General features: G+C 71.1%; 55 protein-coding genes, 5 tRNA genes and 1 pseudogene (1 of these 61 only partly in view). 16 read left to right on the forward strand and 45 right to left on the reverse strand.

Translation table 11 applies throughout. The features are described from left to right. From PV721_RS08155 to PV721_RS08165, 3 genes are all read right to left on the reverse strand, one after another. The coding region (locus PV721_RS08155; RefSeq protein WP_319722168.1) for a chromosome segregation SMC family protein at positions 1-1,718 on the reverse strand (1,718 nt) is incomplete at its 3' end. A 208-nt stretch (positions 1,719-1,926) separates the two neighbouring features. Continuing rightward, positions 1,927-2,145 carry a hypothetical protein gene (locus PV721_RS08160; protein WP_030708500.1) on the reverse strand — a complete coding sequence of 73 codons (219 nt, stop codon included), beginning with the start codon at positions 2,143-2,145 and terminating at the stop codon, positions 1,927-1,929. Between the two features lie 349 nt (positions 2,146-2,494). Further along, positions 2,495-2,776: an acylphosphatase gene (locus tag PV721_RS08165; protein ID WP_319722169.1), complete on the reverse strand. Its 282-nt coding sequence runs from the start codon at positions 2,774-2,776 to the stop codon at positions 2,495-2,497. Between the two features lie 137 nt (positions 2,777-2,913). On the opposite strand from PV721_RS08165, the gene PV721_RS08170 reads away from it, so the two are divergent. Next, positions 2,914-3,921: a CAP domain-containing protein gene (locus tag PV721_RS08170; protein WP_319722170.1), complete on the forward strand. Its 1,008-nt coding sequence runs from the start codon at positions 2,914-2,916 to the stop codon at positions 3,919-3,921. Positions 3,922-3,983: 62 nt separating this feature from the next. Here the strand turns inward: PV721_RS08170 and PV721_RS08175 are convergent, their stop codons facing one another. Continuing rightward, positions 3,984-4,595, reverse strand: a complete 612-nt coding sequence (locus PV721_RS08175) for a flavodoxin family protein (protein ID WP_319722171.1) — start codon at positions 4,593-4,595, stop codon at positions 3,984-3,986. Between the two features lie 140 nt (positions 4,596-4,735). On the opposite strand from PV721_RS08175, the gene PV721_RS08180 reads away from it, so the two are divergent. Beyond that, positions 4,736-5,140 carry a helix-turn-helix domain-containing protein gene (locus PV721_RS08180; RefSeq protein ID WP_319722172.1) on the forward strand — a complete coding sequence of 135 codons (405 nt, stop codon included), beginning with the start codon at positions 4,736-4,738 and terminating at the stop codon, positions 5,138-5,140. Here PV721_RS08180 and mutM read toward each other — a convergent pair. The 9 genes from mutM to PV721_RS08225 all read right to left on the reverse strand — a co-directional run bounded on the left by mutM (position 5,113) and on the right by PV721_RS08225 (position 14,127). Beyond that, positions 5,113-5,973 carry a bifunctional DNA-formamidopyrimidine glycosylase/DNA-(apurinic or apyrimidinic site) lyase gene (gene mutM / locus PV721_RS08185; protein ID WP_319722173.1) on the reverse strand — a complete coding sequence of 287 codons (861 nt, stop codon included), beginning with the start codon at positions 5,971-5,973 and terminating at the stop codon, positions 5,113-5,115. The two genes, PV721_RS08180 and mutM, sit on opposite strands and share 28 nt — an antisense overlap. A gap of 115 nt (positions 5,974-6,088) precedes the next feature. Beyond that, on the reverse strand, positions 6,089-6,934 hold the full coding sequence (gene rnc, locus PV721_RS08190; protein ID WP_319722174.1) for a ribonuclease III: 846 nt from the start codon (positions 6,932-6,934) through the stop codon (positions 6,089-6,091). A 19-nt stretch (positions 6,935-6,953) separates the two neighbouring features. Further along, the gene (gene rpmF, locus PV721_RS08195) at positions 6,954-7,127 is read right to left on the reverse strand and encodes a 50S ribosomal protein L32 (RefSeq protein ID WP_003965982.1); all 174 of its coding nucleotides are present in this window, start codon (positions 7,125-7,127) and stop codon (positions 6,954-6,956) included. Between the two features lie 2 nt (positions 7,128-7,129). Continuing rightward, positions 7,130-7,798, reverse strand: coding sequence for a YceD family protein (locus tag PV721_RS08200; protein WP_037884221.1), 669 nt, complete (start codon positions 7,796-7,798; stop codon positions 7,130-7,132). Between the two features lie 111 nt (positions 7,799-7,909). Beyond that, positions 7,910-8,944: an ATP synthase F0 subunit B gene (locus PV721_RS08205; protein ID WP_319722175.1), complete on the reverse strand. Its 1,035-nt coding sequence runs from the start codon at positions 8,942-8,944 to the stop codon at positions 7,910-7,912. Between the two features lie 103 nt (positions 8,945-9,047). Beyond that, entirely contained in the window at positions 9,048-9,527 is a 480-nt protein-coding gene (gene coaD / locus PV721_RS08210; protein WP_319722213.1) for a pantetheine-phosphate adenylyltransferase, read from the reverse strand. A 14-nt stretch (positions 9,528-9,541) separates the two neighbouring features. Further along, entirely contained in the window at positions 9,542-10,120 is a 579-nt protein-coding gene (gene rsmD / locus PV721_RS08215; protein WP_319722176.1) for a 16S rRNA (guanine(966)-N(2))-methyltransferase RsmD, read from the reverse strand. 72 nt (positions 10,121-10,192) lie between these two features. After that, positions 10,193-12,388, reverse strand: a complete 2,196-nt coding sequence (gene recG, locus PV721_RS08220; protein WP_319722177.1) for an ATP-dependent DNA helicase RecG — start codon at positions 12,386-12,388, stop codon at positions 10,193-10,195. 26 nt (positions 12,389-12,414) lie between these two features. Continuing rightward, positions 12,415-14,127: a DAK2 domain-containing protein gene (locus PV721_RS08225; RefSeq protein WP_319722178.1), complete on the reverse strand. Its 1,713-nt coding sequence runs from the start codon at positions 14,125-14,127 to the stop codon at positions 12,415-12,417. A gap of 239 nt (positions 14,128-14,366) precedes the next feature. On the opposite strand from PV721_RS08225, the gene rpmB reads away from it, so the two are divergent. Beyond that, the gene (gene rpmB, locus PV721_RS08230; protein ID WP_007266795.1) at positions 14,367-14,552 is read left to right on the forward strand and encodes a 50S ribosomal protein L28; all 186 of its coding nucleotides are present in this window, start codon (positions 14,367-14,369) and stop codon (positions 14,550-14,552) included. Between the two features lie 88 nt (positions 14,553-14,640). Here rpmB and thiD read toward each other — a convergent pair whose 3' ends face one another. Then, positions 14,641-15,441 (reverse strand): bifunctional hydroxymethylpyrimidine kinase/phosphomethylpyrimidine kinase, encoded by an 801-nt coding sequence (thiD, locus tag PV721_RS08235; protein WP_319722179.1) that lies wholly within the window; start codon positions 15,439-15,441, stop codon positions 14,641-14,643. Beyond that, positions 15,438-16,421, reverse strand: coding sequence for a thiamine-phosphate kinase (locus PV721_RS08240; protein ID WP_319722180.1), 984 nt, complete (start codon positions 16,419-16,421; stop codon positions 15,438-15,440). Before PV721_RS08240 ends, thiD begins: the two co-directional genes overlap by 4 nt. A 245-nt stretch (positions 16,422-16,666) precedes the next feature. On the opposite strand from PV721_RS08240, the gene PV721_RS08245 reads away from it, so the two are divergent. Further along, positions 16,667-16,900 carry an Lrp/AsnC family transcriptional regulator gene (locus PV721_RS08245; protein ID WP_030028650.1) on the forward strand — a complete coding sequence of 78 codons (234 nt, stop codon included), beginning with the start codon at positions 16,667-16,669 and terminating at the stop codon, positions 16,898-16,900. Positions 16,901-16,923: 23 nt separating this feature from the next. Beyond that, positions 16,924-17,415, forward strand: a complete 492-nt coding sequence (locus PV721_RS08250; protein WP_319722214.1) for a DUF3515 domain-containing protein — start codon at positions 16,924-16,926, stop codon at positions 17,413-17,415. A 93-nt stretch (positions 17,416-17,508) separates the two neighbouring features. Here PV721_RS08250 and PV721_RS08255 read toward each other — a convergent pair whose 3' ends face one another. The 3 genes from PV721_RS08255 to PV721_RS08265 are packed head-to-tail and all read right to left on the reverse strand — an operon-like array spanning position 17,509 to position 20,465. Beyond that, complete coding sequence (locus PV721_RS08255) at positions 17,509-18,666, reverse strand: D-alanine--D-alanine ligase family protein (protein ID WP_319722181.1); 1,158 nt, start codon at positions 18,664-18,666, stop codon at positions 17,509-17,511. 39 nt (positions 18,667-18,705) lie between these two features. Continuing rightward, positions 18,706-19,716, reverse strand: a complete 1,011-nt coding sequence (locus PV721_RS08260) for an NAD(P)H-dependent glycerol-3-phosphate dehydrogenase (protein WP_319722182.1) — start codon at positions 19,714-19,716, stop codon at positions 18,706-18,708. Continuing rightward, positions 19,713-20,465 (reverse strand): lysophospholipid acyltransferase family protein, encoded by a 753-nt coding sequence (locus PV721_RS08265; protein WP_319722183.1) that lies wholly within the window; start codon positions 20,463-20,465, stop codon positions 19,713-19,715. The genes PV721_RS08260 and PV721_RS08265 overlap by 4 nt, the downstream gene beginning before the upstream one ends. A 269-nt stretch (positions 20,466-20,734) precedes the next feature. Here PV721_RS08265 and cofC point away from each other — a divergent pair. Further along, positions 20,735-21,337: pseudogene (gene cofC, locus PV721_RS08270) on the forward strand (2-phospho-L-lactate guanylyltransferase); the annotation flags it as partial. Positions 21,338-21,639: 302 nt separating this feature from the next. Here the strand turns inward: cofC and PV721_RS08275 are convergent. The 4 genes from PV721_RS08275 to leuC all read right to left on the reverse strand — a co-directional run bounded on the left by PV721_RS08275 (position 21,640) and on the right by leuC (position 24,851). Next, positions 21,640-22,320, reverse strand: a complete 681-nt coding sequence (locus tag PV721_RS08275; RefSeq protein ID WP_319722184.1) for an HU family DNA-binding protein — start codon at positions 22,318-22,320, stop codon at positions 21,640-21,642. Between the two features lie 144 nt (positions 22,321-22,464). Then, positions 22,465-22,692 (reverse strand): hypothetical protein, encoded by a 228-nt coding sequence (locus PV721_RS08280; protein ID WP_030009267.1) that lies wholly within the window; start codon positions 22,690-22,692, stop codon positions 22,465-22,467. Positions 22,693-22,829: 137 nt separating this feature from the next. Beyond that, positions 22,830-23,423: a 3-isopropylmalate dehydratase small subunit gene (leuD, locus tag PV721_RS08285; RefSeq protein WP_319722185.1), complete on the reverse strand. Its 594-nt coding sequence runs from the start codon at positions 23,421-23,423 to the stop codon at positions 22,830-22,832. A gap of 3 nt (positions 23,424-23,426) precedes the next feature. After that, a complete protein-coding gene (gene leuC, locus PV721_RS08290) occupies positions 23,427-24,851 on the reverse strand; it encodes a 3-isopropylmalate dehydratase large subunit (RefSeq protein ID WP_319722186.1) in 1,425 nt (474 codons plus the stop codon). 184 nt (positions 24,852-25,035) lie between these two features. Here leuC and ndgR point away from each other — a divergent pair, with 184 nt between their 5' ends. Beyond that, positions 25,036-25,752, forward strand: coding sequence for an IclR family transcriptional regulator NdgR (gene ndgR / locus PV721_RS08295; RefSeq protein ID WP_007266782.1), 717 nt, complete (start codon positions 25,036-25,038; stop codon positions 25,750-25,752). 175 nt (positions 25,753-25,927) lie between these two features. On the opposite strand, the gene PV721_RS08300 is transcribed toward ndgR, so the two are convergent. The 10 genes from PV721_RS08300 to PV721_RS08345 all read right to left on the reverse strand — a co-directional run bounded on the left by PV721_RS08300 (position 25,928) and on the right by PV721_RS08345 (position 30,630). Next, positions 25,928-26,000, reverse strand: a tRNA-Glu gene (locus PV721_RS08300). A 23-nt stretch (positions 26,001-26,023) separates the two neighbouring features. After that, positions 26,024-26,095, reverse strand: a tRNA-Gln gene (locus PV721_RS08305). A gap of 21 nt (positions 26,096-26,116) precedes the next feature. Further along, positions 26,117-26,189: transfer RNA gene (locus PV721_RS08310), tRNA-Glu, on the reverse strand. 61 nt (positions 26,190-26,250) lie between these two features. After that, positions 26,251-26,323, reverse strand: a tRNA-Glu gene (locus tag PV721_RS08315). 27 nt (positions 26,324-26,350) lie between these two features. Beyond that, positions 26,351-26,422, reverse strand: a tRNA-Gln gene (locus PV721_RS08320). Positions 26,423-26,508: 86 nt separating this feature from the next. Continuing rightward, positions 26,509-27,237, reverse strand: a complete 729-nt coding sequence (locus PV721_RS08325; RefSeq protein ID WP_319722187.1) for an HAD family hydrolase — start codon at positions 27,235-27,237, stop codon at positions 26,509-26,511. A 9-nt stretch (positions 27,238-27,246) separates the two neighbouring features. Next, the gene (locus tag PV721_RS08330) at positions 27,247-27,918 is read right to left on the reverse strand and encodes a DUF4241 domain-containing protein (protein WP_319722188.1); all 672 of its coding nucleotides are present in this window, start codon (positions 27,916-27,918) and stop codon (positions 27,247-27,249) included. A gap of 152 nt (positions 27,919-28,070) precedes the next feature. Then, positions 28,071-29,546 carry a glutamate--tRNA ligase gene (gltX, locus tag PV721_RS08335; protein WP_319722189.1) on the reverse strand — a complete coding sequence of 492 codons (1,476 nt, stop codon included), beginning with the start codon at positions 29,544-29,546 and terminating at the stop codon, positions 28,071-28,073. Continuing rightward, a complete protein-coding gene (locus PV721_RS08340; protein ID WP_319722190.1) occupies positions 29,539-30,345 on the reverse strand; it encodes a fumarylacetoacetate hydrolase family protein in 807 nt (268 codons plus the stop codon). The genes gltX and PV721_RS08340 overlap by 8 nt, the downstream gene beginning before the upstream one ends. 96 nt (positions 30,346-30,441) lie before the next feature. Further along, on the reverse strand, positions 30,442-30,630 hold the full coding sequence (locus tag PV721_RS08345) for a hypothetical protein (protein ID WP_319722191.1): 189 nt from the start codon (positions 30,628-30,630) through the stop codon (positions 30,442-30,444). A gap of 578 nt (positions 30,631-31,208) precedes the next feature. Between PV721_RS08345 and PV721_RS08350 the strand changes: the two genes are divergently transcribed. From PV721_RS08350 to PV721_RS08365, 4 genes are all read left to right on the forward strand, one after another. After that, positions 31,209-34,835, forward strand: a complete 3,627-nt coding sequence (locus PV721_RS08350; protein ID WP_319722192.1) for a nitrate- and nitrite sensing domain-containing protein — start codon at positions 31,209-31,211, stop codon at positions 34,833-34,835. Between the two features lie 9 nt (positions 34,836-34,844). Next, positions 34,845-35,258, forward strand: coding sequence for a roadblock/LC7 domain-containing protein (locus PV721_RS08355; RefSeq protein WP_319722215.1), 414 nt, complete (start codon positions 34,845-34,847; stop codon positions 35,256-35,258). Between the two features lie 93 nt (positions 35,259-35,351). Continuing rightward, positions 35,352-35,906: a DUF742 domain-containing protein gene (locus PV721_RS08360; RefSeq protein ID WP_319722193.1), complete on the forward strand. Its 555-nt coding sequence runs from the start codon at positions 35,352-35,354 to the stop codon at positions 35,904-35,906. After that, a complete protein-coding gene (locus PV721_RS08365) occupies positions 35,887-36,474 on the forward strand; it encodes a GTP-binding protein (RefSeq protein WP_073911148.1) in 588 nt (195 codons plus the stop codon). Before PV721_RS08360 ends, PV721_RS08365 begins: the two co-directional genes overlap by 20 nt. 164 nt (positions 36,475-36,638) lie before the next feature. Here the strand turns inward: PV721_RS08365 and PV721_RS08370 are convergent, their stop codons facing one another. Continuing rightward, positions 36,639-36,839, reverse strand: a complete 201-nt coding sequence (locus tag PV721_RS08370; protein WP_319722194.1) for an acyl-CoA carboxylase subunit epsilon — start codon at positions 36,837-36,839, stop codon at positions 36,639-36,641. Positions 36,840-36,862: 23 nt separating this feature from the next. Further along, positions 36,863-38,446 (reverse strand): acyl-CoA carboxylase subunit beta, encoded by a 1,584-nt coding sequence (locus PV721_RS08375; protein WP_319722195.1) that lies wholly within the window; start codon positions 38,444-38,446, stop codon positions 36,863-36,865. Positions 38,447-38,726: 280 nt separating this feature from the next. On the opposite strand from PV721_RS08375, the gene PV721_RS08380 reads away from it, so the two are divergent. Further along, complete coding sequence (locus PV721_RS08380) at positions 38,727-39,350, forward strand: YceI family protein (protein ID WP_319722196.1); 624 nt, start codon at positions 38,727-38,729, stop codon at positions 39,348-39,350. Between the two features lie 30 nt (positions 39,351-39,380). On the opposite strand, the gene PV721_RS08385 is transcribed toward PV721_RS08380, so the two are convergent. The 6 genes from PV721_RS08385 to ureA all read right to left on the reverse strand — a co-directional run bounded on the left by PV721_RS08385 (position 39,381) and on the right by ureA (position 46,955). After that, positions 39,381-40,727, reverse strand: a complete 1,347-nt coding sequence (locus PV721_RS08385; protein WP_319722197.1) for a hypothetical protein — start codon at positions 40,725-40,727, stop codon at positions 39,381-39,383. A 59-nt stretch (positions 40,728-40,786) separates the two neighbouring features. Further along, the gene (cimA, locus tag PV721_RS08390; RefSeq protein ID WP_319722198.1) at positions 40,787-42,415 is read right to left on the reverse strand and encodes a citramalate synthase; all 1,629 of its coding nucleotides are present in this window, start codon (positions 42,413-42,415) and stop codon (positions 40,787-40,789) included. Positions 42,416-42,784: 369 nt separating this feature from the next. Continuing rightward, a complete protein-coding gene (locus PV721_RS08395) occupies positions 42,785-43,405 on the reverse strand; it encodes a TetR/AcrR family transcriptional regulator (RefSeq protein ID WP_319722199.1) in 621 nt (206 codons plus the stop codon). 28 nt (positions 43,406-43,433) lie between these two features. Then, positions 43,434-44,480 (reverse strand): agmatine deiminase family protein, encoded by a 1,047-nt coding sequence (locus PV721_RS08400; RefSeq protein ID WP_319722200.1) that lies wholly within the window; start codon positions 44,478-44,480, stop codon positions 43,434-43,436. A gap of 34 nt (positions 44,481-44,514) precedes the next feature. Then, complete coding sequence (locus PV721_RS08405; protein WP_319722216.1) at positions 44,515-46,197, reverse strand: urease subunit alpha; 1,683 nt, start codon at positions 46,195-46,197, stop codon at positions 44,515-44,517. A 47-nt stretch (positions 46,198-46,244) separates the two neighbouring features. Beyond that, positions 46,245-46,955: an urease subunit gamma gene (gene ureA, locus PV721_RS08410; RefSeq protein WP_319722201.1), complete on the reverse strand. Its 711-nt coding sequence runs from the start codon at positions 46,953-46,955 to the stop codon at positions 46,245-46,247. Positions 46,956-47,110: 155 nt separating this feature from the next. Between ureA and PV721_RS08415 the strand changes: the two genes are divergently transcribed. Both PV721_RS08415 and PV721_RS08420 read left to right on the forward strand, forming a co-directional pair. Continuing rightward, positions 47,111-48,544 (forward strand): cytosine permease, encoded by a 1,434-nt coding sequence (locus PV721_RS08415; protein ID WP_319722202.1) that lies wholly within the window; start codon positions 47,111-47,113, stop codon positions 48,542-48,544. Positions 48,545-48,791: 247 nt separating this feature from the next. Then, positions 48,792-48,944, forward strand: a complete 153-nt coding sequence (locus PV721_RS08420; RefSeq protein WP_319722203.1) for a hypothetical protein — start codon at positions 48,792-48,794, stop codon at positions 48,942-48,944. An 89-nt stretch (positions 48,945-49,033) separates the two neighbouring features. Here PV721_RS08420 and PV721_RS08425 read toward each other — a convergent pair whose 3' ends face one another. The 3 genes from PV721_RS08425 to PV721_RS08435 all read right to left on the reverse strand — a co-directional run bounded on the left by PV721_RS08425 (position 49,034) and on the right by PV721_RS08435 (position 51,599). Then, the gene (locus PV721_RS08425; protein ID WP_319722204.1) at positions 49,034-50,119 is read right to left on the reverse strand and encodes a branched-chain amino acid aminotransferase; all 1,086 of its coding nucleotides are present in this window, start codon (positions 50,117-50,119) and stop codon (positions 49,034-49,036) included. A gap of 231 nt (positions 50,120-50,350) precedes the next feature. Continuing rightward, a complete protein-coding gene (locus PV721_RS08430; protein WP_319722205.1) occupies positions 50,351-51,391 on the reverse strand; it encodes a 3-isopropylmalate dehydrogenase in 1,041 nt (346 codons plus the stop codon). Between the two features lie 79 nt (positions 51,392-51,470). After that, positions 51,471-51,599: a hypothetical protein gene (locus PV721_RS08435; RefSeq protein ID WP_319722206.1), complete on the reverse strand. Its 129-nt coding sequence runs from the start codon at positions 51,597-51,599 to the stop codon at positions 51,471-51,473. A gap of 716 nt (positions 51,600-52,315) precedes the next feature. Between PV721_RS08435 and PV721_RS08440 the strand changes: the two genes are divergently transcribed. Beyond that, positions 52,316-54,346 carry a phosphocholine-specific phospholipase C gene (locus PV721_RS08440; RefSeq protein WP_319722207.1) on the forward strand — a complete coding sequence of 677 codons (2,031 nt, stop codon included), beginning with the start codon at positions 52,316-52,318 and terminating at the stop codon, positions 54,344-54,346. Between the two features lie 22 nt (positions 54,347-54,368). Here the strand turns inward: PV721_RS08440 and PV721_RS08445 are convergent, their stop codons facing one another. Beyond that, positions 54,369-54,902 carry a GNAT family N-acetyltransferase gene (locus PV721_RS08445; RefSeq protein WP_319722208.1) on the reverse strand — a complete coding sequence of 178 codons (534 nt, stop codon included), beginning with the start codon at positions 54,900-54,902 and terminating at the stop codon, positions 54,369-54,371. Positions 54,903-54,907: 5 nt separating this feature from the next. Next, positions 54,908-55,426, reverse strand: a complete 519-nt coding sequence (locus PV721_RS08450; protein ID WP_319722209.1) for an SMI1/KNR4 family protein — start codon at positions 55,424-55,426, stop codon at positions 54,908-54,910. A gap of 110 nt (positions 55,427-55,536) precedes the next feature. On the opposite strand from PV721_RS08450, the gene PV721_RS08455 reads away from it, so the two are divergent. Then, on the forward strand, positions 55,537-55,611 hold the 5' portion of the coding sequence (locus tag PV721_RS08455) for a nitroreductase family protein (protein WP_319722210.1). 627 nt of this gene lie beyond the right edge of the window; the window shows 75 of its 702 coding nt (coding positions 1-75); the start codon lies at positions 55,537-55,539; its stop codon lies beyond the right edge, outside the window.

Consider the following 55,611-nt stretch of genomic DNA (forward strand, 5'->3'; position numbering starts at 1 on the left):
GGGGTGGTGGGGGTGATCAGGAGGGTGGCGCGGCCCGCGTCGGTGTCCCGGAGATGGCGGAGCGCGGCGGCCGCCGCGTTCGGCGAGGACACCGCCAGGGCGTCGGCCGCCGCGCCCAGCGCAGCGGCCACGGCGGCTTCGTAGCCCGGGGTCACGGTCAGCCGCTCCGCCGCCGGCCCGAGCAGCCCGGCCAGCTTCTCGCGCGCCGCGAGCAGCGCCCCCGTACCGTCCTTGCGGCGCAGCCCGAGCCCGAGCGCGTCCCGCCGCGCCGACACCGCCGCCCGCGAGCGCTCCGCCCCGGACAGCGCGTCGCGCGCCGCGGACAGGGCCGCCTCGGCCGCCGCCAGCTCGGCGCGCGCGGCCTCGTGGTCCGCGTCCGCCGACGGCTCGTCCAGCCCGCCGACCTCCTCCGCCAGCGCCTCGTACTCCGCCTGCGCTGCAGCGGCCCGGGACTGCGCCGCGTCCCGCGCCGCGACGAGCCGGTCGATCTCGGCCTGCGCCGCGCCCGCGCGGGAGCGGGCCGCGCCGAGCCGCCCCGTCAGCCGGGCCAGTCCCTCGCGCCGGTCGGCGATGGCCCGCGCGGCGTCCCGCAGCCGCCGCTCCTCCTCGGCCAGCGCCCGCTCCAGCTCGGCCCGGTGCTCGGCCGTGTCCTCGAGCGCCCGCGAGGCCGCCTCCAGGGCCGCGGTCAGTTCCGCCTCCTGCTCGCGGATCCGCGCGGCCTCCCGCTCCATGTCCTCGGGGTCGCGGCCGCGCCGTTCGTCCTCCACCGGCGCGGTCGCGCTCTTCACCCGCGCGTCCGCCAGGGACGCGGTGCCCCGTACCCGTTCGGCGAGCTGCGACAGCTCGTACCAGGTCTGCTGCGCCCGCTGCAGCCGCGGCGCGAGCTCCCGTACCGCCTCCTCCAGCTCCGCCTCGCGCCGCAGCGCGAGCGCCAGCTGGGCCTCGGCCGCTTCCTTGCGCTCCTTGAGGGCCGCCTCGTCCGCGATCTCCGCGTCGAGCGCCCGCCGCAGCGTGACGAGGTCGTCGGCGAGCAGCCGCAGCCGCGCGTCGCGCAGGTCCGCCTGGATCACGGCGGCCCGCCGGGCGACCGCGGCCTGCCGTCCCAGGGGTTTGAGCTGGCGGCGCAGCTCGTCGTTGAGGTCCTGTACGCGCGCGAGGTTGGCCTGCATCGCGTCGAGCTTCCGCAGCGCCTTCTCCTTGCGCTTGCGGTGCTTCAGTACGCCCGCCGCCTCCTCGATGAAGGCGCGGCGGCCCATGGGATCGGCGTGCAGGACGGAGTCCAGCTGGCCCTGGCCGACGATGACGTGCATCTCGCGGCCGATGCCGGAGTCGGAGAGCAGCTCCTGGATGTCCAGCAGCCGGCAGGTGTCACCGTTGATCTGGTACTCGCTGCTGCCGCCGCGGAACATGATCCGGGTGATGGTGACTTCGGCGTAGTCGATGGGGAGCGCGCCGTCGGAGTTGTCGATCGTCAGCGACACCTCGGCGCGTCCGAGCGGCGGCCGTCCGGTGGTCCCGGCGAAGATGACGTCTTCCATCTTCCCGCCGCGCAGGGACTTGGCCCCTTGTTCCCCCATGACCCAGGACAGCGCGTCCACCACATTGGACTTGCCCGAGCCGTTCGGACCCACGACGCAGGTGATGCCGGGTTCGAACCGCAAGGTGGTGGCGGAGGCGAAGGATTTGAAGCCACGCAGGGTCAGGGACTTGAGGTGCACGCCGCCGGACTCTACCTTTCACGTTCGGTTTCACCCATGAAGGTGCAGGGCACGACTGACGCTAGAGGCATCACGCCCCCCACCTGGCCCTCTGGGACCGTGGCACGGAGGCCCGAGGGGGCGGAGGGGGAGGTCCAAGAAAGAAGGGACGCCGAAGCGTCCCTTGCAGATCAAACGGGGCTGGAGTCGAGCGACGAATGAGCGCGGATCAGGTGAGCGCAGGCTCCGCCTGGGGTACGTCGATGTCGATGCGGTCCAGCAGCGAGTCTCCGTCGTGCTGAGCGGCGGCCGCGTTCAGCGCGTCATTTTCAGACTGAATCCGTACGAGCTCGGACTCGAGGTCCTGGACGCGCTGCTGAAGCCGTCGCATCTCGGCGAGGAGTCGCGGATCGGAACCGCCGACGTAACCGAGAAGCGCCTTTGCCATGATGGATGGTCCTCCACACTGAGTGACCGACCGAAGCGGTGTGGGTCGTGAGGGAATCGCACCCGCGGATGTCCGGCAGCGACTGACAGTCACTGCGCTTACTACTGCCAACACTGCCAAACAGCTCAGGGTGCGCGGGGCTTCCAGCGTCTCACCAAAAAGTTTGACGGTCAACACGATCACGCCCCGTATCGGCGGGCGCCCCGGCCCCAGCAGGGGGTGTGGAGATCATCCTCATCTCCGAGCCTTCCACGGATCGCCCCCGTCGGCAACGCGTCGGCGACGAATGCGCAGTTCCGACCATGTGCGGACGAGCGGGGGTGTGATGAGTGCATGATCAGCCGATCGGTCACCGCATCCCGAATCCGTCGTAGCCACCGCGCGGTGTGCCCCAGATCTCTGTCACTCCGTCCACCCGGCCGGGCGTGTCGGCGGAGCGCAGCCAGTCGAGAAGCCGGTGGCAATTCTCACGTTGACCTTCGGCGACCACCTGTACTCGCCCGTCGTCGAGGTTGGATGCGAAGCCGACGACCCCGCCGATCTCCAGGGCGTTCTCCCTGGTGAACCAGCGGAAGCCGACTCCCTGCACACGGCCGCGCACCCAGGCGGTCAGACGGACATCTTCATTCATGCGTGAACGCTAACGGGGCGATGACTTTCCGGACACATCGCCCCCTGGCCCCATGGCGTACAGTCGCGCAGCAACGAACTCACCCATTTGGGTGCGTAAGGGATGATCTTGATCCGGCAAGGAAGGGCTCGACAGCGATGGGACGTCACCGACTCCCCGCCGCGCCACACAGCGGCGGCAAGCGCGGCACCGTCCTGCGCACCGGCCTCCTCGGCGTCTCGGTGGCCGTGGTCCTCGGCACGGCGGCCGTCACCACCGGCACGGTGCCGGTCGGCAGCTCGTTCCCCTATGTGGGCGTCAGCGGTACGGGTGCCGCCGGCACGCCGGAGGCCAAGGCCAAGGCTTCGCCCACCCCGGACCCCGCACTGGAGCAGCAGGGCGGCCTCGCCAGCCTGTCGGGCCGCGCCGCCGCGGGCGCCGGCTCCGGCTCCCCCTCCAGGACCCCGGCGACTTCGCCGTCGCCTTCGGCCTCACCCTCCCCGTCGGCCTCGCCGAGCCCCTCCGTGTCCGCCTCCCCGAGCGCCCAGCCGAGCACGTCGCCCCCGGCCACGCCCGCTCCCGCCCACAAGGCTCCGGAGAAGAAGCCGGTTCCGGCGCCCTCGAAGCCCGTTCCGGCACCCTCGAAGCCGGTCGCGGCGCCCTCGAAGCCCGTTCCGGCACCCTCGAAGCCGGTCGCGGCGCCCTCGAAGCCCGTTCCGGCACCCTCGAAGCCGGTCGCGGCGCCCTCGACGCCGGCCGCCCCCGCGGCCCGGCCGGACCTGGACGGCCACTCCTCCGAGGAGGACGCCGTGGTGACCCTGGTGAACCAGGAGCGCGCGATGGCCGGGTGCGGTCCCGTCCGGGCCAATCCGCCGCTCGCGGCGCTGGCCGGGGCCTTCAGCAAGGACATGGCCACCCGGGGCTTCTTCAGCCACGACGACCCCGACGGCAGCAGCCCGTGGGACCGCGCCGCCAAGGCCGGCCTCTCCGGCCTCGGCGGCGAGAACATCGCGCGCGGCCAGGGCGACGCCGAGGCCGTGATGAAGGCCTGGATGAACAGCCCGGGCCACAAGGCGAACATCCTCAACTGCGAGTTCCGCACGCTGGGCGTCGGCGCCCACTTCGCCGCCGGCGGCCCCTGGTGGACCCAGGACTTCGGCTTCTAGAGCCGACGGCCACGGTCAGCCGCACGCTGCGGCCGCCGGCTGCCGGGACGACCGCTGGGGGCTCAGGCTCCGGCCGCCGCCAGGGCCGCGCGGCCCGCGATGACGATGCGGGTCTGCTCGGCGACGCGGCGGCCCAGGTGCTCGGCGGTCGCGATGTCGGCCTTGTGGACGGCGTCCGCGCCCTCGTCGGAGTTGCTCTGGGCGGCGGCGCCGGCGAAGACGCCGAGGCGGTTGAGGTCGTTCTCGGAGGCGGTGCTGCTGTTCCAGCCCGGCTTCAGGCCCAGGTTGACCCAGCTCATGCCGTGCTGGGCGGCAAGGATCTGGAAGAACTGCAGGGTGTGCAGCTTGTCGCCGCTCTTGGACGCGGAGTTCGTGAAGCCGGCGGCCACCTTGTTCTGCCATACGTCGCCGAACCAGCGCTTCGAGGTGGCCTCCGCGAACACGTGGAAGGCGCCGGAAGCGGTGCCCATGTAGGTCGGGGACCCGAAGACGATCGCGTCGGAGGCGTCGAGCAGCTCCCACTGCGCGTCGTCGATCTCGTCGACCTTGATCAGATGGACGGTCGCCCCGGCGTCGGCCGCGCCGCTGCGGACGGCCTCGGCGACGACGGCGGTGTGGCCGTAGCCGGAGTGGTAGGCGATCGAGACGACGGGGGTGTACGCGATACCGGACAAGGTGGTTCTCTCCCTCGGAAGACTCCCTCCGCCGCACGGACGTGGTGCGGAGGAGCAGGACTGTGACGACACCAAGAGAAGCACTAACTTTTAGAAAGCGCAATCCCCGAGTTAGCGCTGCAGGGGAGTACGCTCTTCACATGGAGACCCCTGTCCGCACAGAAGCCGCCGACACCGAGCAACCGTTCGACGTGTTCGCGCGTGCCTGCCCGTCCCGCGAGACCCTGGAACACGTCACCGGCCGCTGGGGCAGCCTCACCGTGGGCGCCCTGCGCGAAGGCCCGTGCCGTTTCAACGAACTGCGCCGCCGGGTGGAGGGCGTGAGCGAGAAGATGCTCTCCCAGACCCTGCACGCGCTGGAGCGCGACGGCATAGTCCACCGCGAGGCGCAGCCGACGAATCCGCCGCGCGTCGACTACGAGCTGACCCCGCTCGGCATCGAGGTCGCGGACCGACTGCTCTCGCTCATCCACTGCCTGGAGGGCAACATGCCGGCGGTGCTCTCCGCCCGGACGTCCTACGACGCCACGCGCGGCGGCCGCTGACAGCGCGGACAGAAGTAGCTCGACCTGTTCATCCAGGGGCGCCGGCGCATCGGCGTACCGCAGCGGCGGCAGGGCTCGTCCTCGCGCCCGTAGGCATCGAGCGAGCGGTCGAAGTACCCCGACTCGCCGTTCACGTTGACGTACAGGCTGTCGAAGCTGGTGCCGCCGACGGCGAGGGCCGCGTTCATGACGTCCCGGACATGGCCGAGGAGTTCCGCGCTCCGGGGGCGCGTGAGGTTGGCGGTGGGGCGCTCGTAGTGCAGCCTCGCGCGCCACAGCGCCTCGTCGGCGTAGATGTTGCCGACCCCGCTGACCAGGGACTGGTCCAGCAGCGCCCGCTTGACGGTGGTCCGCTTGGCACGCAGGGCGAGGTGGTACGCCCCCTCGTCGAAGAGGGGGTCGAGCGGGTCCCGGGCGATGTGCGCGATGACGTCCGGCAGCCCGTCGGCCGTGTTGTCGTGCAGCGAGAGCCCGCCGAAGGTCCGCTGGTCCACGAAGCGCAGCTCCGTCCCGGCGTCGTCGTCGAACCGCACCCGGATACGCAGGTGCTTCTCGTCGGGGGCGTCCTGCGGCTGCACGAGCAGCTGCCCGCTCATCCCCAGGTGCCCGAGCACGGACAGGTCCCGGCCCTCCAGCGGCAGCCACAGGTACTTCCCGCGCCGCTGCGGCACTCCGACGGTCTCGCCGCGCAGCCGCGCCGCGAAGTCGGCGCCGCCGCCCGGATGGCGCCGTACCGCCCGCGGGTGCAGGACCTCGACGGCCTCGACGGTCCGCCCGGCCACCCAGCGCTCCAGCCCCCGCCGCACGACTTCGACTTCGGGCAGCTCGGGCACGGTATACCTCCGGGGGGTGCGGATCTGGGCGCTCCCGGCGAGCGTACTGGCCCCCGGAAACGGAATCGCCCGCCCCTGCGAGGCAGGGGCGGGCGGGGAAATCCGGAAGGAAGGGTCAGGCGTCCGGCACCGGGTCGGCGGCCGTCGCCGCCCCGCCGTCCTCGGACCCGGCCGAAGCCGGGACCTCGGCCGGAGCGGCGGCGGCCACGGCCGCCGCCGCGATCCGCTCGTCCGCCGCGGTGCGGATTCCGCGCCATGCGGACTCCGCAGCCTGCTGTTCCGCTTCCTTCTTGCTGCGGCCGGTGCCGGTGCCGTACGAGACACCACCGACGCGAGCGGCAGCAGTGAAGGTCTTCTCGTGGTCCGGACCGGTCTCGGTGACCAGATATTCCGGTACGCCAAGACCTTCGGCCGCCGTGAGCTCCTGGAGACTGGTCTTCCAGTCCAGGCCGGCCCCGAGGTTCGAGGACTTCTCGATGAGCGGGTCGAAGAGCCGGTGAACCAGCTCCGAGGCCGCGTCGAGGCCCTGGTCGAGGTAGACCGCGCCGATCACCGCTTCAAGGGTGTCGGCGAGGATGGAGGCCTTGTCCCGGCCGCCCGTGCCCTCTTCGCCCCGGCCGAGCCGGATGAAGGAGCCGAGTTCGAGGCCGCGCCCGACCTCCGCCAGTGCGCGCGAGTTGACCACCGCGGCCCGAAGCTTGGCCAGCTGGCCTTCGGGGAGATCGGGGTGGGTCGTGTACAGCGTGTCCGTGACCACCAGGCCCAACACGGAGTCCCCGAGGAACTCCAGCCGTTCGTTGGTGGGCAGACCGCCGTTCTCGTACGCGTACGAGCGGTGGGTCAGTGCACGCACCAGAAGGGCGGACTCGAGTTGATACCCGAGCCGCCCTTCCAGAAGCGTGTGGGACGAGGCCGCGTTGTTACTGTCTGCCTGCTTCTCAGCGTTGGACAGCTCAGACATTGCGCCTCTCACCAGCCGCTCAGACCTCGAGGACCTGGCGCTTGTTGTAGGTGCCGCAGCTCGGGCACGCAATGTGCTGGAGCTTCGGCTCCTGGCAACGCTCACACGAAACCAGGGTGGGGACCGCAGCCTTCCACTGCGACCGGCGGTGGCGCGTGTTGCTGCGCGACATCTTCCGCTTCGGAACAGCCACGGCTACTTCTCCTGCTTCTCGGCGGCGCCCTGAACTCCGTCAGAGGCAGTGCCGCTCATGTTGTCCTTCTCGTCGTCCTGATCGGTCACGACGAGTCCTTGCAATGCCGCCCAACGGATGTCGACGGCGTCATGGTGGTGGTCCGGGTCGTCGTTCAGGCTGAGCCCGCAATCGGGGCACAGTCCGAGACAGTCCTCCCGGCACACCGGCTGCATGGGCAGTGCGAGCACCACCACATCCCGCAGCACGGGTTCGAGGTCGAACAAACCGTCCTCGAGGAAGAGCGTGTCCTCGTCGTCCTCGGCGTCGTCGGCCGGTTCCGCCTTGGAGCGGCTCCGGTCGTCGGCGTCAGGGTACGAGAACATCTCCTGGAAGTCCGCCTTGAGCTCACGCTCGACGGACTCCAGACACCTTACGCACTCCCCCACGGCCGACGCACGGGCGGTGCCTGTGACAAGCACCCCTTCCATGACCGACTCCAGGCGGAGGCTGAGCTTCACCGGGGCGCCTTCCGGCACTCCGATGACGCCGACGAGACCGAAGTCCGCCGGTGCCGCGATCTCACGGGACAGCCGCTGCATGGCACCAGGACGCCGACCCAGCTCGTGCGTGTCGAACACGAGGGGGTTGCGGTGGTCGAGGCGGGTATTCAGGGCCGTTCCTGCTTTCACAGATCGCTGAAGATCAAAGACTCCGCCGCGCTAGGGCAGCATGGATCGCGGTGCATACGCGCGACCGAACAGCCAGGATACCCGCAGCGGCGCCCAGCACCCAATCCGGCCCTAGCGCCCCTGTTCGTACTGGCGCAGCTGGTCCAGGTTGATCATGCTCGTGTCGAAGAGGCTGGTCTCGTCGAGCGAGGGCTGCTGGGCCTGCGGCTGCTGCTGGTAGGCCGCATACGGGTCGGGCTGCTGCTGGTAGGCGGCGTACGGGTCCGGCTGCTGCTGGTAGCCGCCGTACGGATCCTGGTAGGCGTACGCGTCCTGCTGGTGCTGCTGCGCGGCGGGCTGCTGGTAGGAGTACGAGTCGTACGCGGGCTCCGCCTGCGCCGGGATCGGCGCCTGCACGTGGAGGGGCTCCGGTTCCGCCAGGCCCGCCAGGAAGTCCGCGTCGCTCGCGGAGCGGGACTGCTGGCCTCCCGCCGCGTCCTGGGTGGCCATGTGCACGCCGAGGTCGTCCGACGGGACCCGGCCCAGCAGCTTCTGCCGGCCGCGGCCCACCGCCTCCAGGGTCTTGGAGAGCACCGCCTCGAAGGTCGCCAGCTTGGTGTCCACGTAGGCGTCCGCCTGCTGCCGCTGCGTCTCGGGATCGTGGCTGCGCTCGGGCGCCTCGTCGTAGTCGGGGTCCCGGTAGCCCTGCCCGTCCAGGCCCGGGCCGCGGCCCAGCAGCTTCTCGCGGCCCCGGTCCACCGAACCGATGGTCTTGGTCAGCACGACCTCGAAGTTCGCGAGCTTGCTGTCGACGTAGTCGTCGGCCTCGGCCCGGATCTCCTCGGCCTCCCGGCGGGCCTCGTCGAGGATCCGGTCCGCCTCCGCCTGCGAACGCCGCGCGATCTCGGTGTCGGAGATCAGCGAACCGCGCTGGTTGTGGGCGGCGTCGATGATCCGCTCCGCCTCCCGGCGGGCCTCCTCGACCATCTGCTCCCGGCCGCCGATGAGCTCCTGAGCCTGCGCGAGCGAGCCGGGGAGCGCCTGGCGCACCTCTTCGAGCTGGGCGAGCAGCTCGGCGCGGTTGATCACGCAGGAGGCCGACATGGGCATGGACCGGGCGCCGCCGACGGCCGCGACGATCTCGTCGAGCTTCTTCTGCACGTCCATGGGGGCTCGCACTCTCTCGGCCTCAGGCGGTTCCTGAGACGGACGGGACGACTGTAAGGCCACCGGACGGGCCCCCGACACTGACTGACGGCCCGTCAGGGACTCAGCGGTTGCGCAGCCGCTCCAGGAGGGCCGTGTGTACGTGCGCCGGCAGCAGGTGGGCGACGTCGCCGCCCCAGGCCGCGACCTCCTTGACCAGCGAGGAGGACAGGAAGCTGTAGGTGGGGTTGGTCGGCACGAACAGCGTCTCGACGCCCGACAGGCCCATGTTCATCTGGGCCATCTGCAGCTCGTAGTCGAAGTCGCTGACGGCGCGCAGCCCCTTGACGATGGCCGGGATGTCCCGCTGCTTGCAGAAGTCGACGAGCAGCCCGTGGAAGGACTCGACCTGGATGTTGCCGTAGTCGGCCGTCGCCTCGCGGATCAGCTCGATCCGCTCCTCGACGGTGAAGAGGCCCTGCTTCGACTGGTTGATCATCACGGCTACGTGCACGACGTCGTAGAGCCTGGAGGCGCGTCCGATGATGTCGAGGTGTCCGTTGGTGATGGGGTCGAAGGACCCCGGACAGACGGCGCGGCGCAACTGAACTCCCTCGTTCATGAGTCTTCGCTGGTGAAGGCGGCGCGGCCGTACCAAAGGGTGCCCTCGCCGTACTTGCGCGACCGGAGCGGCTCGAAGCCCTCGGGCCACGGGAAGGCGCCGCTCCTGGTGCTGCGCTCCACGGTGGCGAGCGCATCGTCCGTGAGCCAGCCATTGGACCGGAGTGTGAGGAGGATCTCCCGGAGATCGCCGCTGTCCACGGCGTACGGCGGGTCCAGGAAGACGATGTCGTACGGGTCCCCGCCCGCCCGGGCCGCCACGATCTGCTCGGCCTTGCCCGCCCGGAACTCCGCGCCGGGCAGGCCCAGCGTCTTGATGTTGTCCCGGATCGCCTTGGCGGCCTTGGCGTCCGCCTCCACGAGCAGGGTGTGGGCCGCGCCGCGGGAGAGGGCCTCCAGGCCGACGGCGCCGGAGCCGCCGTACAGGTCGAGCACCCGGGCCCCTTCGACGCCGTGCAGCGACTCCCAGGTGGAGAACAGGCCTTCGCGCATCCGGTCCGAGGTCGGCCGGGTGCCGGTGCCGGGGGGCACGGCCAGCCGTCGCCCGCCGGCGCTGCCGGCGATCACGCGGGTCATCTGGGGTCCTTCGGTACGGCGGTAGGGGGCGCCGCGGGGCTGCTGCGGCACTCCAACGATAGGTCGTGCCGCTCAGCCCTTCTCCAGGTACTGCTCGCGCTCGGTGTCGAGCAGCGCGTCCAGTGCGGTCCGCAGGCCGGGCAGCCGCTCCAGCGCGGGGTCCTCGGCGACGACGCGGGTGGCCTCCTCCCGGGCCTGGGCGATGACCTCCTCGTCCTCGATGACGGCGAGCATGCGCAGCGAGGAGCGCACGCCCGACTGGGCCTGGCCCAGCACGTCGCCCTCGCGGCGCTGCTCCAGGTCGATCCGGGAGAGTTCGAAGCCGTCGAGGGTGGCGGCGACGGCGGCCAGCCGGGCCCGGGCGGGGCTGGCCTCGTGCATCTCGCTGACCAGCAGGCACAGACCGGGCGCGGAGCCGCGGCCGACGCGGCCGCGCAGCTGGTGGAGCTGGGAGACGCCGAACCGGTCCGCGTCCATGATCACCATGACGGTGGAGTTCGGGACGTTCACCCCGACCTCGATGACGGTGGTGGCGACGAGCACCTTGACCTCGCCCGCGGCGAAGCGCCGCATGACGTCGTCCTTGTCGGCCGGGTCCATCCGGCCGTGCAGCACCTCCACGGACAGCCCGGCGAGCGGGCCGCGCGTCAGCTGCTCGGCGATCTCCAGGACGGCCAGCGGGGGCCGCTTGTCCCCGTCCTCCTCGGCCGCCTTCTTCTTCTTGGGCTCGTCCTCGCCGTCGCCGATGCGGGGACACACCACGTAGGCCTGGTGGCCGTTCTCCACTTCCTCGCGGACCCGTTCCCAGGCCCGGGCGAGGAAGTGCGGCTTGTCCTTGGCGGGCACCACGTGGGTGGCGATCGGCGAGCGCCCGGCGGGGAGCTGGTCGAGGACGGAGGTCTCCAGGTCGCCGAAGACGGTCATGGCGACCGTGCGCGGGATCGGCGTGGCGGTCATCACCAGCAGGTGCGGGGGCTGCTTCCCCTTGGACCTGAGGGCGTCGCGCTGTTCGACGCCGAAGCGGTGCTGTTCGTCCACGACCACCAGCCCGAGGTCGTGGAACTGCACCTTGTCCTCGATCAGCGCGTGCGTGCCGATCACGATCCCGGCCTCGCCGGTGACCAGGTCGAGCAGGGCCTGCCGGCGCGCGGGCATCCCCATGGACCCGGTGAGGAGCACCACCTTGGTGCCCTGGTCGGAGCCGCCGAGCATGCCTCCCTCGGCCAGTTCGCCCATCATCTCGACGATGGAGCGGTGGTGCTGCTGCGCGAGCACCTCGGTGGGCGCGAGCATCGCCGCCTGCCCGCCGGAATCCACGACGGCGAGCATCGCCCGCAGGGCCACCATCGTCTTCCCGCTTCCGACCTCGCCCTGGAGGAGGCGGTGCATGGGGTGGCTGGTGGCCAGGTCGTCGAAGATCTCCTTCGACACGCCCACCTGGCCCTCGGTGAGGGTGAAGGGGAGCTTCGCGTCGAAGGAGTCGAGGAGGCCGCCGGGGGTCGGGCGGCGGGGGACGGCCGGGAGCTGGGAGTCGGCGTGGCGGCGGCGGGCCAGGGCGACCTGCAGGACGAAGGCCTCGTCCCACTTCAGGCGCTGGCGGGCGTCCTCGATGTCGGCCTTGGTGGCCGGCCGGTGGATCTTCAGCAGGGCCTCGGTGAGCGGGACCAGCCCGCGGCCCTCGCGCAGGGCGGGCGGCAGCGGGTCCACGGCCTCCTGGGCGCTGGGCAGCACCGCGTCCACGCATTTGGCGATCTTCCAGGACTCCAGCTTCGCGCAGGCCGGGTAGATCGGGATGAGCTGGTTGGCGAAGGCGGTGGCGGCGTCCCGGTCGGAGGCGTCCGCGCCGAGCGGCTCGTACGCGGGGTGGGCGAGCTGGAGCTTGTGGTTGAACTTGGAGACCTTGCCGGCGAACATCGCGCGGCTGCCGGGCAGCAGCTCCTTGTGCGGCTTGTGGACGCCGGCGCCGAAGAAGACCAGCTGGAGCCGGCCGCTGCCGTCGGTGATGGTCACTTCGAGGCGCTTGCCGCGACCGCCGTTGAAGGTCAGGATCCGGGCGTCGGCGACCTGCGCGACGACGGTCACGTGCTCGTCGATCTGGTCGGCGAGCTCGGCCAGCGAGGTCAGCTCACCGCGCTCGGCGTACCGCCGCGGGTAGTGGTGGAGCAGGTCCAGGGCCGTGTGCAGGCCGAGCTGCTCGGCCAGCACCTTGGCGGTGGCGGGTCCGAGCGTCTTCTTGAGGTCTTCGTCGAGCGCGGGCACGTGTTCCATTGCACACCATGGCGCTGACAAGCCCGCTATTCCACCCCGATGAGGAGCGGCGCCGAGTACCGGCCGCCCCGGTAGGTCACGGTGTCCACGGCCAGGTGGCCGTGCTGGACATAGGCCTCCAGGCGCTCGGCGACCGTGTCCGGCACCTCGGGTCCGAGGACCAGGGTGACGAGTTCGCCGCCGGAGCCGAGCATCCGTTCGAGGACCGCCTCGGCGGTCTCGGCCAGGCCCGAGCCGATCACGGCGACGTCCCCGTCGATGAGGCCGAGCACGTCGCCGGCCTGGCAGATGCCGGCGGAGGTGAAGGACTGCCGTTCGGCGACGGCCAGTTCCCCGTACCGGGTGGCGCCGGCCGCCGCCGTCATGGCGACCACGTCCTCGTCGAAGCTGCCTTCCGGGTCGTGCACGGCGAGGGCGGCCAGCCCCTGGACCGCGGAGCGGGTGGGGATGACGGCCACCCGTACGCCTTCGGCGCGGGCCTGTTCGGCCGCCGCGGCCGCGGCGGCGCGCAGCTCGGACCCGCCCGGCAGCAGGACCACCTCGCGGGCGTGGGCGCGGCGGATGGCGTCGAGCAGTTCGGCGGCGGCGGGGACCTCTCCGGAGCGCACGAGCACGGCGGTCGCTCCGGCCTCCCCGCACAGCCCGGCCAGTCCCTCGCCGGGGACCACGGCGACCACGGCCCGCTGGGCGCGCTCGCCCCGGCCCCGGCGCCGCTCGTCCCCGAAGTGCGTGATCCGTATCCGGTACGGCCGCCCGGCGACGACCCCGGCCTCCACGGCCGCGCCGGGGTCGTCGACGTGCACGTGGACGTTCCACAGCCCGTCGCCGCCGACCACGACCAGGGAGTCGCCCAGCCCGTCGAGCCGTTCTCGCAGTTCGCCGACCGCCGCGTCGGAGGCCTCCAGCAGGTAGATCACCTCGTACGCGGGCCCGTCCTCCTCCTGCTCGCAGGGGTCCGAGGTCTGCGGCACGGGCACGGCGCGGCCCCGCACGGGTTCGGCGGCCGGTTCCTGGCCGGACAGCGCCTGCCACAGGGCCCCGAGTACGGCGACCAGCCCGCACCCCCCGGCGTCGACCACCCCGGCCCGGCCGAGCGCGGCGAGCTGCCCGGGGGTCTCGGCCAGGGCGGCGCGGGCCCCGTCGTAGGCGGCGCGGGCCACGTCCGCGGCGGTCCCGGCGGCGGCTCCGGTGGCCTCGCCGGCCCGCGCCGCGGCGCGGGCGACGGTGAGCATGGTGCCCTCCACCGGGTGCGAGACGGCCGCGTACGCCTCCTCCGCGGCCCGGGTCAGCGCCCGGGCCAGCAGCACACCGGCGCCGCGCTCCCCGGTCCCGCTCGGCCCGGTCCTGCTCGGCCCGGTCCCGCTCGCGCCGGGAGCGACCGCCCCGGGACCGGCCTCCTGGGGTTCACCGGCGAGCACGTCGGCCACTCCGCGCAGCAGCTGCGCCAGGATCGTCCCGGAGTTCCCCCGGGCCCCGACGAGCGCGCCGTGCGCCCAGGCCCGTACGGCGTGCGCCAGGGAGGCGGACGCTGTGCCCTCGGTCACCTTCGCGAAGGCGTCGTCCAGGGCGCGGTCGGCCGATTCGGCGGTGAGGTAGAGGTTGGTGCCGGTGTCCGCGTCGGCGACCGGGTAGACGTTGATCGCGTCGATGTCCTCGCGGGCCCGGCCCAGTGCGGCCAGGGCCAGCGTGCTCCAGGTGCGCACCGCTTCGGCGTCGAGGGTCTGCGGCTCGTGCGGCACCGGGCGTTCCTCCTTGTGCGGGCCAGGGTTCACCGCAGGGTAGCCAAGGTCTGCCCGGGCGTCCGGACCGCGGGGCGGGGGCAGCGGCGGTCATGGTAGTTTTCTTGGACGGACGCAGTCGTTGTATGCTGCTCCGGTTGCCCGATGAGAGTCGGGCCATTCCCCGGCAAACCACTTCAGATCTCTGATTCCGGTGCGCCGGTTTCACTGTAATTGCATCTGAAGTCTTGGAGTGACCTGTGGCTGCCAACTGCGACGTTTGCGCCAAGGGGCCGAGCTTCGGCAACAACATCTCCCACTCGCACCGCCGCACCTCGCGTCGCTGGAACCCGAACATCCAGCGCGTCCGTGCCGTGGTCAATGGGACGCCGAAGCGCCTCAACGCCTGCACCTCGTGCATCAAGGCCGGCAAGGTCTCGCGCTGACGCCTCCCGTCGTAGCGCAGCCCTTTCCGGTTGCCAAAAAGGCCGGTTCACCTCTGGTGAACCGGCCTTTTGCCTTGTCCGGCGGGGCTCAGCGCCACTGCCAGGCGTGATCCACCGGGCCGATGCCCCCGCCGAGCGGGAAGCCGGCGGCGATGGCGCCCGTGACGTACTCCTTGGCGGCCGTGACGGCCTCGGGGACGGCCAGGCCCTTCGCCAGGCCCGCCGCGATGGCGCTGGCGAGGGTGCAGCCCGTGCCGTGGGTGTGCCGGTTGTCGTGGCGGGGGGCGCGAAGCCACCGCTCCTCGGCGCCGTCGGTGAGCAGGTCCACCGCCTCGTCGCCGTGCGCCGCGAGGTGTCCGCCCTTGATCAGCGCCCACCGCGGCCCGTGGCCGAGGATCGCGTCGGCGGCCCGCCGCATGTCGTCCTCGGTCTCCACCAGAACGCCCGTGAGCTGTGCCACTTCGTCCAGGTTGGGCGTGGCCACGGTGGCCCGCGGCAGCAGCTCCTTGCGCACGGCGTCCAGCGCGGAGGCGGCGAGCAGCCGGTCCCCGTGCTTGGAGACGCCCACCGGGTCCACGACGGCCGGGGCGGGGGTGCCGGCGAGCAGTGCCGCCACCGTCTCCACCAGCGCGGCGGAGGAGAGCATCCCGGTCTTCACGGCCTGGACGCCGATGTCGTCCACGACGGCCCGGTACTGGGCCGTGACGGCCTCGGCGGGCAGCTCCCAGGCTCCCCGCACCCCGAGTGAGTTCTGGGCGGTCACGGCGGTCACGACGCTCATTCCGTGCACGCCGAGGGCGAGCATCGTCTTGAGGTCGGCCTGGATGCCCGCGCCGCCGCCGGAGTCGGATCCGGCGACGGTCAGGCACAGCGGCGGTGCGACGCTCACGGCGTGCCCTCCTGGGCGGCCGGGTCGGCCCCGAAGTGGTCCCAGCCGCCGGTGCTGGTCCAGGGCGCCCCGTCCACGGTCACCTGCGGCAGCGCGGAGCGGTTCAGCACCTCGCCGATGACCTTCCAGCGGGCGGGGAGCTTCACGTCGGGCGGGAAGGTCGCCACGATCGCGTGGTCCTCTCCGCCGGTGAGCACCCACTGCAGCGGGTCCACGCCGACGGCCTGCCCGATGTCGTGCATCTGGGTCGGGATGTCGACGGCCCGCGAGTGCAGGTCGATCCGCACCTTGCTGGCCTCGGCGATGTGCCCGAGGTCGGCGATCAGGCCGTCGCTGACGTCGGTCATGGCGGTGGCGCCGAGTCCGGCGGCCGCGGGGCCCGCGTGGTACGGCGGCTCGGGGCGCCGGTGCGCCTCCACGAACGCCCGCGGGGAACGGAAGCCGCGCGAGAGCACGGCGAAGCCGGCGGCGGACCAGCCCAGCCAGCCGGTGACGGCGACGACGTCGCCGGGCTGGGCTCCGGAGCGCAGCACGGGCTCGTGGTTGCGCAGGTCGCCGAGGGCGGTGATGGCGACGGTGATGACGTCGCCGCGGACCACGTCCCCGCCGACGACGGCCGCGCCGGCGACCTGGCACTCGTCGCGGATGCCGTCCATCAGCTCGGTGGGCCAGGTGACCGGGAGTTCGGCGGGCACGACGAGGCCGAGCAGCAGCGCGGTCGGCACCGCGCCCATGGCGGCGATGTCGGCGAGGTTCTGCGCGGCGGCCTTGCGGCCGACGTCGTAGGCCGTGGACCAGTCTCGCCGGAAGTGCCGGCCTTCGAGCAGGATGTCGGTGCTCGCCACGACCCTCCGGTCGGGGGCCGACACCACCGCGGCGTCGTCACCCGGTCCGAGCCGGACCGCCGGGGTGGTGGTGAGCCGTGAGGTGAGCTCCCTGATCAGCCCGAACTCCCCCAGCTCGCCCACAGTGCCCTTCATCGCTGTGCCCCTTCTTGCCCAGTCCGCTTGCGGTCGCGAGCCGTCACAGCTCTGGGTACCGTCAACAGATACGTCAACTTCTGCTCTCCGTACGCCCCGCCGTGCGTGGCGCCGGGCCCGCAGGTCTCCCCGCGGCGCACGGCGACGCGGTACCGTGGCGTCCCTTCTTCCCCCGGCCCCGTCGTTCGTGTGGGGCCCACCCGAAGGTTAGGGGAAATGATCCTCGTGGCCGCCCTGGAGGTTCCGTGGTACAGGCGTACATCCTTATCCAGACCGAGGTGGGCAAGGCGTCGTTCGTCGCCGAGTCCATCGGCCAGATCCCGGGGGTGATCCAGGCCGAGGACGTGACGGGCCCGTACGACGTGATCGTGCGCGCCCAGGCCGACACCGTGGACGAGCTCGGCCGCATGGTCGTGGCCAAGGTCCAGCAGGTGGAGGGGATCACCCGCACCTTGACCTGCCCGGTGGTCCATCTGTAGCCCCCGTCTACTCTTGGCCGGTGATGACCTCTCACCGCCGGCCCCTCCGTGTCCTGGCCCTGCCCGCCGCGCTGGCCCTGCTGGGCCTCGCGGCGTGCTCACCGGGCGGTTCCGAGGCCCGGGTGGATCCGCCGCCCACGCCGCCCGCCGCCATCGGTGAGCTCTGTGCAGCACTGCACGAGGAGCTTCCGGAGACGGTGGCCGGCCTGGAGCGGACCCGGGCCGAACCGGAGTCCGCTCTGACGGCCGCGTGGGGCGGCTCGGCGATCGTACTGCGGTGCGGTGTCCCCAAGCCCCCCGAGATGCTGGACGAGAAGCAGGAGGGCGTCCACGTCAACGACGTCGCCTGGCTGCTGGACAAGCGATCCGACGGGGGGTTCCGTTTCGTCTCCGGGATGCGGAAGGCGTACACGGAGGTCCTGGTCGACAAGGAGCATGCCACGGACGCGGGGATGCTGGTCGGGCTGTCCGCGGCCATCGCCAGGACGGTGCCCGTGGGCTTCTCCTCGTACTGATCTCCCCCGCCCCCGGCGGGAGGTCCGCTCCGATTCACAGCGACCGCCCGCCGGGCATCCCGGCGGGCGGTCGCTGCTCTCTTTCGGTCCTGTCTAGCGCAGTCCGGTGGAGCGGCGCAGGGCGGCCTGGATCAGCCGGTCCACCAGCTCCGGGTACGCGACGCCCGTCTTCTGCCACATCAGCGGGTACATGGAGATCGGCGTGAAGCCCGGCATCGTGTTGATCTCGTTGATGACGAAGGCGCCGTCCTCGGTGAGGAAGAAGTCGGCGCGCACCAGGCCCTCGCAGGACGCGGCCTCGAAGGCCTCGATCGCGAGCCGCTGCACCTCGGCGGTCTGCTCCGGGGTGAGCGGGGCGGGAACGATCCCGGAGGCGGAGTCGATGTACTTCGCCTCGAAGTCGTAGAAGTCGTGGCTGGAGACCGGCGGGATCTCGGCGGGCACGCTGGCGCGCGGCCCGTCCTCGAACTCCAGGACCCCGCACTCGATCTCGCGGCCGCGCAGCAGCGCCTCCACGATGATCTTCGGGTCGTGGCGCCGGGCCTCCTTGACGGCCGCGTCCAGGCCGGAGACGTCGTCGACCTTGGTGATGCCGATGGAGGAGCCGGCCCGGGCGGGCTTGATGAACAGCGGCCAGCCGTGCTCGGCGGCGAAGTCGAGGATCTTCGCCCTGGCGGCGTCCCGGTCGGCTTCCCACTCGCGCGGGCGGATGGTCACGTACGGGCCGACGCGCAGCCCGAAGGAGGTGAACACCCGCTTCATGTAGTCCTTGTCCTGGCCGACGGCCGAGGCGAGGACGCCGGAACCGACGTAGGGGATGCCGGACAGCTCCAGGAGGCCCTGGAGGGTGCCGTCCTCGCCGTACGGGCCGTGCAGGACGGGGAAGACGACGTCGACCTCGCCGAGGGCCTTCGGGACGGCGCCCGGCTCGGTGTAGACGACCTGGCGGCTCGCGGGGTCGACCGAGAGCACGACGGCGCCGTCCTCGGAGTCGGCGAGCTCCTCGACGCTCGGGAGCCGGCGGTCGGCGATGGCCATCCGCTCGGGCTCGTCGGCGGTCAGCGCCCATCGGCCGTCCGTGGTGATGCCGATGGGCAGCACCTCGTACTTGGACCGGTCGATGGAGCGCAGCACGGCGCCCGCCGTGACGACCGAGATGGCGTGTTCCGAGCTGCGGCCGCCGAACACGACGGCCACGCGGGGCTTGCGGCCCTGCTGCTCAGGGGTCTGGGGGAGGTTCTCGCTGCTCATATCGCCACGAGAGTACCCGCTCATGCGTCCGGAATGGAGTCAGCGACGTTCCGGTTTGGCGCTGCGGCCCATCAGTTCCTTCAGCGCGACCAGCGTCGGCTTGCCGTGGTGGACGATGTCCACCACGGTGTCGGTGATGGGCATGTCGACCCCGTGCCGGCGGGCCAGATCGGCCACCGACTGGCAGGACTTGACGCCCTCGGCGGTCTGCCTGGTGACCGCGATGGTCTCCTCCAGGGTCATCCCGCGGCCGAGGTTGGTGCCGAAGGTGTGGTTCCGGGAGAGCGGCGAGGAGCAGGTGGCGACCAGGTCGCCGAGGCCCGCGAGGCCGGAGAAGGTGAGCGGATCGGCGCCCATCGCCACTCCCAGCCGGGTGGCTTCGGCGAGTCCGCGGGTGATGAGCGAGCCCTTGGTGTTGTCGCCCAGGCCCATGCCGTCCGCGATGCCGACGGCGAGGCCGATGACGTTCTTGACGGCGCCGCCGAGCTCGCAGCCGGTGACGTCGGTGCTCGTGTACGGGCGGAAGTACGCGGTGTGGCAGGCGGCCTGGAGGCGCTGCGCCACGCTCTCGTCCACGCAGGCGACGACGGAGGCGGCGGGCTGGCGGGCGGCGATCTCGGCGGCCAGGTTGGGGCCGGTGACCACGGCGATGCGCTCGGCGGGGACCTTGGCCACCTCCTCGATGACCTCGCTCATCCGCTTGGCGGTGCCGAGTTCGATGCCCTTCATGAGGGAGACGAGCACCGTGTCGGGGGCCAGCACCGGGGCCCACGCGGCGAGGTTGTCGCGCAGGGTCTGGGAGGGGATGGCGAGGACGGTGAAGTCGGCGCCCGCCGCGGCCTCGGCCGGGTCGGTGGTGGCCCGGAGGTTCGCGGGGAGTTCGACGTCGGGGAAGTAGTCCGGGTTGGTCCGGCCGGTGTTGATGGCGTCGACCACCTCCTGGCGGCGGCCCCAGAGGGTCACCTCGCATCCGGCGTCGGCGAGCACGATGGCGAAGGCCGTGCCCCAGGAGCCTGTTCCGAAGACGGTCGCCTTCACGGGACGTGTCACTTCTTGCCCTCCCCTGCGGCCTTGCGCCGCTGTTCCGCCCTGGCGTTGCGATGGTCGTACGGCTGCTCGGGCGCGGTCTCTCCCCGCACCTCCTCCAGCAGCCCGGTGATGGCGGCCATGATGACCTCGGTGGCCTCCTTGAGCACGTCCGGGGTGGGATCCCGGTCGTAGAAGGCGGAGAGGTCGACCGGCGGTCCGGCGAGCACCTGGAGGGTCTTGCGCGGGAAGAGCCGGACCTTGTTCTCCTTGGCGTACGGCGGCATCGCGAGGTTCGCACCCCACTGGGCCACCGGAATGACGGGCGCCTTGGTGATCAGCGCGACACGGGCGGCGCCGGTCTTGCCGGCCATGGGCCACATGTCGGGGTCCCTGGTCAGGGTGCCTTCCGGGTAAAAGGCCACGCATTCGCCGCGCTCGATCGCGTCCACCGCGGCCCGGAATGCGTCCAGGGCGTTGGTGCTCTCCCGGTAGACGGGGATCTGGCCGGAGCCGCGCAGGATCGACCCGACAATAGGGACCTTGAAGAGGCCGGCCTTCGCGAGCAATCGGGGTACGCGGCCGGTGTTGTACTGGAAGTGCGCGTAGGAGAGCGGGTCCAGATACGAGTTGTGATTGACGGCGGTGATAAATCCGCCCTCGGCCGGAATGTGCTCCATTCCCCGCCAGTCCCGCTTGAAGAGCACTACCAGCGGCGGTTTTGCGATGACCGCCGCCAGGCGGTACCAGAAGCCGATTCTGCGGCGGGACACTCGGACACCTTTCCTCTGGACCGGGGGGCGGTGGTGCCTCCCGGCGGTGGCTGGGGAAGCTTGGGCACCTCGTCGGCCGGACAAGTGTCGCCCCGGGCCCGGTCTCTGTCGAGAACACCGTACGCCCCGCTCACGCCACCGGGCTCCCGGGTCGCCCGGGCGAAGGCGACAATGAGCCGACACATGACCCGGCCATGACCCGACCATGGTCCGGGGTCGGGCCGGAGCGCACCGGAGGGAAGGGGTCCGTCACGAACGCCGTCTGGAGTCTGGTGGTCCCTCTGAAGCCCCTGGCGGTGGCCAAGAGCCGTCTCGCGGCGGCGGTGGGCGCTTCCCGTCCGGGGCTCGCACTGGCCTTCGCCCAGGACACCGTCGCGGGGGCCCTGGCCTGCGCGGCGGTCGCGGATGTGGTGGTCGTCACGGACGACGCGGCGGCCGGTGCGGAACTGTCCCGGCTGGGGGCGCGGATCGTGCCGGACGCCCCGGCGGCCGGACTCAACGCGGCGCTGGCCCACGGGGCGCGGGCAGCGCGGTCGGGGCGGCCCGGTGCCGCGGTGGCCGCGATGAACGCCGATCTGCCGGCGCTGCGGCCCCCCGAATTGCTACGCGTGCTCGAAAACGCCTCGGCATTTCCCCGGGCATTTCTGGCGGATGCGGCCGGAATCGGGACGACCTTGCTTTCCGCTGCGCCGGACGTGGAATTGGCCCCCTCCTTCGGCGGGCCGTCACGGGCCAGGCATTCGGCCTCGGGGGCGGTGGAAATCGCCCTGGCGGGCGTCGACAGCGTGCGCCGGGACGTGGACACCGCGGCGGATCTGCGGACGGCGCTCACCCTCGGGGTGGGGCGTCACACGGCCCGATACAGTGCCGGTATGCAGGCGACCGCGTACACGTACGACTCCCAGACCCGCAGCGGCAGTGTGCTGCTGGACGACGGCACCCCGGTGCCCTTCGAGGCCCCGGCGTTCGACGCGGGCGGCCTGCGGCTGCTGCGGCCCGGGCAGCGGGTCCGGATCGAGACGGACGGCGAGGGCGCCGGCCTGCGGATCACCCTGGTGACGCTGCAGACCTTCTGACCTTCGGCCCCTTCCGGCCTTCTGACCTGCGACTGAACGCACCGCGGGCCGGCTTCCCCCTGCTGGGGAAGCCGGCCCGGCGTGTGTGACCCCTACCCCTACTTGTTGCGGGCCGTGGTCTTCTTCGCGGTGGCCTTGCGCGTCGCCGTCTTCTTGGCGGGCGCCTTCGTCGCGGCGGTGACCTTCTTGGCCGCCGGGGCGGTCTTCTTCGCGGCGGCGGTGGTCTTCTTCGCCGCGGGCGCGGCCTTCTTGGCGGTGGCGGTCGCCTTCTTGGCGGTGGCCGTGGCCTTCTTGGTCGTGGCCGTGCTCTTCACCGCAGCCTTCTTGGCGGTCGCGGTGGTCTTCTTGGCGGTGACCTTCTTTGCGACCGCGGTCTTTGCCGCCGCCTTCTTGGCAGTGGTGGCCTTCTTCGCGGCGGCCTTCTTGACCGTCGCGGAGGCGCCACCGGTGAGGCTGCCCTTGGGCGCCTTCTTCACCGACACTTCGCCGCCCTTCGGCAGCTTCTTGGTGCCGCTGACCAGGTCCTTGAAGCCCTGGCCGGCGCGGAATCGGGGTACCGAGGTCTTCTTGACCCGGACGCGCTCTCCCGTCTGCGGGTTGCGGGCGTAACGGGCCGGACGGTCGACCTTCTCGAACGAGCCGAAGCCCGTGACCGAGACCCGGTCGCCCGCGACGGTAGCGCGGACGATCGCGTCCAGTACCGCGTCGACAGCATCCGCGGCCTGCTGGCGGCCGCCCAGCTTGTCGGCAATCGCTTCTACGAGCTGCGCCTTGTTCACGTCTTCCCCTTCGGAGACTTCGCCAGAACGAATGTGTTCAAGCTTATTTCGCACGTTAGGCGGATATATACCGCAAATCAAACACGAAACGGGCTAATCACCCTAGTGCCGCAACGCTGGAGGCCGTTACGGAGTTCCTTCGCATCAGTCGCCTTCAGGGAATCGACCCTCGTCGAGGTCCTTCATCAACCTGTCCAGGCGCCTTGCCGCATCGGCGAGATCATGCTTCGCCGCGGCCGTGACGACCAACAGCTTCCGGGACAGCGCCATCCTTACGCCCTCCGGGACTTGCAGTGAGCGCACCCGTGTGTGTGCTTCTTTCAGCCGGTCCGCGACGAGTTCGTAGAGCTCGAGTTGACTGTCGCGTTCCATGCACAGATTGTGCCATCTGGGGCGAGTTGTCGCCTCACGGGGCCTCAACAAACGGCTGTGCCCCCCGCCGGAAGGCGGGGGGCACAGTGTTGTCGATGTGATCACCCGGGGGTGAATAAGCGCTGATCAGGCAGGAATCAGGCCTGAATCGTGCGCGGCTTGAAGGCGGGGCGGGCGCTTTCGTACGAAGCGATGTCCGCTTCGTTCTGAAGGGTGAGCGAGATGTCGTCCAGACCCTCCAGCAGACGCCAGCGGGCGTTGTCGTCGAGTTCGAACTCCGCGACGACGCCTTCCGCTCGCACCTGGCGGTCGACCAGGTCGACCGTGATCTCGGCGGTGGGGTCGGCCTCGGTCAGCTTCCACAGCTGCTCGACGGTCTCCTGCGGGAGCACGACCGTCAGCAGACCGTTCTTCAGCGAGTTCCCGCGGAAGATGTCGGCGAAGCGGGAGGAGATGACCGTCTTGAAGCCGAAGTTCTGCAGGGCCCAGACGGCGTGCTCGCGCGAGGAACCGGTACCGAAATCGGGGCCGGCGACCAGCACGGTCGCACCGGCGCGCTCCGGGCGGTTCGTGACGAACTCCGGGTCCTTGCGCCAGGCCTCGAAGAGCCCGTCCTCGAACCCGTCACGGGTGATCTTCTTCAGCCAGTGGGCCGGGATGATCTGGTCGGTGTCGACGTTGCTGCGGCGCAGCGGGACGGCCCGGCCGGTGTGGGTGGTGAAGGCTTCCATGGTTCAGACTCCGGCGGTCGCGTCGGCGGCGGACAGGTCGGCGGGCGAGGCCAGATGGCCCAGCACCGCGGTGGCGGCGGCCACCTGCGGGGAGACCAGGTGGGTGCGCCCGCCCTTGCCCTGCCGGCCCTCGAAGTTGCGGTTGGAGGTGGACGCGGAGCGTTCACCGGGCGCCAGTTGGTCGGGGTTCATGCCCAGACACATCGAACAGCCCGCGTGCCGCCATTCGGCGCCGGCCTCCTTGAAGACCGTGTCCAGGCCCTCTTCCACGGCCTGCAGGGCGACGCGGACCGAGCCCGGGACGACCAGCATCCGTACCCCGTCGGCGACTTTGCGGCCCTCGATGATCCCGGCGACGGCGCGCAGGTCCTCGATGCGGCCGTTGGTGCAGGAACCTACGAAGACGGTGTCGACCTTGATGTCGCGCAGCGGCTGCCCGGCGGTCAACCCCATGTACTCCAGGGCCTTTTCGGCGGCCAGGCGCTCCGAAGCGTCCTCGTACGAAGCCGGGTCGGGGACGTCGGCCGACAGCGGCGCGCCCTGGCCCGGGTTGGTGCCCCAGGTGACGAACGGGGACAGCGTGGTGCCGTCGATGACGACCTCCGCGTCGAAGACCGCGTCGTCGTCGGTGCGCAGGGTCTTCCAGTACGCGACCGCCGCGTGCCAGTCCTCGCCCTCGGGCGCGTGGTCGCGGCCCTGCAGGTAGTCGAAGGTGGTCTGGTCCGGCGCGATCATGCCCGCGCGGGCGCCGGCCTCGATCGACATGTTGCAGATGGTCATGCGGGCTTCCATCGAGAGCTGCTCGATGGCCTCGCCGCGGTACTCCAGGATGTAGCCCTGGCCACCGCCGGTGCCGATCTTGGCGATGATCGCCAGGATCAGGTCCTTCGCGGTGACCCCCTCGGCCAGTGCGCCGGTGACGGTGATCGCCATCGTCTTCGGGCGGGCCAGCGGCAGCGTCTGCGTCGCCAGCACGTGCTCGACCTGGCTCGTGCCGATGCCGAAGGCCAGCGCGCCGAAGGCGCCGTGCGTGGAGGTGTGCGAGTCACCGCAGACCACGGTGGTGCCGGGCTGGGTCAGACCCAGCTGCGGTCCCACGACGTGGACGACGCCCTGCTCGACGTCGCCCAGCGAGTGCAGGCGGACGCCGAACTCGGCGCAGTTCTTGCGCAGCGTCTCCAGCTGGGCCCGGGAGACCGGGTCCGCGATCGGCTTGTCGATGTCGAGGGTGGGGGTGTTGTGGTCCTCGGTCGCGATGGTGAGGTCGAGGCGTCGGACCTTGCGGCCGGCCTGACGCAGGCCCTCGAAGGCCTGCGGGCTGGTCACCTCGTGCAGCAGGTGCAGATCAATGAAGAGGAGGTCGGGCTCGCCTTCGGCGCGCCGGACGACATGGTCGTCCCAGACCTTCTCCGCGAGTGTCCTACCCATCGCTTTCCCTCCGGCCGGCCGGTTGTGCCGGCGCTTCATAGAGATCTTGTGCGCCGCATCGTCCGTACCCCACGTCCTGGACGACGGCTCGGACCCAGTGGTTCGTGGACCCGCACATACAGACTCGCTGGTTCTTGGAAAAATTGAACTTGCGTTTCACAGTGTGAGACGCGAATATCGTTTCATGGACAACTCTAGCGGCGTCGGCGTTCTCGACAAGGCAGCTCTGGTACTGAGCGCACTGGAGTCCGGTCCGGCCACCCTCGCCGGGCTGGTCGCGGCGACAGGGCTCGCACGACCCACGGCACATCGCCTTGCCGTGGCACTGGAACACCACCGGATGGTGGCGAGGGACATGCAGGGCCGGTTCATCCTCGGTCCGCGGCTGGCGGAGCTCGCCGCCGCGGCCGGCGAGGACCGCCTGCTGGCCACGGCGGGACCGGTACTCACCCACCTCCGTGACGTGACGGGCGAGAGCGCGCAGCTCTACCGCCGTCAGGGAGACATGCGCATCTGCGTGGCGGCCGCGGAGCGGCTGTCGGGCCTCCGGGACACCGTCCCGGTGGGCTCGACGCTCCCGATGAAGGCCGGCTCGGCGGCGCAGATCCTGATGGCCTGGGAGGAGCCCGAGCGGCTCCACCGCGGTCTGCAGGGCGCGCGCTTCACGGCGACGGCGCTCTCGGGCGTACGGCGCCGCGGCTGGGCGCAGTCGATCGGCGAGCGGGAGCCCGGCGTGGCCTCCGTCTCGGCGCCGGTGCGCGGGCCGTCGAACCGCGTGGTGGCCTCCGTGTCGGTCTCCGGGCCGATCGAGCGGCTGACCCGCCACCCGGGCCGGATGCACGCCCAGGCCGTCATCGACGCGGCCGCACGCCTCACGGAGGCCCTGCGCCGCTCCGGCTGAGCACCTCCCGGCCCGAAGGCCTTCCCCTGTCCGTCCCCCGGGTCCGGGGGCGCGTACGACGCCGCACACGTCCGAACACGCGCCTCCGGGACCGCACTTACATCCGCGCTCACGACCGCGTGGAGGCAAAGCGAAGAGGCCCTCCGCGATGAACGCGGAGGGCCTCTTCGATGCGTACCCCCGACCGGATTCGAACCGGCGCTACCGCCTTGAGAGGGCGGCGTGCTAGGCCGCTACACAACGGGGGCTAGCTGGTGCTGCTGTTACTGCGCTGGGCTACCAGGACTCGAACCTAGAATAAGGGAACCAGAAACCCTCGTGTTGCCAATTACACTATAGCCCAAAGTGGTCTAGACCAGACCAGTACCCCCGACCGGATTCGAACCGGCGCTACCGCCTTGAGAGGGCGGCGTGCTAGGCCGCTACACAACGGGGGCCCTAGCGATCCTGCATCAAGACGTCCGGGTGCGACCCTGGAGATCTCGCGGGAAGGATCTGTACCCCCGACCGGATTCGAACCGGCGCTACCGCCTTGAGAGGGCGGCGTGCTAGGCCGCTACACAACGGGGGCAAAGCACTGCGTTACTGCTGCACTGCGCTGGGGTACCAGGACTCGAACCTAGAATAAGGGAACCAGAAACCCTCGTGTTGCCAATTACACTATACCCCACCAAAAGTCAACCCCTTGGCGGGGTTTTCCTTCGGGTGGCGCCTCCGTCCGGCCTTTCGGCCCGCTCCGGCGGCGCAGAAAGAACATTACCGGATGCCTGACCGTGCTCCAAAACGGGTATCCCCTGCCAGCAGCTCCGGCAGCTGGTCAAGGCCTTCGATACGGTGCGCGCCCTCGGGCCCGGGCCCGCGACCGCCGTCGCGGTCGATCCAGACCGCCAGCAGCCCGGCGTCACGGGCCCCTCGCGCGTCGATCTCGGGCTGGTCCCCCACGTACGCCACCTCTCCCGGCGGCAGTCCGAGCGCCTCGCACGCGGCCAGGAAGGCCGCCGCCTCGGGCTTGCTGACCCCGAGTTCGACCGCGCAGACCAGCACCTCGAAGCGGTCGCGCAGCCCGAGGTGCCGCAGCTTGGGGTCCTGGTTGACGGTGGAGGAGTTGGAGAGCACCCCGTGCCGGTAGGCGGCCGCGAGGGCGTCCAGTACGGGCACCACGTCGGGGAAGACGACCCAGGCGGCCCTGTAGTGCTCGACGTACCGGTCGAACCAGGCGTCGGCCTCGTCCGCCGTCATCCCGGGCTGCTCCAGGAACTCCCGCACCCGGTCCTGCCGCTGCCCCTGGAACGTTCCCTCACCCGCGGCGAAGCGCGCCCAGTGCCGGTCGGTGATCTCCCGCCACAGCGCGAGCGCCTGCGCGGGGGTCCCGTACCGGTCCGCGAGCTCCTCGGTCTCCAGCTGCCGCGCGAGCCCGGCGGCATCGGCACCCGTGTAGTCGAAGAGGGTGTCGTCGATGTCCCACAGCACGGCGCGGATCGGCATGGGCCGAGCCTACGCCGCGGGTACCTGCGCCGTGGGCACGACCAGGAAGTCCGTCACGAAACAGGTGACCCGGCCCTCGGTGTCGCGCCCGATCCAGGTCGGGTAGCACCCGTCGCCCCATCCGGAGGTGAAGCCCGCGAGGGTGTGACCGTCCTCTCCCTCGGCCAGGAAGACGGACGGGCCGTCGCCGACCGCCTCCATGGCGGCCCACACCGCTCCCTCCTCGTCCTCGGTGCCGGGGAACGAGCCGTCGGCGTCGGCGTCGTAGAAGCAGCCGGTGCCCGCGTCCACCCCGTAGCCGTAGAACTCGTCCTCGCCGAGGACGGCGGGGTCCTGACCCTCCTCGACGGCCATCTCCCAGCTCACGGTCGGCGTGTCCCGTATCACGAGACGCGCGGCGGCGACCCGGGTGTGCGGGCGGGGGCCCTCCGGGACGCCGGGGCGCACCAGCGTGGCGATCGCGGCCTCCGCCCGGTACCGGCCCGGCTCCACCACGACACCGAAGGGCTCTGCTTCGCCCCCGCCGAGGCAGACGAACGGGTCGCAGGCGACGACCCGGCCCGTGGGCAGGGTCACGTCGCCGATGGCGACCGGGGCGAGGGTCCCCGTCATGCCGTCCTCGTAGGCGAAGGCGGAGCCCTGGGTGAAGTGCCAGGAGTAGTCGGGCGGGGTCATCGGCACGGGGGCCTCCGGAGCGCGGGAGAGAGCGGTGATCGTCCTCCCGGAGACTAGGGCCCGCCTCCGACAACGCCGCAGGGGGCGGCGGCCGGAAGTCCGGCTGCCGCCCCCTGCGGTGGCGGTCCCTCCCGGCGGTAGCCGGGAGTACGGGAGGGCTACGCGGCCAGCTTGGCCAGCGCCGCGTCGATGCGGGCCAGGGAGCGGTCCTTGCCCAGGATCTCCAGGGACTCGAACAGCGGCAGGCCGACCGTGCGGCCGGTGACCGCCACGCGGACCGGGGCCTGGGCCTTGCCGAGCTTGAGGCCGTGGGCCTCGCCGGCGGTCAGGACGGCCTGCTTGAGGGACTCGGGGTCCGACCAGTCGGCGTCGGCCAGGTTCTCGCGCGCCGTCGTCAGGAGGGCCGCCGGCTCGCCCTTCATCGCCTTGTCCCACGAGGCCTGGTCCTCGACCGGCTCCTTCAGGAAGAGGAAGTCGACGTTGGCCGTGATGTCCGACAGGACGGTGACGCGGGTCTGGGCGTACGGGGCGATGCGCTCCCAGGCCTCGGCGTCGAAGTCCTCGGGCGCCCAGTTGGCGTGCGGGGCCTGCAGCCACGGGGCGCAGGCGTCCGCGAAGGCCTTCGGGTCGAGCAGGCGGATGTGGTCGCCGTTGATCGACTCGGCCTTCTTCAGGTCGAAGCGCGCCGGGTTGGCGTTCACCCCGTCGATGTCGAACTTCTGGACCATCTCCTCGATCGAGAAGACGTCCTGGTCCTTGGAGAAGGACCAGCCGAGGAGCGAGAGGTAGTTCAGCAGGCCCTCGGGGAGGAAGCCGCGCTCGCGGTACAGGTTGAGCGAGGCCTCGGGGTCGCGCTTGGAGAGCTTCTTGTTGCCCTCGCCCATCACGTACGGCAGGTGGCCGAACGCGGGGGTGGACTTGGCGACGCCCAGCTCGATCAGCGCCTTGTAGAGGGCGATCTGGCGGGGGGTCGACGAGAGGAGGTCCTCGCCGCGCAGGACGTGCGTGATCTCCATGAGCGCGTCGTCGACCGGGTTGACCAGCGTGTACAGCGGGGCGCCGTTGGCCCGGACGATGCCGAAGTCCGGCACGTTCTCCGGGGTGAAGGTCAGCTCGCCGCGGACCAGGTCGGTGAAGGTGATCGGCTCGTCGGGCATCCGGAAGCGGACGATCGCCGGGCGGTGCTCGCCCTGGTACGCCTCGAGCTGCACGGTCGTGAGCTCGCGGCAGTGGCCGTCGTAGCCGGAGGGCTTGCCGGCCGCGCGGGCGGCCGCACGGCGCGCGTCGAGCTCCTCGGTGGTGCAGTAGCAGTGGTACGCGTACCCGCCGTCGAGCAGCTTCTTCGCGACGTCCTTGTAGATGTCCATGCGCTCGGACTGGCGGTACGGGGCGTGCGGGCCGCCGACCTCGGGGCCCTCGTCCCAGGTGAAGCCGAGCCAGCGCAGCGAGGCGAGCAGCTGGTCGTACGACTCCTCGGAGTCGCGGGCCGCGTCGGTGTCCTCGATGCGGAAGACGAACGTGCCGCCGTGGTGGCGGGCGAACGCCCAGTTGAACAGGGCGGTGCGGACCAGGCCCACGTGGGGGTTGCCGGTCGGGGAGGGACAGAAACGTACGCGGACAGGTCCGTTAACCACGCTTGATCACCTTGTTGGTGAGAGTGCCGATGCCTTCGATGGTGACGGCGACCTCGTCGCCGACGTTCAGGGGGCCGACTCCGGCCGGGGTCCCCGTGAGGATGACGTCACCCGGGAGCAGCGTCATGGCCTCGGTGATGTGGACGACGAGGTCTTCGATGGAGCGGACCATGTCGCTGGTGCGGCCGAGCTGGCGCTGTTCGCCGTTGACGGTGCACTGGATGGTCAGGTCGCCCGGGTCCAGGTCGGTCTCGATCCAGGGGCCGAGGGGGCAGGCGCTGTCGAAGCCCTTGGCCCGGGCCCACTGCTTCTCCCGCTGCTGGACGTCGCGCGCGGTGACGTCGTTGGCGCAGGTGTAGCCGAGGATCACGTCCTTGACGCGCTCCCTCGGGACCTCGCGGCACATGCGTCCGATGACCACGGCGAGCTCCGCCTCGTGGTGGACGTCCTGGGAGAAGGAGGGGTACGTGATCGGGTCGCCCGGGCCGACCACCGAGGTGGAGGGCTTGAAGAAGGTGATGGGGGCGTCCGGACGGCCTTGGTCGTCGAAGACGGTGTTGCCGAGCTCCGCCGCGTGCTCCGCGTAGTTGCGGCCGATGGCCACGACCTTGTTCGGGAGCACGGGCGGCAGCAGCCGGACCTTGCTCAGCGGGACCTTCGTGCCCGAGAGCTCGAAGTCCGCGAACGGGATGCCCTTGATGATGTCGAGCACGAGCGTCGCTTCGTCGCCGGGGGCGGTGCTGCCCTCGACCGCGCCGAACGCGACATTGCCGTCGATCGAGAACCTGGCGATGCGCACGTGTTGCGTCTGCCCCTCTGTATGTCCGCTGGCTGGAGTCTGCGGACCCAGGCTAACGCGGCGGGCAGGGAGGCTTCGCGTTCCGCAGCCGTGCGGCTACTGCGCGGCGACGGCGACCGGTGCGTCCATCAGGACCGTGCGGCGCGGGTTGGCGGTCTGCGTGGGCAGCTCGACGGAGTGTTCCGGGGTGGCCGGCGCCGCCTGCAGCTCCTCGGCGTCCTTGAGGTGCGCGAGGGTGGTGCGGCGGGGGTTGGCTATGTTGCGGAACATCATCGTCGTCTTCATGGGAGTTCGGGGTCCTCGGTTCGATCTGTGAGTGTCGGCTGTCGATGCACCAACCCTGGCGCCAACCCTTTAAGGGGCAAGGCTAAACATCTGAATCCCCCGCCGAACCAGGAAGTAATGGCCACGGCTGTGTGAGTTTGCTCACCCGCGATCGGACAATAGCGGCATAATGGACAGTCAACTACACCCGTCGAAACGGACATTGCGCCACTGAATGCGTCATTCCGCTCCTGATCATCTCGACTGGGACACCTTGCCGGGCATGTTGTTTGGTTGGCGTAAGTCCGGTTTCTACCGAATGCAGTCACACATCGCGTAGCGCGTCCATCACAAGCCGTAATCAACTCTCCGGGCCGACACGCGCACCTTGTTGGAGATCCTCCACTGTGCTGGAATTCGCGGGACCGCCGCGGGAATCAGCCGGCGCGCAGGTGGCGCGACTCAGCGCCGAGCGCGGCGGCAAGGAGAGGGAGACGCGCCGGTCACCGACGACCACCATGGGGCCGCACGTGCCCCACGACTCGACACCGTCCCACCGGTCGCCCGGCGGGACGCCTGGTCCAGAGGTTGCGACGCTAGTGCAGGGACGATTCAAGAGGGATGGCAGCGCTGCGGCGGAGCAGGAGCCGCGCGGCGGGACCGACCGTGGCTCCTCGCCCCAGCACGCCCAGAACCGCGGGCCGGCTGTCGAGGGCGCAGGCCCCGACTCCTCCGCCGCGGTGAAGGCGAAGGGCCGTGGGAAGACCGCCAAGGCCGGCAAGGCCAAGGCCGGGCCGGCTGAGCAGCAGGACGTGGCGATACCGAAGGCCCCCAGTGGGCCCGGCTCTCGCCTCGCCATGCAGAACTGGCGCATCAGTACGCGACTCGTGTCGCTGCTGACCCTGCCGGTCGTCGCCGCCACCACGCTCGGTGGCTTCCGCATCAACGACTCGCTCAACGACATCGCGCAGCTGGAGCACATGCAGCTCCTGACGACGATGACCCGGCAGGCCACCAACCTGGCCGCCATGCTCCAGGAGGAGCGCGACCTCTCCGCGGGTCCGCTCTCGCTCTCCAAGGGCAAGACCACCAGCAGCGTCGACGTCGTCCGCCAGCAGACCGACACCGCCGCCAAGGCCTTCGCCGCCGCGACCGACAAGGTCGACAGCACGGGCGCGAAGGACGACACCCTCAAGTCGATCCGCAACAACGTCCTGCAGATCGGCCGTCAGATCGCGAACATCTCGACGGTCCGCGACAAGGCGTACGTCAACGGCGCCCAGCAGACCGTCAGCGAGTACAACGCGATGATCGTCTCGCTGCTCTCGCTCTCCCAGGACATGGCGCAGGCCACCTCCAACCCGGAGATGATCAAGCGTACGCGCGCCCTGGCGGCCTTCTCCGCCGCCAAGGAGTACGCCTCCATCCAGCGCGCGATCATCGCCGCCTCGCTCCCGGACACCAACGAGCGCCAGGGCAAGCTGGAGGAGAACGACCGGCTCTACGCCCTCTCCGCCCAGAAGGGCGAGACGCAGGCGAAGACGACGTTCGAGCTGGTCTATCAGGGCAAGACCGAGGAACTCCTCGCGGGCCTCGGCGACAGCAACTCGGAGATCTCCACCGCCGACCACTACGCGCGCCGCGTGCTGACCAGCCAGGACGCCTTCCTTCGCGAGAAGAACCGGTCCTGGCTCGACTGGTACGACGCCGACGGCACGAAGCTCGCGGCCATGAAGGTCATCGAGCTGACCCTGCTCGAGGAGATGGAACAGAAGGCCCGTGAGCTGAAGAACGAGGCCCAGCAGGACGCCATCGTCAACGGTGCCCTGATCCTCCTCGTCCTCGGTGTCTCCCTCGTCGGCGCCTTCGTCATGGCCCGCTCGATGATCCGCTCGCTGCGCCGCCTGCAGGACACCGCGACGCGCGTCGCCCAGGACCGGCTGCCCGAGCTCGTCAAGCAGCTGTCCGAGTCCGACCCGCAGGACGTGGACACGTCCGTGGAGTCGGTCGGTGTGCACACCCGCGACGAGATCGGCCAGGTGGCCGCGGCCTTCGACGACGTGCACCGCGAGGCCGTCCGCCTCGCCGCCGAGCAGGCCCTCCTGCGAGGCAACGTCAACGCGATGTTCACCAACCTCTCGCGCCGCTCGCAGGGCCTCATCCAGCGTCAGCTGTCGCTCATCTCCGAACTGGAGTCGCGCGAGGCCGACCCGGACCAGCTCTCCTCGCTCTTCAAGCTCGACCACCTCGCGACCCGCATGCGCCGTAACGGCGAAAACCTCCTCGTCCTCGCGGGCGAGGAGCCGGGCCGCCGGTGGACCCGCCCCGTCCCGCTGGTCGACGTCCTCCGTGCGGCCGCCTCCGAGGTGGAACAGTACGAGCGCGTCGAGCTGTCCTCGGTGCCCGGCACCGACGTCGCCGGCCGCGTGGTCAACGACCTCGTGCACGTCCTCGCCGAGCTGCTGGAGAACGCCACCTCGTTCTCCTCCCCGCAGACCAAGGTCAAGGTCACCGGTCACGCGCTGCCCGACGGCCGCGTGCTCGTCGAGATCCACGACACGGGCATCGGCCTCTCCCCCGAGGACCTCGCCGCGATCAACGAGCGGCTCGCTTCGCCGCCGACCGTGGACGTCTCCGTCTCCCGCCGCATGGGTCTGTTCGTGGTCGGCCGCCTGTCCCTGCGACACGGCATCCGCATCCAGCTGCGCCCCTCCGACTCGGGCGGTACGACGGCCCTCGTCATGCTGCCGGTGGACGTCGCCCAGGGCGGCAAGAAGCCGGGTCCGATGCCGGGCCAGGGCGGCCCCGGTGGCGCCCAGGGTGCCCCCGGCGGGCAGGCTTCCGTGCCCGGTGCGGCCGCACGGCCGCCCGTGGGTGCGGGCCCGCAGCGCGGCCAGGTCGGTGCGGGCGGCCAGCGCGCCGCCCTCCCGGGCCGCGACGGCTCCGGTCAGCGTCCGCAGGGCCCGCAGGGCGGGCGGCCTCCGCAGCAGGGCGGCGCCGGTGCTCCCGGTGCCCGTCCGCAGCAGAGTCCGACCACCGCGGGGCAGGGCCAGGGTGCCTTCGGCGCCGGTGGGCCGCTGCCGGGCCGCGGTCCGGTCGCCAACGGCGGATTCGGCGGCGGCCCCCAGGCCCGTCCGGCTTCGTCGCCCTCGGCGTCCGGTCCGTCCGGGTTCCCGCAGGGCAACGGCTTCGAGCGGCCGCAGCAGCCGCAGCAGGCCCCGCAGCAGCCGCAGCCCCAGCAGCAGTCGGGCACTCAGGCTCCGAACGGTGCCCGCCCGCAGCTGCCGCCGCGCGGCGGTGCCGCGCGTCCGGAGCTTCCCGGCCCGCAGACCGCCAGCTGGGGCGCCGACCAGGCCCGCGGCCACGACGAGCTCTCGGGCCCCGGTTCGACGGCGGAGTTCGCCCGCCCGGACTTCAACGCCCCGATGCCGCAGGGCGACGGTCCGGCCAGCACGACCGGACAGTTCGAGCGTCCGGACGTGCGGGGCTCCGTGGACCCGTCCAGCACCGGACAGTTCGAGCGCCCGGGCTACCAGCCCCAGCGGCCCGGCGGCCCCGGTGTCGGCGGATTCGCCCGTCAGCAGCCCCAGGCCCCGCAGCAGCCCCAGCCGCAGGCTCCGCAGCCCGGCGGCGCGTACGCACCCGTACCGCCCGCGCGCCCGGAGGCCCCGCGACTGCCGCAGGCCCACCGGCCGGAGGCGCTGCCGCCGGCCCAGAGCTCCGGCGACGGCCGCAGCCCGATATTCGACACGCTGGAGTCGAACTGGTTCCGCGAGGAGGGGCAGCAGCCCCCCGCGCAGGGACCGGGCGTACCCCAGCAGCCGCAGCAGTCCGCCCCGGCGCCGCAGCAGCTGCTGCCGCAGCGCGGCCAGGAGCAGGCGGCCGAGTCCGCCGCGGCGGCGACCGGCAGCATGCCGACCGTCAGCTGGAAGTCTTCGCCGAACGACGAGCTGATGCGCCAGGCCGAGCGCGTGCGCCAGCCCGCCGCCGGCGGTATCACGACCTCGGGGCTGCCCCGCCGGGTTCCGCGGGCGAACCTCGTGGCCGGCACGGCGCAGCAGCAGGCCGATGCACAGGCGGGTCCGCAGGTCTCACGGGCGCCGGACGACGTCCGCGGCCGTCTGACCAACCTCCGACGCGGTATCCAGCAGGGCCGTCAGGCCGGCAACAACGGCCCGGCGACCGGCAGTTACCACATCGACCCCACATACCAGCAGGAGCGATAGTTGAGTTCGATGAGCCAGGCGGCACAGAACCTGAACTGGTTGATCACCAACTTCGTGGACAACACCCCAGGGGTGTCCCACACGGTGGTGGTCTCCGCCGACGGACTCCTTCTGGCGATGTCCGAAGGATTCCCCCGTGACCGCGCCGATCAGCTGGCGGCCGTGGCCTCCGGTCTGACGTCGCTGACCGCCGGGGCCTCCCGCATCTTCGAGGGCGGCGCCGTCAACCAGACCGTGGTCGAGATGGACCGGGGATTCCTTTTCCTCATGTCCGTCTCGGACGGATCCTCGCTGGCCGTACTGGCGCACCCCGAGTGCGACATCGGCCTCGTGGGCTACGAGATGGCCCTCCTGGTGGATCGCGCGGGCAGTGTCCTCACCCCGGACCTGCGTGCCGAGCTGCAGGGAAGTCTTCTCAACTAGCAGACAGGCAGTGCGTTTCGCGCCATCGCACCATAGGGTGCGGTGGCGCGGTTCCACAGGGAGTACTGCGTACTTGGAGTCGGAGGAGGAAACGTGACAACACCCGGAGGACATCCTTATGGCGGCGCGCAGCAGCCGCAGGGTGGGCACGACCAGAACCGCTTCAACTTTCCCTCCGCTCCCAGCCGGCCCGTGCCGGAGCAGAACCCCTACCAGCAGCAGCCGTACGGACAGCCCCAGCAGCCCCAGCACCAGATGCCTCCGCAGCAGCCTCCGCGCGCCGCGCGGCAGCCGGCGCCGAAGGCCCACAACCCGCTGGTGCGCCCGTACGCGATGACCGGCGGCCGTACTCGGCCGCGCTACCAGCTCGCCATCGAGGCGCTGGTCAGTACCACGGCCGATCCCGCGCGCCTGCAAGGGCAGTTGCCCGAGCACCAGCGCATCTGCCGCCTGTGCCAGGAGATCAAATCCGTCGCGGAGATCTCGGCACTTCTCTCCATTCCTCTTGGTGTCGCCCGCATCCTCGTCGCCGACCTGGCGGAGGCGGGCCTTGTCGCCATTCACCAGCCCGGCGGCGACGAGTCTGCCGGTGGCCAGCCTGATGTGACACTGCTCGAAAGGGTGCTCAGTGGACTTCGCAAGCTCTAACGGCGGAGCGGCTCCTGCTCGCTCCACCACCTCCGCGAAGATCGTGGTGGCGGGCGGCTTCGGCGTGGGCAAGACCACGTTCGTCGGAGCCGTGTCCGAGATCAACCCGCTGCGCACCGAAGCCGTCATGACCAGCGCCTCCGCCGGCATCGACGACCTCACCCACACCGGTGACAAGACGACCACCACGGTCGCCATGGACTTCGGCCGCATCACCCTGGACCAGGACCTGATCCTGTACCTCTTCGGTACCCCGGGCCAGGACCGCTTCTGGTTCATGTGGGACGACCTCGTCCGCGGCGCCATCGGCGCCGTCGTGCTCGTGGACACGCGCCGCCTCGCCGACTGCTTCCCCGCGGTCGACTACTTCGAGAACAGCGGCCTGCCTTTCGTCATCGCCCTCAACGGCTTCGACGGGCACCAGCCCTACACGCCGGAGGAAGTCCGCGAGGCCCTGCAGATCGGCCCGGACGCCCCCATCATCACCACCGACGCCCGCCACCGCGCGGACGCCAAGAGCGCGCTCATCACGCTCGTCGAGCACGCCCTCATGGCGCGCCTGCGGTAGCGGTTACGGTCCGCAGCATCGGGAAGGCCCCCGCGTCGTACGACGCGGGGGCCTTCGCCGTCTCCGGGCCCGGCCGTACGGCACGGCTCCCGCGCCGAGGACCGGGTACGCGCAAGGCCCCGCACCCTGTTCGGGGTGCGGGGCCTTGCGCCGGGCTCGGGGACTCAGCCCTGCCAGCTGTGCGGGGCGCGGAAGCCCGGGGTGCGCTCCAGACGGCGCCAGCCGGCCTGGCGGGGCGTGCGGACCGCGGTCTCCTCGGGAGTGGCGGCGGTACGGGCGAGCAGGATCGCGGTGATCGCGGCCAGCTCCTCCGGCGCGGCGTTGCCCTTCTCGACGCGCAGCAGGGTGTCAGTGGCGTGGGTCATGGGGTGGCAGGTCTCCTTCGCGGTTACTGCGGCGGGTTGCCGTGCTTGCGGGACGGCAGATCGGCGTGCTTGTTGCGAAGCATCGCGAGGGCGCTGACGAGGACTTCGCGGGTCTCGGCGGGGTCGATGACGTCGTCGACGAGGCCGCGCTCGGCCGCGTAGTACGGGTGCATCAGCTCGGCCTTGTACTCCTTGACCATGCGGACGCGCATGGCCTCGGGGTCCTCGGCGTCCGCGATCTGCTTGCGGAAGATGACGTTGGCGGCACCCTCGGCGCCCATCACGGCGATCTCGTTGGTGGGCCAGGCGTAGGTGAGGTCGGCGCCGATGGACTGGGAGTCCATGACGATGTACGCGCCGCCGTAGGCCTTGCGCAGGATCAGCGAGATCCGCGGGACGGTGGCGTTGCAGTAGGCGTACAGCAGCTTGGCGCCGTGGCGGATGATGCCGCCGTGCTCCTGGTCGACGCCCGGCAGGAAGCCGGGGACGTCCAGCAGGGTGACGATCGGGATGTTGAAGGCGTCACACATCTGGACGAAGCGCGCGGCCTTCTCGGAGGCCTCGATGTCCAGGACTCCGGCGAGGTGGCCGGGCTGGTTGGCGACGATGCCGACGACCTGGCCGTTCATCCGGGCCAGGGCGCAGATGATGTTGCGGGCCCAGCGCTCGTGGATCTCCAGGACGTCGCCCTCGTCGACGATCTCCTCGATGACCTTGAGCATGTCGTACGGGCGGTTGCCGTCGGCGGGCACCAGGTCCAGCAGGACCTCGCTGCGGCGGTCCGCGGGGTCGCTCGTCTCGTGGACGGGCGGGTTCTCGCGGTTGTTCGAGGGCAGCATCGAGATGAGGTAGCGGACCTCGGAGATGCAGGTCTCCTCGTCGTCGTACGCGAAGTGCGCCACGCCCGAGGTCTCGGCGTGCACGTCGGCGCCGCCGAGGCCGTTCTGGGTGATCTCCTCGCCGGTCACCGCGCGGACCACGTCCGGGCCGGTGATGAACATCTGCGAGGTGTCCCGGACCATGAAGACGAAGTCCGTCAGGGCCGGGGAGTAGGCGGCACCGCCGGCGCACGGGCCGAGCATGACCGAGATCTGCGGGATGACCCCCGAGGCCTTGGTGTTGCGCTGGAAGATGCCGCCGTACCCGGCGAGGGCGGAGACGCCCTCCTGGATGCGGGCGCCGGCGCCGTCGTTCAGGGAGACCAGCGGGGCACCGGCCGCGATGGCCATGTCCATGATCTTGTGGATCTTCGTGGCGTGGGCCTCGCCCAGGGCGCCGCCGAAGATGCGGAAGTCGTGCGCGTAGACGAAGACCGTACGGCCCTCGACCGTGCCCCAGCCGGTGATGACACCGTCGGTGTAGGGCTTCTTGGCCTCCAGGCCGAACCCGGTCGCCCGGTGGCGGCGGAGCTGCTCGACCTCCTTGAAGGAACCCTCGTCGAGGAGCAGCGCGATGCGCTCACGGGCGGTCAGCTTGCCCTTGGCGTGCTGGGTCTCGGTCGCGCGGTCACTGGGGCCGCGCCGCGCCTGCTCGCGCAGGGAGTGCAGCTCGGCCACGCGCCCACGGGCGTCCGTCGGCTCGCTCGGGGTCTGGTCCACAACGGTCATGTACCGACCTTACGAAGATCGCGATGAAAAACCTCCGTTCATTCCGCACAGTCTCGGGAGTCTTCCGCTGTGTGGCCCGCACAGTACGGCCGGAGGATGTAGGGACTCCGCCAGACGGGACCCTCACCCGTTGTAGGACCTTCACAAAATGACCTGACACCCCGCCTAGATGTTGAAATTTAAACAGGATGGGTCTAACGTCGTCCTCGTCGAAGTTGTTGAGAATTCAACAGACTCTTCCGACCGAGCAGAACGCCCAGACACTACCGAGGAGCAGGCCATGGGTCTCTTCACCCGCCGCAGCCAGACCGCCGACCACCACAACGGCGCCGCCGCCGTCGCCACGCTGGACGTGGACCCGGCGCTCGCCGCCCTCACCGGCGACTACGTCATCGACGCCGCCCACAGCAGCATCGGCTTCACCGTCCGCCACGCCATGGTCACCAACGTCCGCGGCTCCTTCGCGGAGCACGAGGGGACCCTGCACCTGGACGGCGCCGACCCGGCCCGCTCCACGGCCGCCATCGACGTCAAGATCCCTTCGGTCAGCACCGGCATCGCCGACCGCGACGCCCACCTGCTGGGCAGCGACTTCTTCGACGCCGAGCTCTTCCCGCTGATGACCTTCCGCTCCACCGAGGCGCGCCAGCTGGGCGGGGACGCCTACCGCATCACCGGTGAGCTGACGATCAAGGACGTCACGCGGCCGCTCGCCATCGACCTGGAGTTCACGGGCTCCGCCAAGGACGTCTACGGCAACGAGCGCGTCGGCTTCGAGGGATCCGCCGAGATCCTGCGCTCCGACTGGGGCCTGACGTGGAACGCCGCCCTGGAGGCCGGCGGTGTCATGGTCAGCGACAAGGTGAAGCTGACGTTCGACATCTCGGCCATCAAGCAGGGCTGACCGGCGGGATCCGGCGAACCCCGGGGGCGGCTAGAAGCCGCCCCCGCCGTCGAAGCCGCCGCCCCCGTCGAAGCCGCCACCGCCGCCGAAGTCCCCGCCGCCGAAGTCGGACGGGTTGAAGTCGGCCCCGGAGGCGTCCCCGCCGTCGAAGCCTCCGCCGAGGTCCGAGGCGTAGGCGGGGCTGGACATCATCGAACCGAGCATCGTGCCCACGAGCAGACCGGGCAGGATGCCGCCGCCGAAGTAACCGCCGGCCCAGGGACCGTACGCCGGGCCGGCGTCGTAGTACGGCCGCGGACCGCGCTCGGTATCGACCGTGCGGACCGCCGGGTCCAGGCCGTCGCGCAACCGCACGGCGTCCGCCGTGCAGACGGGCACGGTACGGGCCGCCCCGCCGGCCGGAGCCCACGTGGCGTCCTCGGTGCTCGGCCCGTGACGCGGGTCGAAGAAGCAGGGCGAGCGGCGCTCGGGCACCGGCTTCCCCTGCCGGCGCGCATCCAGGCGGGCCAGGGCGTACCGGCCGTCCTCCAGGGCCTGGGTGACGCCCTTGACCTCTTCCGGGTACCGCACCGAGCCCATGATCTGCTTGGCCTTGTCGTACGAGTCGAGCCCCTGCTCGAAGTCCTTGCGCATGGCGTCGTCGGCGCCGGGCTCGCCGGGGTGGAAGTCGAGCCGGTCGAGCTCTTCGCCGAAGGCCGTGATGTCCTCGTCGACGACCACGCTGAGGCGCTCCAGAGCGGCGCGCCGGGCCTCTTCCTTCTGCTTCCGGTTGCGGCGCACCAGCGCGTACGCGCCACCGCCGCCGATGGCCGCCACCGCTCCGAGGGTGATCAGCCCGCCGACGGGGACACCGGGGTCACTGCCCGTGGTGCCCCAGGAGGCCGGGGCACTGCCCTTGGCCTGGCTCAGGGCCTGGTCGACGAAGTTGTCGAGCTGGGTCGCCGCGTCGGGCGTCCCCACCTTCACCGCGTCGGTGAGGTTGCGGACGGCGTTGGCCGGCATGACCGCCCGGTCGGCGCGTGCGCTGAAGCCGTCGCCGAGCCGGATCGCGTAGAGCCCGGTGATACCGGTCTCGGTCCTGACGGCGCCGAACACCTTGTCGGCAGGGAACTCGTCCGTCGCGGGCAGCACGGCGACGAACACCGGCTTCCCGGCGTCCTTGATCTTCTTCGCGAGCGCGTCGGCCTCGGCCTGCGGCAGCTGCGCCTGCATCCGGGGGTCCACGTAGACGGGCCCGTCCTTGAGGGCCTCCCCCACGGCGGCGACCCCGGTCGCCGCCGACGCCTGTGGGGCGACCACGAGCGCGGTCCCCGACAGGGCCAGCAGCAGACCGGCCAGCACTGATCCAAAACGTACGGATATAAGCCTGGTCCTCATACGGATGACGCTACCCGAACCGGACCTTTCCTGTGTGAGTAGGACATAAGGGCCTGCGACTATTCGGCCGGTTCGACGCCCGCGTGCAGGAGGCCGTACGTGAACGCGTCCTCCAGGGCCTGCCACGAAGCGGCGATCACGTTCGGGGCGACGCCGACCGTGGACCACTCGCGGACGCCGTCCGTCGTGGCGACCAGTACGCGGGTCGTGGACTCGGTGCCGTGCGTGCCCTCCAGGATGCGGACCTTGTAGTCGACCAGCTCGAACTTGGCCAGCTGCGGGTAGAACCGCTCCAGCGCCACCCGCAGCGCCCGGTCCAGCGCGTTGACCGGGCCGTTGCCCTCGGCCGTCGCGACGATCCGCTCGCCCTTCGCCCACAGCTTGACCGTGGCCTCGTTGGCGTGGGTGCCGTCCGGCCGGTCCTCGACGATCGCCCGCCAGGACTCGATGCGGAAGTACTTGCGGGCCCGGCCCTCGGCCTCGGCCCGCAGCAGCAGCTCGAAGGAGGCGTCGGCGGCCTCGTACGTGTAGCCCTTGAGCTCCCGCTCCTTGACCCGCTCCACGACCCGGGAGATCAGCGCGCGGTCCCCGCCGAGCTCGACGCCGAGCTCCTTGCCCTTGAGCTCGATGGAGGCGCGGCCGGCCATGTCGGAGACCAGCATCCGCATGGTGTTGCCGACCCGCTCGGGGTCGATGTGCTGGTAGAGGTCCGGGTCGACCTTGATGGCAGAGGCGTGCAGGCCCGCCTTGTGCGCGAAGGCGGAGACGCCGACGTAGGGCTGGTGCGTGGACGGGGTGAGGTTCACGACCTCGGCGATGGCGTGCGAGATGCGGGTCATCTCGGCGAGCGCACCCTCGGGGAGCACCTTGCGCCCGTACTTGATCTCCAGGGCGGCGACGACGGGGAAGAGGTTCGCGTTGCCGACGCGCTCGCCGTAGCCGTTGGCCGTGCACTGGACGTGCGTGGCGCCCGCGTCCACGGCGGCCAGGGTGTTGGCGACGGCGCAGCCGGTGTCGTCCTGGGCGTGGATGCCCAGACGGGCGCCGGTGTCGGCGAGGACGGTGGCGACGGTGGCCGTCACCTGGGCGGGCAGCATGCCGCCGTTGGTGTCGCAGAGGATGACGACGTCGGCGCCGGCTTCGTGGGCGGTGCGGACGACGGACTTCGCGTACTCGGCGTTGGCCCGGTAGCCGTCGAAGAAGTGCTCGCAGTCGACGAAGACGCGGCGGCCCTGGCCTACCAGGTGGGAGACGGTGTCGCGGACCATCTCCAGGTTCTCGTCCAGGGTGGTGCGCAGGGCGAGTTCGACGTGGCGGTCATGGGACTTGGCGACGAGCGTGATCACGGGGGCGCCGGACTCCAGCAGGGCCCGCACCTGCGGGTCCGTGGCGGCCGTGCCGCCCGCCCGCCGGGTCGCGCCGAAGGCGACCAGCTGGGCGTTCTTGAAGTCGATCTCGGCGCGTGCGCGGGAGAAGAACTCGGTGTCACGGGGGTTGGCGCCGGGCCAGCCGCCCTCGATGAAGCCCACTCCGAAGTCGTCCAGATGCCGGGCGATCGTCAGCTTGTCGGCGACCGTGAGGTTGATGCCCTCGCGCTGCGCGCCGTCGCGCAGGGTGGTGTCGAAGACGTGGAAGCTGTCGTCCAGGCCCCCTGAGCGCACAGTTGCCGCCTCTGGTGTCGTCGTCATGCTGATCTGACTCCTGTCGGATGAGTGGTTCCGGATGCCCGCCAAAGGGGCAGGCCGCCGTCACTGCCCCCATCATCGCGCGCGGTCCGGTCCCGGCTCGGATGGTCCGGGAAACGAAAAAACCTCTCGCGGGTAGCGAGAGGTCTGCGCGCGGGTCCGAGGCACGGTGGCCGCTTCCGCGAAGTTCTTCCGCGGTTCAGCGGCCACTGGGGACCGGCGCGCTGCTGGCGATAATCATGAGCTGAGCAGGCACGCAGGCAGTGTGCCACAAGGCTCACCGCGGATGGACGAGGATCTCAGCATGCGGGCACCTCGGTCGTCGCGCCCCCTCTGACCTGCCCGTGGCCTGGTGCCGCGCCGTCGCGGGGGCTACGGACGAAGGGACAGGGTGTCCGTCAGGAACTCGCGGACGTGGTCGAGGATCTCCTGCCGGTCCACGGTCGGCAGACCCACGGCCAGCTGGATGCTGAATCCGTCGAGCAGTGCCCTGATCCGGGTCGCCACGCGCTCGGCGTCCACCGGGCGGAACTCACCGCGCGAGATGCCCTCGGCGAGCAGGGCCACCAGGTCGCGGTGCCAGGCACCCTCGATGGCCGCCTGCCGCTCGCGCTCCTGGGGGCCGGCGCTCTGGGAGCGGTTCCAGACCTCCAGCCACAGCGTCCAGTGCGGGTCGCGGGCCTGCGTGGGCACGTACAGGTCGACGTACGCCCGCAGGCGCTCGGCGACCGGGCCGCGGCGGGAGAGCAGGGCCCGCCGCTCGCTGCCCAGCGCCGCCTCGCTCCACTCCAGGGTCTGCAGCAGGAGCTCGTCCTTGCTGCGGAAGTAGTACAGGAGGTGGCCGCTGCTCATGCCGACCTCGCGGCCCAGACCGGCCATGGTCAGGCCTTCCAGGCCGCGCTCGGCGATCGTGGCCATGGCGGCGACGAGTACGTCCTCGCGCGGGGGCGCGTTCTTGCGCGCCGTCCGTACCGGCACTCCACCCGCCACCATGGCCCACTCCTCGTCCGTTTCCCGAAGGTCAGACCTTCGGCTGCTGCTGGGTGATGCAGTGGATACCGCCACCCCCGGCGAAAATCGTACGTGCGTCAACGAGCGTCACGGTCCGCTCGGGGAACAGCCCGCGGAAGATCTCCGCCGCCTCCTCGTCGCGCGGGTCGTCGAAGGAGCACAGGACCACGCCCCCGTTGCACAGGTAGTGGTTGATGTAGGAGTAGTCCACCCACTCCCCGTCCTCCTCGAGCACGGTCGGCGCGGGGATCTCCACGACCTCCAGCTGCCGGCCCCGCGCGTCGGTGGAGGCGCGCAGGATGGCGGCGATGGTCTTGCAGCGCTCGTGGTCCGGGTGGGCCGGGTCGGGCTGGGTGTGCATCATGACGACGCCGGGGCGGGCGAAGGCGGCGACGATGTCGACGTGGCCCTGGGTTCCGTAGGTGCCGTAGTCGCCGGCCAGGCCGTACGGCAGCCAGATCGCCTTGGTGGTGCCGAGGTGGGCGTGGATCTCGGCCTCGACCTGCTGGCGGGTCCAGCCGGGGTTGCGGCCCTCGCCCAGCTGCACGGTGTCGGTGAGGAGCACGGTGCCCTCGCCGTCGACGTGGATGGCGCCGCCCTCGTTGACGAGCTCGGTGCTGTACGTCCGGGTGCCGGCCACGTCCGAGACGTGCCGGGCGATCTTCGAGTCGTGGTCCCAGCGGGCCCACTCCTGGGCGCCCCAGCCGTTGAAGGTCCAGTCGACGGCCGCGATCTCGCCGGCGTCGTTGGTGACGAAGGTCGGGCCGATGTCGCGCATCCAGGCGTCGTCGAGCTCCTGCTCGACCAGCTGTACGTCGTCGCCGACGATCGCGCGGGCGCTCTCGGCGTCGCCGGGCGAGACGACCAGGGTCACGGGCTCGTACGAACGGACCGCGCGGGCGACGGCGCCCCAGGCCTCGCGGGCCTCGGCGAGCTCCTGCTCGTTGGTGAAGGTGGGGTTGGGGCTGGGCCAGGCCATCCAGGTGCGCTCGTGGGGGGTCCACTCGGCGGGCATCCGAAAGCCGTCGTTCACGGGCTTGGCGGGCTGTGCAGTCATGGCAGGGGTCCTAACGGGCTTACAGACTGTGCACTTACAAGAAGTACAGGCGGTTGAGGGAGACCGACTCGGCGGCTTCGGAGCGCAGCGGTTCCCCGTCGAGGGAGACGAGTCCGCTGCGCGCGTCCACATCGACCGCGCCCACCCGGGAGTTGAGGAGCAGGTCCTTGGGGCCGATGCCGCGGGTGCCGCGGACGGCGACCCGGCGCCGGCGGGTCGGCATCTCGTCGGAGCCGAGCGCGGCGGCCGCGGCGGAGACGAACGCGACGGAGATGTCGGCCGCAGTGGCCCCGTACGAGCCGAACTGCGGGCCGAGCACCAGCGGTTCGCAGGTGTCGGTGGCGGCGTTGGGGTCGCCGGTGACCCCGTACGCGGGGAAGCCGGACTTGAGGACGAGCTGGGGTTTGGCGCCGAAGAACTGGGGGCGCCACAGCACGATGTCGGCGAGCTTGCCGACCTCGATGGAGCCGATCTCGTGGGCCAGACCGTGGGCGATGGCCGGGTTGATGGTCAGCTTGGCCATGTAGCGCAGCACGCGGGCGTTGTCGTCGCCCTCGCCGTCCCCGGCGAGCGGGCCCAGCTCGCCCTTCATCTTGGCGGCCATCGCGAAGGTCCGGCGGATGGTCTCCCCCGCCCGGCCCATGCCCTGCGCGTCGGAGGAGGTGATGCCGATCGCCCCCAGGTCGTGCAGCACGTCCTCCGCGCCCATCGTCCCGGCGCGGATCCGGTCACGGGCCATCGCCGCGTCACCGGGCAGGTCCGGCTTGAGGTCGTGGACGGAGACGATCATCCCGTAGTGCTCCGCCACCGCGTCCCGCCCGAAGGGCAGGGTCGGGTTGGTGGAGGAGCCGATGACGTTCGCCACGCCCGCCATCTTCAGCACGTTGGGCACGTGCCCGCCGCCGCAGCCCTCGATGTGGAAGGCGTGGATGGTCCGGCCGTCCAGCACGCGCAGGGTGTCCTCGACCGAAAGGCACTCGTTGAGACCGTCCGAGTGCAGGGCGACCTGCACGTCGTGCTCCTCGGCCACCCGCAGCGCGGTGTCCAGCGCACGCGTGTGCGCACCCATGTCCTCGTGGACCTTGAAACCGGACGCGCCGCCCTCGGCCAGGGCCTCCACCAGCGGAGCCGCGTCCGAGGAAGAACCCCGGGCCAGGAAACCGATGTTGACGGGCCAGGCGTCGAAGGCGTTGAAGGCGTGCTTCAGCGCCCACGGGGAGTTGACGCCGACACCCCAGACCGGGCCGAACTCCTGGCCGATGACCGTGGTGACGCCCGCGGCGAGGGAGGCCTCCATGATCCGCGGGGAGAGCAGGTGCACGTGGGTGTCCACGGCGCCGGCGGTGGCGATCAGACCCTCGCCTGAGACGATCGACGTGCCGGTGCCGACGACGACGTCCACGCCGTCGAGGGTGTCGGGGTTGCCGGCCCGGCCGATCGCGTGGATCCGGCCCTCACGGATACCGACGGACACCTTGCGGATGCCCAGAACGGCATCGATGACCAGCACGTTGCTGATCACGACGTCGCAGGTCTCGCGGACCGCGGCAGCCTTCAGGTGCAGACCGTCACGCGCGGTCTTCCCGAAACCGGCCAGGAACTCGTCACCGGGCTTCTGCGCATCCGACTCCACCCGGACGGTCAGCCCGGAGTCGCCGAGCCGGACCCGGTCCCCGGCGCGGGGGCCGAAAACGGAGGCGTACTCGTGGGGGTCGATGTGCCGGCTGCCCGGCGCACAGTGGTCGCTGTGGGGGGTCTGACGGCTCACGCCCGTGCTCCTTCGCTACCGGTTTCCGCTACTCCGAGGTAGCCGCAGGCCGCCGCGCGCCGCAGGGCCTCGTCCTTGGCGCCGGGGGCGTCGAGCGGGCCGTCGACCAGTCCCGCGAAGCCGATCGCGATGCGGTCGCCGCCGATGGGGACGAGGCCCACCTCGCCCTCGCCGTGCGGGTCGAACCGTACGGACGAGCCCGCCGGCACGCACAGGCGCATCCCGTAGGCCGCGGCGCGGTCGAAGTCGAGACGCGGGTTGGCCTCGAAGAAGTGGAAGTGGGAGGTGACGCTCACCGGCACGGCGGCGGTGTTGCGCACGCGCAGGTGCACCACCGGCTCCGGCTGGGGGACGCCGGGGCCGGGGACGACCGCGCCCGGGGCGTCGTCGCCGAGCGGCTGCGCTCCCCGGATGGGCGACGAGACCACCGCGAGGCGGGATCCGTCGTCGAAGACGGCCTCCACGTGCACCTCGGTGACCACGTCGGCGACGCCCGGCAGGACGTCGCCGGGGCCCAGCACACTGCGGGCCTCCTCGATCGCCTCCGCGAGCCGCTTGCCGTCACGTGCGGCCTCGCAGACCGTGTCCGCGATCAGCGCGGTGGCCTCCGGGACGTTGAGTTTCAGGCCACGGGCCCGGCGGGCCCTGGCCAGTTCCGCTGCGCTGCGGAGCAGCAGCCGGTCGCGCTCCGTAGGGGTCAGCCGCACGCCGATCCACCACCTCTTGAGTCAATGGGTTAGAGCATCACTCTAACTCTTCATTACCTTGCAGGGAATCATTGACCTGAGACATGGGCTTGAGTCACATTGAGTGTCGCTCAAACACATGCGAACCACCCCCCGCCCTGCCAAGGGAGTCCCCCATGCCCATCGAACAGCGCGGAGTCGACACCATCCCGGAGGAGGAGCGGACGAGCGGTCCCCGTGACCTGATCTCGATCCTCCTCGGCTCCAACCTCTGCCTCGGTGTGATCGTCTTCGGCTGGCTGCCCCCGTCCTTCGGACTGGGCCTGTGGCCCTCGGTCACCGCCATCGTGACCGGCACGCTCGTCGGTATCGCCTTCACCGCGCCGCTGGCGCTCGTCTCCCTGCGCACCGCGACCAACCTCTCCACCTCCAGCGGCGCCCAGTTCGGTGTCCGCGGCCGGCTCGTCGGCTCGGTGGTGGGCCTGCTGCTCTCGCTCGGCTACACGGCGCTCACCCTGTGGATCGGCGGAGACGTGATGGTGGGCGCCCTCTCACGGCTCACCGGACTGCCCGACACCGGTGTCTCGCGGGCCGTGATGTACGGCGTGCTCGCCGCCTGTACCGTCGTCGGGGCCGTCTTCGGCTACCGGCTGCTGCTGCGCATGAGCAAGCTGCTCTCCCTCGGCATGGTGGTCCTTCTGGCCGTCGGCTTCCTCGCCTACGCCCCGGACTTCACCACCGCCGCCCCGCCGGAGACCCCGTACCTGCTCGGCTCCTTCTGGCCGACGTGGCTGCTGGCCGCCGTCGCCGCGGGGCTCAGCGGGCCCGTCGCCTTCATCACCCTGCTCGGCGACTACACCCGCTACATCTCCCCGCGCCGGCACGGCTCCCGCAAGGTCTTCCGGGCCACCGCCTTCGGCCTGCTGATCGGCCTGCTGATACCGCAGCTGTTCGGTACGTACACCGCGCTGGCCGCCAGGGCGGGGCTGGACTACGCCGGCCCGCTCGTCGAGACCGCGCCGTTCTGGTACCTGGTCCCGCTGCTGGTCGCCGCCGCGGCCGGTTCGGTGGGCAATGCCGGGCTGATGCTCTACTCCATGGGCCTGGACCTCGACGCGATCGTCCCCAGGGCCACCCGCACCACCGCCACCCTGGTCGCCGCGGCCGTCGCCACCGCCTTCGTCTTCTTCGGCTCCTTCGAGTGGGACGTGCAGTCCGCGATGACCTCCTTCGTCCTGCTGCTGACCGCGATCGGCACCCCGTGGGCCGTGATCACCCTCATCGGCTACGTGCGCTGCCGGGGCCGGTACGACGCCGACGCCCTCCAGGTCTTCAACCGCCGCTCGGTGGGCGGGATCTACTGGTACCGCGGCGGCTGGAACGTGGCCGCCACCGCCTCCTGGGCGATCGGCGCCGGGGTCGGCCTGCTCGCCGTGACCACTCCCTTCTACGAGGGCCCGCTGCTCGCCCTCACCGGCGGTGTGGACTGCTCCTTCGTGCTCTCCGGCCTGGCCGGCGGTCTCGTCTACACGGCACTGACCGCCCGCACCACCCCGGCCTCCGTCGCCGCCGAGGAGCCGGAGCCCGCGACTGCGGCCGCGGCCGTCTGAGCGGGGCCCTTCGGACGGCCGTCCAGCGGTCGACGAACTCGTCCTCCTTGCCCTCGGAGACCTTCCGGTTACCGGAAAGCCCGGTAGTTGCTCGCCTCGGACATCGCACACCATCTCGGTACGGTCCCCCCTCCAGACTCCCCGGTGCGACCTCGGCGTTCAACCTTCGGGCCCGCGGCGGCGTCCACCGGTACAGCGGCGGCCGAAGAACAGGACACGGCCGCCACGAGCGACACGGGGAGCCGTCGTGGAAGAACTCGCATACGTGGCGGGCAAGATCGTCAAGGGGGTCGCGGGCCTGGCCTCCGTCTTCGGTGACACCGTGATGGCCCTCGGCGGCCCGGACGCGTCGAACCGGAAGCCGCGGCCGGACGAGGACGAGGCGGACGGGAAGCGCTGACACGCACCCCTCCCCCGCGCCACCGGAACGGCCGAAGGCCCCCCGCACCACCTGCGGGGGGCCTTCGGTCCGTACCGGGGCGCTGCGGACTAGCCGAGCGGGTGCATCCAGCCGTGGGTGTCGGGGCTGTGGCCGGTCTGGAGCTCCAGGAGCGCCTTGCGCAGCCGCATGGTGACCTCGCCGGGCTCGCCGTTGCCCTGGGTCCAGTCGGCGCGCTCGGACTTGACCGAGCCGACCGGGGTGATGACGGCGGCGGTGCCGCAGGCGAACACCTCGGTGAGGGTGCCGTTCGCGTTGTCGCGCTGCCAGTCCTCGGTGGTCAGGCGGCCCTCCTCGGCGGTGTAGCCGAGGTCGCGGGCGATGGTGAGGAGGGAGTCGCGGGTGATGCCGGGAAGCAGGGAACCGGTGAGCTCCGGGGTGACGATGCGGTCGCCGTACACGAAGTACAGGTTCATCCCGCCCATCTCCTCGATCCAGCGGTGCTCGACGGCGTCGAGCCAGACCACCTGGTCGCAGCCGTGCGAGGCCGCCTGGGCCTGCGCGACCAGCGAGGCCGCGTAGTTGCCGCCGGTCTTGGCCGCGCCGGTGCCGCCCTTGACCGCGCGGACGTAGTCCTCGGAGAGCCAGACGGAGACGGGCTTGACGCCACCGGGGAAGTACGCGCCGGCGGGCGAGGCGATGACGATGAAGAGGAACTCGTTGGCCGGGCGGACGCCGAGGCCGACCTCGGAGGCGAACATGAACGGCCGCAGGTACAGGGAGGCCTCGCCGGAGTCCGGCACCCAGGCGCGGTCCTGCTTGATGAGCGCGTCGCAGGCCTCGATGAACAGCTCGGCCGGCAGTTCCGGCATCGCCATGCGGCGGGCGGAGGCCTGGAAGCGGGCGGCGTTGGCCTCGGGGCGGAAGGTGGCCACGGTGCCGTCGGGCTGGCGGTAGGCCTTGAGACCCTCGAAGATCGTCTGCGCGTAGTGCAGGGTCATGTTCGCCGGGTCGATCGAGAGCGGCGCGTACGGGACCAGCTCGGCATCGTGCCAGCCGCGGCCCTCGGTCCACTTGATCGTCACCATGTGGTCGGTGAAGTGGCGGCCGAAGCCGGGGCTGGCCAGGATCGCCTCGCGCTCCGCATCGGACAGCGGGTTCGAGGAGGGCTTGAGCTCGATCGTGGGCGTCGTCATGAGTGCTTGTCCTTCACCGGTTGTGTATGGCGGACCGCGCTCACGGCGTACTAGGACGTCCGAGCTTCCCCGCATTCCGCGGCCTCGCGTTCGATTATCGCGCGCGAGGAGGCTACGGAGAAGCGGGGACTGCGGCCCAGGGGAGATGGTGGCACCCGGGGGCCGCACAGGAGAAGCCGCCAGGTCCCATTGTGACCCGGCGGCTTCCTTCCTGAAGGTGGAGCTGCCGGGTCAGCCGGCTACTCGAGCGGCGAGCGCGTCGCCGATCGCGTCGGTGGAGCGGAAGGTGCCGTCGCGCTCCGCCAGGTCGGCGGAGACCGCGTCCTCGATGCGGGCCGCCTGGGCCTCGTACCCGAGGTGGCGCAGCAGGAGGGCCACGGAGAGGATCGTCGCGGTCGGGTCGGCCTTCCCGGTGCCGGCGATGTCCGGGGCCGAGCCGTGGACGGGCTCGAACATGGACGGGAAGGCGCCGGTCGGGTTGATGTTCCCGGAGGCGGCGAGGCCGATTCCGCCGGTCACGGCGGCGGCCAGGTCGGTGAGGATGTCACCGAAGAGGTTGTCCGTGACGATGACGTCGAAGCGGTCGGGCTGGGTGACGAAGAAGATCGTCGCGGCGTCGACGTGCAGGTAGTCGGTGGTGACCTCGGGGTACTCCTGGCCGACCTTGTCGAAGATGTTCTTCCACAGGTGACCGGCGTACACGAGGACGTTGTTCTTGTGGACCAGCGTCAGCTTCTTGCGGGGGCGGGAGTTGGCCCGCTCGTACGCGTCGCGGACCACGCGCTCCACGCCGTACGCGGTGTTGAGGCTGACCTCGGTGGCCACCTCGGCCGGGGTGCCGGTGCGCAGGCTGCCGCCGTTGCCGGTGTACGGGCCCTCGGTGCCCTCGCGGACCACGACGAAGTCGATGTCCGGGCGACCGGCCAGCGGGGTGGCGGTGTTGGGGAACAGCTTCGACGGGCGCAGGTTGATGAAGTGGTCGAAGGCGAAGCGGAGCTTCAGCAGCAGGCCGCGCTCCAGCACGCCGGACGGGACCGACGGGTCGCCGATGGCGCCGAGGAGGATCGCGTCGTGGTGCTTGAGGGCTTCGAGTTCCGCGTCCGGGAGGGTCTCACCGGTGCGGTGCCAGCGCTGGGCGCCGAGATCGTATTGCTTGGTCTCCAGCTTCACATCCTGGGGCAGGACCGCGGTAAGGACCTTGAGTCCCTGAGCCACGACTTCCTGGCCGATGCCATCACCGGGGATCACTGCGAGATTGATGCTGGTCGACATGGCGAAACCGTACTCCCTGTCCCAACCCTCAGACATATTGCGTCCACCATGTGGACGCAATATGTCCGCCGGGAGTGGCTCAGTGGCCGGTCGACCCGCCGTTGTCACGGCGGTCCAGGGCGCGCTGGAGGGCGGCGGCGGCGTTCTTGCGGTCGGCGGCCGAGGCGGAGGAGTGGCGGACGCGACGGACGGCGGTGGTTGCGTTCATGGTGATCGACTCCTTGAGATCACGGCGTGGCGGGGCCACGGATGAGGGGTTCCTTCAAGGCGCCGGAAGAGGCGGGGAGCAGTGCGCCGCAGGGGTTGCCTGCCAGGGGCGCGCGCTCTCGACCGCCATTCGCCGGATCGGCGAGACGTTCGGCTCCTACAAAGCTAGGGCAGGTCCCGCTGTATGTCTCGGCAATTACTCGGACTTCCTACTATCTGAGACGGGCAACCCTCGGAAGGGCTCCCTTCGAGGGTCCGCTTCAGGCCTTCCCGGAGCAGGATTTCCCTGGTCAGAGCCCAGATTCCACGAATGTGGCCCCGCTCCGGTGGAGTGACGCATGCCACCCTCTCCGCCGGCCGCCGGGGAGCCGGACGGGTGACCCGTCACGACGCGCGGCCGCCGCATCCGTGCCGGGTATTGGTTCGCAATCACACCAATCTGCAGGACAGGCCGGAGGGACGGCGCGCCCCCGTCCCCGCAGTGGCCGGATCGGTACCGATACCACCGTTGTGCAGGGATTCGACCACCTCACGGACGCCTTGCGGCGCCTGCTGCGCGGCGCCGATCCGGACAGGAGGCCCGCGCGGCCGCCGGCTGATTCGGCCACCCGGAAGTTCACCGAACTCTTACTGCACGGATGTAGACCTTTGACGCGACCCCCGTCACTCTTGCCGTCAATGTGCCGGCGGGGCACTTGAGTTGGAGGCGAGGGGCCAGTGACACCGATCAGCCGCAGAGGGTTCGTGGGAATCGGCGCCGGGCTCATGGCGGGGGCCGCGCTGCCCGCGGCGCTGCCGGCGACGGCGGCCGCGGCCGCCGCGACCGGCACCATCACCGACGTGAAGCACGTGGTGATCCTCATGCAGGAGAACCGCAGCTTCGACCACTACTTCGGCAGGCTGAAGGGTGTCCGCGGGTTCGGCGACCGCGCCGCCGGCAACATCCCGGGCGGCTGGGGCATGTTCAACCAGCCCAACTGGGGCGGCCGCCAGTACCCCTGGAAGCTCAGCTCCACCCCGCCGGCCGGCGGCGTCGACGGCGAGACACTGGCCCAGTGCAACGGCGACCTCCCGCACAGCTGGACCTCGCAGCACGCGGCCTGGAACAAGGGCCGGATGGACAACTGGGTCACCGGCGTCGGCAACACCCGCACCCTGGGGTTCCTGGACCGGGAGGACATCCCCTTCCACTACGGCCTCGCCGACAACTACACGATCTGCGACGCCTACTTCTGCTCCACCCTCAGCGCGACCGGCCCCAACCGCACCTTCCTGTGGAGCGGAAAGATCGACGCCTCCAGCAAGGACGGCGGCGACGAGTCCGGGCTGACGTGGGAGACGTACGCGGAGGCCCTCCAGCGGGCCGGCATGAGCTGGAAGGTCTACCAGAACGCCCAGGACAACTACGGGGACAACGGGCTCGCCTACTTCAAGAAGTTCACGGACGCGGCCCCGGGCAACCCGCTGTGGGACCGGGGCATGGGCTCCGTCCCCAAGGTCACCGGCTCCACCCCGGACGACATCGCGGCCGCGATCCGCGCCGACGTCGTCGCGGGCACCCTCCCCCAGGTGTCCTGGGTCGTGGCCAGCGAGGCCTTCTCGGAGCACCCCTACGCCCCGCCCGGCGACGGCGCGCACTTCGTCGACCTGGTCTACCGCGCCCTGGCCGCGAACCCGGAGGTCTTCGACTCCACGGTCCTCTTCCTCAACTACGACGAGAACGACGGCTTCTTCGACCACGTGCCCCCGCCCGTCGCCCCGCCCGGCACCCCCGGCGAGTACCTGGACGGCGTCCCGATCGGGCTCGGCTTCCGCGTCCCGATGATCGTGATGTCCCCGTGGACCCGCGGCGGCTGGGTGAGCTCGGAGGTCTTCGACCACACCTCCGCCCTGCGGTTCATGGAGCGGTGGACGGCCGCGATCGGCACTCCGGCCACCTGTCCGAACATCAGCGCCTGGCGCCGGAAGGTGGTCGGCGACCTGACCGGCGTCTTCGACTTCGCGCACCCGGTCTACGGGGTCCCCGCCGGCCTCCCCTCCACCGCCGAGGTCATCGGCCAGTCGACCTGCGGCCCGCTGCCCAACCCGGCGCCGCAGGACAACGCCCTCCCGGCGCAGGAGCCGGGCAGCCGCCCGGCGCGGGCCCTGCCGTACCAGGTGAACGGCAACCTGGACCGCTTCGAGTTCGGGGCGGCCGGCAAGATCCTGGCGTGGTTCTCGATGACCAACCAGGGCGCGGAGGCGAAGCGGCCGGCGCACTTCTCGATCCACCCGCACCAGCACCGGGACACGGCGGCCTGGCAGTACACGGTCGACCCGGGCGCCACCGGCACCGACTACTTCAACATCGGCCTCGGCCACGGCTCGGGCAAGTACGACATCTCGATGTACGGGCCGAACCGCTTCCTGCGCCGCTTCATCGGCGACGCGTCCAAGGCGGGCAAGGACATCGAGGTGGGGGCCCGCTTCGCGGTCGAGCCGGGCACCGGCAGGACGGCGGTCTACTTCAGGATGACGAACTCCTCCGCCTCCCCCGTCACCTTCACGATCCGCTCGAACGCCTACCGCACGGACGGCCCCTGGACCTGCACCGTCCCGGCGAACTCCTCGCGCGAGGACTACTTCAACGCCGTGGCCTACAGCAACGGCTGGTACGACTTCACGATCCTGGCCGACTCCGACGGCACCTGGTCGCGCCGCTACACGGGCCACATCGAGTCGGGAGCGCCGAGCATCTCGGGCTCGTAGCCCCCGGTCGACGAGACGCTCGCTAGAGCACGTCCCCGTCCCGCCAGTCGAAGTCGAGCCGCCCGTCGGGGTCCAGCCGGATCCCGCCGGGCGGCACCCACACGTAGGTGGAGCCCTCCTCGTCGGGGAGGCGCACCGGCCCGTCCGGCGACAGCGCCCCGACCCGGCCCGGCCACACCGCCCAGCCGCGGCCGAGGTAGAGCCCGGCGCCGTCCTCCGACGCCGACAGCGCGCCCAGCACGTAGGCCCGCGCGACGATCCGTTCGAGCTCGGCCATGACCTGACCGCCGAGGCCCCGCCGCCGCGAGCCGGCCCGTACGGCGACGGCCTCGACGTACCCGGTCCGCAGGGCCCGCCCGCCGTGCACGACCCGGCGCTGCACCACGCTGCCGTGCGCGACGAGCGCGCCGCCCGCGTCCCGGACCAGCACGTGCATCCCGCCGAGGGCGTGCTCGAAGTCCTCCTCGGCGAAGTCCCCCTCGAAGGCCTCGTCGAGCAGGGCCCGCACCTCGCGGAGCTCGTCGTCGGTCAGCCCGGCGGTGTGGGAGACGCGCATGCCCGTCACCTCTCCAGCCAGTCGGTGTACCAGGTGCGGAAGTCCGGGCTCTCGGGCAGACAGGTTCCGAAGTCCTGGTCCAGATGCCAGACCTGGCCGGCCAGCGGCCCGTTGAGGATCAGCCTCGAATACATGCCGCATCCCTGCTCGGCCAGCATGAGCGTGCCGAGGGTCAGCCCCTCGCGCTCGTCGAACCTCCGGTTCACGTCGAACGGACGGGGTTCCCGGATCGGGCAGGGCGCGGCCGGCCGGCCCGGGCGGCGGTCGTCCTCCCACTCCCCGTCGACCGCCCAGTCGTCGTCGACGTCCTGGCGCGGGGTGACCAGCGGCATCAGCCCGTGTTCGGGGCCCGCGGGGCCGTCGCCGACCGTCGTGACGAACGTCCGGTACGCCTCGGGCAGCCGGATGCCGTGCTCCACCTCGAAGGCCCGGACCTCCGCCTCCGGGAGCGGCGCGGCCAGCTCGTACCGGAGGGCCTTCGTGCGCAGCCGCGCCCGTATGGCCGCGGCGTCCCAGTCACTCATCCCGCGACCGTACCAAGGACCGCATTGCGGACGCCGGACGCCGTCCACCGGCCGGAAATCGGCCGACGCGGCGCTGGCGGTCTGGACCATTGCCCCGGAAGACTCGCCCCATGTCGCCCGATACCCAGCAGTGGACCCCGATCCACGGCCAGCCGTACCGTCCCGCCCCCTACCGGCCCCAGCGG

The organism is Streptomyces sp. MB09-01 (assembly GCF_033794505.1).
GTDB lineage: Bacteria > Actinomycetota > Actinomycetes > Streptomycetales > Streptomycetaceae > Streptomyces.

Coding starts and splice junctions, on each gene's coding strand:
- PV721_RS08160 (WP_030708500.1), bottom strand. CDS start 2,145: ATGGCAAAGGCGCTTCTCGGTTACGTCGGCGGTTCCGATCCGCGACTC.
- PV721_RS08165 (WP_319722169.1), bottom strand. CDS start 2,776: ATGAATGAAGATGTCCGTCTGACCGCCTGGGTGCGCGGCCGTGTGCAG.
- PV721_RS08170 (WP_319722170.1), top strand. CDS start 2,914: ATGGGACGTCACCGACTCCCCGCCGCGCCACACAGCGGCGGCAAGCGC.
- PV721_RS08180 (WP_319722172.1), top strand. CDS start 4,736: ATGGAGACCCCTGTCCGCACAGAAGCCGCCGACACCGAGCAACCGTTC.
- rnc (WP_319722174.1), bottom strand. CDS start 6,934: ATGTCTGAGCTGTCCAACGCTGAGAAGCAGGCAGACAGTAACAACGCG.
- PV721_RS08205 (WP_319722175.1), bottom strand. CDS start 8,944: ATGGACGTGCAGAAGAAGCTCGACGAGATCGTCGCGGCCGTCGGCGGC.
- rsmD (WP_319722176.1), bottom strand. CDS start 10,120: ATGACCCGCGTGATCGCCGGCAGCGCCGGCGGGCGACGGCTGGCCGTG.
- recG (WP_319722177.1), bottom strand. CDS start 12,388: ATGGAACACGTGCCCGCGCTCGACGAAGACCTCAAGAAGACGCTCGGA.
- PV721_RS08240 (WP_319722180.1), bottom strand. CDS start 16,421: ATGAAGGGCACTGTGGGCGAGCTGGGGGAGTTCGGGCTGATCAGGGAG.
- PV721_RS08250 (WP_319722214.1), top strand. CDS start 16,924: ATGACCTCTCACCGCCGGCCCCTCCGTGTCCTGGCCCTGCCCGCCGCG.
- PV721_RS08255 (WP_319722181.1), bottom strand. CDS start 18,666: ATGAGCAGCGAGAACCTCCCCCAGACCCCTGAGCAGCAGGGCCGCAAG.
- PV721_RS08280 (WP_030009267.1), bottom strand. CDS start 22,692: ATGGAACGCGACAGTCAACTCGAGCTCTACGAACTCGTCGCGGACCGG.
- leuD (WP_319722185.1), bottom strand. CDS start 23,423: ATGGAAGCCTTCACCACCCACACCGGCCGGGCCGTCCCGCTGCGCCGC.
- leuC (WP_319722186.1), bottom strand. CDS start 24,851: ATGGGTAGGACACTCGCGGAGAAGGTCTGGGACGACCATGTCGTCCGG.
- ndgR (WP_007266782.1), top strand. CDS start 25,036: ATGGACAACTCTAGCGGCGTCGGCGTTCTCGACAAGGCAGCTCTGGTA.
- PV721_RS08325 (WP_319722187.1), bottom strand. CDS start 27,237: ATGCCGATCCGCGCCGTGCTGTGGGACATCGACGACACCCTCTTCGAC.
- PV721_RS08345 (WP_319722191.1), bottom strand. CDS start 30,630: ATGAAGACGACGATGATGTTCCGCAACATAGCCAACCCCCGCCGCACC.
- PV721_RS08355 (WP_319722215.1), top strand. CDS start 34,845: ATGAGCCAGGCGGCACAGAACCTGAACTGGTTGATCACCAACTTCGTG.
- PV721_RS08370 (WP_319722194.1), bottom strand. CDS start 36,839: ATGACCCACGCCACTGACACCCTGCTGCGCGTCGAGAAGGGCAACGCC.
- PV721_RS08375 (WP_319722195.1), bottom strand. CDS start 38,446: ATGACCGTTGTGGACCAGACCCCGAGCGAGCCGACGGACGCCCGTGGG.
- PV721_RS08380 (WP_319722196.1), top strand. CDS start 38,727: ATGGGTCTCTTCACCCGCCGCAGCCAGACCGCCGACCACCACAACGGC.
- PV721_RS08385 (WP_319722197.1), bottom strand. CDS start 40,727: ATGAGGACCAGGCTTATATCCGTACGTTTTGGATCAGTGCTGGCCGGT.
- cimA (WP_319722198.1), bottom strand. CDS start 42,415: ATGACGACGACACCAGAGGCGGCAACTGTGCGCTCAGGGGGCCTGGAC.
- PV721_RS08395 (WP_319722199.1), bottom strand. CDS start 43,405: ATGGTGGCGGGTGGAGTGCCGGTACGGACGGCGCGCAAGAACGCGCCC.
- PV721_RS08400 (WP_319722200.1), bottom strand. CDS start 44,480: ATGACTGCACAGCCCGCCAAGCCCGTGAACGACGGCTTTCGGATGCCC.
- PV721_RS08415 (WP_319722202.1), top strand. CDS start 47,111: ATGCCCATCGAACAGCGCGGAGTCGACACCATCCCGGAGGAGGAGCGG.
- PV721_RS08425 (WP_319722204.1), bottom strand. CDS start 50,119: ATGACGACGCCCACGATCGAGCTCAAGCCCTCCTCGAACCCGCTGTCC.
- PV721_RS08430 (WP_319722205.1), bottom strand. CDS start 51,391: ATGTCGACCAGCATCAATCTCGCAGTGATCCCCGGTGATGGCATCGGC.
- PV721_RS08435 (WP_319722206.1), bottom strand. CDS start 51,599: ATGAACGCAACCACCGCCGTCCGTCGCGTCCGCCACTCCTCCGCCTCG.
- PV721_RS08445 (WP_319722208.1), bottom strand. CDS start 54,902: ATGCGCGTCTCCCACACCGCCGGGCTGACCGACGACGAGCTCCGCGAG.
- PV721_RS08450 (WP_319722209.1), bottom strand. CDS start 55,426: ATGAGTGACTGGGACGCCGCGGCCATACGGGCGCGGCTGCGCACGAAG.